A 50,468-nucleotide genomic window follows, 5' to 3' on the forward strand; every position below is an offset into this window, starting at 1 on the left:
CCCGCCGTCGACTATGCCGAGCACAACAGCCGCCGCGCAGCCCGCGATCACGCTTGCCGGCAGCCTTCTCGGCATAGTCGCGGTCTCGGCATAGGTCGATGACCAAGAAACTCGGCTCCGGCGAAGAACCGAACGCGGGTCTTCCAGCAGCTTCCGCGGCGCAGAACGTGCTATCCGGTGGCACCAGCCGAGTCCCAGCCGGAAAGAACCTGCTGGCGTCGGGCCGTGCCCCGGAGAGCCAAACCCCGGAGCCAGGGATGTGGTGCGTCAGACGTGCTGCCCGGCGTCCAGCAGGGCGAGGGCGTCTTCCGACACGCCGGAACCGCCGGACTCGCCGGAACCGCCGGTTGACCAGCCGGGCAGTCACGGCCCCACCAGGCCGCGCATCCGACGGGCAGAGCCTCGACCACAGCCTCACAGGCGCCGGCGGGGCGACCGCGACCGATCCCGTCGATCACGATCAGCAGGCTCCTTGCTCGTTACCGACCCACGCTCCCAGGTGCATCAAAGTGATGCGCCGTCACCTCTGAGAAATGGCGGTGACCTTGATGCCGGCTGTCCCTCTTGTGGTGCCACCTGAAAATCCTCGTCACAAGCTGTGACCAGGATCGCTTGTTGGCATCAGGCGGCTCTCGTGACCTGCGCTGATGCCAACTAGGTTCAACTCCTGGAAGTACGGAATCAAAGAGATGGTTGGCACTTTGGTACACCGCAGGTCACGGGGTGTTTCGGCGGGACCAGGGGCCATCTGCCCTCTGGGCGTAAGACTCCCTCGTGCGCGGCCGACGCACTTCAGGTCCCGGTACAACTCCCCTGCTGATGATCCGTACGGTGATGCATCCAGAGCACCACGTCACAGACCCGCAGCGCACTGACGGTCTCGGGGACGTCGGCAAGGCTAGCGGTCTTCTCCTGAACAAGCAGGCACGGCAGCGTCTCCTTCAGACGGTGCCCACCACACACCTGCGGTGGGCACCGGACTTGGGTGACGGGTGGGGAGGGTCAGTGTTCACTGACCTTGTCGGGGTCGGGGTGAAGGCCCAGGGCGTTGGCGGGGATAGGGCTTTCGGGTTCTTCGTGCGCCTCGATTGTGACCTGCGGTGTGATCTTGTCCAGCCAGGCCGGGTACCACCAGTTGGCGTTGCCGAGCCATTGCATGAGGGCGGGGACGAGCATGGGCCGGACGATGAAGGCGTCGAGGAAGACGGCGAGGGCGAGGCCGAGGCCGAGGAGCTTGGTCGTCAGTCCGTTGCCGAGCAGGAATCCGCTGAAGACGAGGATCATGATGAGGCCGGCTGCGGTGATGATGCCGCCGGTCTCGGACAGGCCGACGGTGACGGCGCGGTGGTTGTTGCGGCTGTGGACCCATTCCTCGTGGATGCGGCTGACGAGGAATACCTGGTAGTCCATGGAGAGTCCGAAGAGGATGGCGAAGAACAGCACGGGCAGGAAGGCTTCGATGGGGCCGCCGGCTCCCAGCCCGAGGGGTTCGCTGAGCCATCCCCACTGGAAGATGGCGACGATGGCGCCGAATGAGGCGCCGGCGGCCAGTAGGTTCATGGCGGCTGCGGTGAGGGCGACGACGACGCTGCGGAAGGCGACCATGAGGAGCAGGAACGACAGGCCGACCACGGCGAGGATGAAGTAGATCATCTTGCTGGAGAGGGAGGCGGAGAAGTCGGCGAACATCGCGGTCTCGCCGTAGACGTAGATCTTGGTGTTGCCGTCCGGGTGCAGTGGCTTGAGGGCCGCCTCACGCAGGTAGTTGACCAGGTCGACGGTCTTCGCGTCCTGTGGGCTGCTGATCGACTTGAACGCGACCAGCGCGATGTCCTTGCTGATGGGGAGCGCGGTGATGCTGCTCTTGTTGACGTTGGGAACGGCCGTCAGGGTGTCGGTGACAGTGTTCAGGTACGTCTTGTCGGTGGCGCGTGGTCCTGCGACGACCAACTGCAGGTTGGAGTTGTAGCCCTGCCCGTATGCCTCTTGGATCAGTTCGTAGCCCTTGCGGCTCGTGGAGGAGGCCGGGGTGTTGCTCTGGTCGGGGTGGCCTATGCGCATGGAGAAGAACGGAAGAGCCAGGACGGCCAGGATGAAGGCGGCGAGGACACCGGCGATCACAGATCGGCTCTGGACGAGGGTGGCCCAACGGGTCCACAGCGGCGGGCGGGTCGAGGCGGTGCGGCGTGCGGCCAGCCGTGCCGTGATCGGCCGCAGCGCCCATTGCAGGAGATAGAGCGCCCAGAACAGGACGCACAGCGGCGGGATCACGCACAGCAGGAGCTTGACTCGCTTGTCGGAAGGCAGCTCTTCGCGCTGGGAGCGGGGCAGGGCCCGTCGGCCGAGCAGCGACAGCATGGCCGGCAGCAGGGTCAGTGAGGCCAGCATGGTGAGGCTGACGGCGATCGCGGTGCCGACCGCCACGCCGTACAGGAAGCCGGCGCCGAGGGCGCACAGGCCGAGGATGGCGATGCAGACGGTGATGCCCGCGAACAGCACGGCCCGGCCTGCGGTGCTCAGCGCGGCGGTGATCGATTCCTCGACGCTCATGCCCTTGAGCAGGTTGCGTCGGTGACGGGTGACGATGAACAGGGCGTAGTCGATGCCCACGCCGATCACCATCAGGTCGGCCAGGGCCGAGGTAAAGTCGGTGACCGGCATGACGTGGGTGAGCAGGGCGATCAGTCCCACGCCGCTGCCCAGGGCCGCGGCCGCGCTGATCATCGGCAGGAGAGTCGCGCCGAAGGTGCGGAAGACGATGGCGAGGATGACGAAGGCCGCGAGGAAGCCCAGGACCTGGGGGGAGAGCACAGGGGTGGGTGCGTCGACGCTGTCGAAGGAGTCACCGGTGAACTCGATCTGCAGGGTGTGCGAGCGCAGGGTTTTGAGGTGGTCGTAGACCACCTTGGGAGTGGTGTCGGCCGGTTTCGCCTCGTTGTAGGCGACCTCGACGATGGCCGTCTTCTTGTCCGGGCTGAGCAGGTCGGGCCGGGGTGCGGTATCGCTCCTGCCGTCGGACGGGGTGCAGGCGACCTGTCCCCATGGGGTGGTGATGGTGGCGATGTGGGCGTCCTTCACCCCGCAGACTGCCTTGTCGGCCCGCTGGATGAAGCCGTCGGGCTCGCTCGCCAGAGTGCCGGTCCTGGCATGCAGGACCAGGGTGCCGGTCGGGTTGCTCTGCTGGGCCAGGTGCGCCTTGGCCAGCAGGTCGGCTGCCGCCTGGGAGTCGGTGCCCGGCATCTTGAGGTCGTCCTTGTACCGGGCGCCGCCGGCCGATGAGGACAACATCTGGATCAGGACGATCGCCGCGATCCAGCCGATGATCACCCACCATCGGTGCCTGGTCGCGAACCTCGACAGAGCCTTCATCGGTGTCTCCACATGGTCGGCCGCTCATGGCGGGAAGCGGGCCCGCCCGGTGAGCCGGGCAGGCCAAAGGGTTCCTCGGTCAAAGAGGCAGCACGGCCGGCTGGGCCGACGGTCTTGAGCCGTGGGGAATGGCGCCAACGAGGCGGTGAGCGGACATCGCACTGCAGGTCAAAACGGGGGACGTGCCAGGTGCTGGTCAGGCCGCACTGGCGGTGAAGCGCAGCAGGTTTCCTGAGGGGTCGTGCACCTTCAGCGTGGCTCCGGCCAGAGCATGGGGATAGGAGGCCGCGGTGAGCCGTTGGGCTAGTGCGTGCACCTGCTGTGCCGTCGGCAGCAGCAGGTCGACCCCGATCAGGTGCGCGCTGTTCTCGGGTACGGGTTCGGTGCGGCCGGTGCTGAAGCGGTTGGTCATCACGAGCAGGGCGCGATGCTGGGTGACGCCGACGGCGAGGAACATCTGCCCCAGCCGGCCCTGGACATCGAGTCCGAGCAGGCCGGTGTAGAAGGGTTCGCTGTCCTGCAGCTCCGCGTCCGTCACCTTGAGCTGCACATGCCCCATCTCGGTGCCCGCCGGCAGCCCCTCGAACGGGGCGTCGGCGCCGGGTTCGCCGGTGAAGTCCTCCATCGTCAGCCGTTCCGCGACGACGGCCGGGCTTTCGCCCTGCCAGCGCCATTCCCGGCGCGGGCGGGCACAGGTGATCTCCACGCAATGGCCGTCGGGGTCATTGACGTAGCAGGAGCGGGCCACGCTGTGGTCGGCCAGTTTGGCATCGGTGTGGTTGGCCGTGTAGTGCTTCACGAACCGCCACAGGTCTCCGGGCGTGGGGACCTGCGGCGCGAAGTGACTCAGCCCCGGCCCCGAAGCAGGCGCGGGAAAGGCCCCCGGGCGCTCCCGCAGCTGTGCGAGCACGCGCCCCGGCACACCCACCGATGCACTGTCCGCAGTCTGGTCGAGGACCTGAAGGCCGATGGAGCGCGTGTAGTAGTCTAGGCTGCGCTCAAGGTCTGCGACGGTCAACTCAACGGCTCCGAGGGCCAGTTGGGCATCCATCCGTCCGGTCGGCCGTGAGGGTGTCATGGTCACTTCCCCTTCCCGGAAGCGGGGATGCGTTCGAACGGCCTGGCGACCTTCGCCGCGACCCCCATGGCCTTGAAGAACAGAATCAGCTTCCCCGGCCGGCCCTTGACGAACATCAGGTCCAGGCCCCGCTGCGACCCCGCGGCAGCCTTCGCTCCGCGCGAGAACATCGTCTCCTCGTAGCGGGACAGGGCCACTTCCACGTCGGCGCCGGAGACGATCTCGCGTGCGAGGTCGGCGCCGTCGATGAGCGCCACATTGGCGCCCTCGCCCGCGAACGGCGACATCAGGTGCGCGGCATCCCCAACGAGCGTCACACCGGGCACCCGCTCCCAGGTCAGACCTGTCGGCAGGGCATAGATCGGCCGGAGCCAGAACGCGTCGTCGCACCCACGGATCAGATCGGTCAGCTCGCCGGCCCAGTCGGGATACTCCCGCAGCAGCCCCGTACGGGCGGATGCCGGATCATCCCAGTCGATACCGCTGGTGGCGGCCCAGTCCTCGGCCACGCGCAGGCCACACCCGAGCGTGATGGTGTCCCCGCCGTGCCCGCCGATGTACTTGTTGTCCGACAGTGCGAAGAAGTTGCCCCGCCCGGTCAGTGCCAGCGCCTTGGGGTGCCTGGCCGCCGCGTCGGACAGCCGGAACTCCACCACAGTGATCCCGGTGTAGGAGGGTCTGGCGGGCGTCAGCAGCGGTCGGATCCGCGACCATGCGCCGTCGGCGCCGACCACGAGATCGGCGCTCGCCGCCGCACCGTCGGCGAACTCGAGGGTGTGCCCACCGGGTGCCGGCCGCGCACCGGTCACCTTGCGCCCCCACACGATCGTGCCGGGCTCCAGCGAGTCGATCAGCAGCTGCCGCAGATCGACCCGGCCGATCTCGGGACGGCCCCGGCCGCCCGGCGGCTCGCGCCGGTCGACATGCACCCGCCCGCTCTTGTCGAGCAGACGTATGTCCTCACCGCCGGTGTGCGTGCGTGCGAGGAACTGCTCATACAGCCCGGCCTCCTTCAGCGCGATCTGGCCGGTGTCGTCGTGGATGTCCAGCAAGCCGCCCTGAGGCCGCTCGTCCGGCGCCGCATCCGCCTCGTTAACAGTGACGGCAATGCCGTGGCGCTGGAGAATCCGCGCACAGACCAAGCCGCTCAAGCCTGCACCGACGACGGCAACGCTACGTCCCGACATGGGCTCATTCCCTTTCTGGCTGCGGCGAAGGAGAAGGTGTCCGACGAGGTGCCGCAGAGCCCCGTCGCGGGAGCGCGCTCACGGGCACTGTCAGTCGTGTGTCCAGCGGCAACCACTACTGGAACGCTATTCGTCGCGAACAGTGTTCGTCAAGCGGTTGACGGTGGCGTTCGTGACGAATACCGTCTCCGCGTGCCTGAGAGAGATCCCTTCCGCGAATCCCATGTGGAGAGCCGCCGCAACCGACCGGCGAAACCGCCGCTGAGCCGGGACTCGATCGTCGATGAGGCGCTGCGCCAGATCAGCACAGAGGACAGCGCGCCCCTGAGCCTCCGCAAGATCGCGAAGGCGCTCGACACGGGGCCGGCTTCGCTGTACGCCTACGTCGACGGCATGAGCGAGCTGCAGGCTCTCGTCCTCGACCGTGCCCTGCAGGCGGTCGAGACCGGCGGTAGCGGCTCCTGGCGCGACCGACTCGAAGGACTTCTGCTCTCCTACGCGACGGTGCTGGCCCGCAGCCCCGCCCTGGCCCGGATGGCGTTCCAGACCACCGCGGTCGGCCCCAACGCCTTGCGCATCAGCGAAGCCCTTCTCGAACTCCTCGCCGAGGCCGGCGTCGACCAGGCGAACGCAGCCTGGGCCATCGACCTGCTGACCATGTTGGTGACCGCCACCGTGGCGGAACACGCCCAGGACACAGGAGCGGCCAAGCCCGGCGGCCCGATCGAGCAGGCCCTCGCCCGGACGTCAGCCAGCCAATACCCCCGCGTCCACGCCGCCCGCGACGACATCCTCTCCGGCACCGGCGAAGAGCGATTCCACTGGGGAATCGACATCCTCATCCGCGGCATCCTCGCGCACTCCCCATCGCAGTGAGCACATCCGCCGGCAGCCGGGTAGTGACGGACGGCCGGTGAACCGCCGACAGCCCCACGCAATCCGCCACGGCGGACTATGGGCTCTGCGTTTCAGCGGGGAGCCTGCTCGGCGGCCTCGTACAGGAGCTGCATATGCCTGGAGATGTCCGTGGCCGGCGAGTTCGCACGCAGGCCTCACTCGCCCACGCAGCCGGTCAGAATGGGTCGAAGATCGGAGAGCATCGCGTGCAGTACCGCTGCCCGCACCCTCGGCCTTCGAGGTGACGCATCATCGCCTGTGCCCCCGGCGCGGATCTTGATGCCAACTAACCCTCTTTTGTGCCAAGTAAAAATCCTCGTCACACAAGCCGCTAACGCCGAACCCGTGGCATCCCCAGACCGATCCACGAGATGATCTCCCGTTGGATCTCGTTGTTGCCGCCGCCGAAGGTGAAGATGACGGCCGAGCGGTAGCCGCGTTCCAGGTCGCCGTGGAGCACCGCGCCCGCCGAGCCCTCCTTGAGGACGCCCGCGACGGCGACGACCTCCATGAGCCAGGCGTACGCGTCACGGCGGGCCTCGGAGCCGTACACCTTGACCGCGGAGGCGTCCTGCGGGGTGAGGGTGCCGTCCTGGACGGCGTTCACCATCTGCCAGTTGAGGAGTTTCATCGCGTCGAGCCTGGTGTGGGTCCGGGCCAGGCTCCGCCGCACCCAGGGCAGGTCGACGACACGGCGGCCGTCGGCGAGCTTGGTCTCCATGGCCCAGCGCTGGACGTCGTGCAGGGCACGGACGGCCATGGTGCCGTGGGCTGCGAGCGTGACGCGCTCGTGGTTGAGCTGGTTGGTGATCAGCCGCCAGCCCTTGTTCTCCTCGCCGACGCGGCGGGAGGCGGGGACGCGGATGTTCTCGTAGTAGCTGGCGGTGGTGTCGTGCGAGGCGAGTGTGTTGATGAGGGTGCAGGAGTAGCCGGGGTCGGAGGTCGGCACGAGGAGCATGCTGATGCCCTTGTGCGGCGGGGCCTCGGGGTCGGTACGGACGGCGAGCCAGACCCAGTCGGCGGTGTCGCCGTTCGTCGTCCAGATCTTCTGGCCGTTGACCGTGTAGTGGCCGGTCTCCTCGTCTCCTTCCCTGACCGCCTTCGTCTTCAGGGCGGCCAGGTCCGTGCCCGCGTCGGGCTCGCTGTAGCCGATCGCGAAGTCGATCTCCCCGGAGAGGATCTTCGGCAGGAAGTACGCCTTCTGCTCGTCCGTGCCGAACCGCATGACCGTCGGACCGACCGTGTTGAGCGCCATCAGCGGCAGCGGTACGCCGGCCTGGGCGGCCTCGTCGAAGAAGATGAACTGCTCCATCGGCGTCAGACCGCGCCCGCCGTACTCCTTCGGCCAGCCCACGCCGAGCCAGCCGTCGGAGCCGAGCCGGCGGATGGTGTCCCGGTAGAAGCGCTTCCGCGCCGCCGGGTCGTCCGCGGGGACAGCACCTTCGGGACCATGAGGGGGGACGTGCGCGTGGTCCGGGACGAGCTCGGCGAAGTAGGCGCGCAGCTCGGTGCGCAACCCCTGCTGCTCCGGCGTGTATTCGAGGTGCACGGCGCCTCCCTGGCTCACTGCTCCGGCCGACCGGACCTGACGGCGCACACCGTAGAACGTGTTCCAGAAATTGGGAATGCCGGCGACGAAGCCGCGCGGGCCGACGGATGGATCAGCTCAGCAGGTCGAGGAATTCCGAGCAGGCCTTGGCGCAGTCCCGGCAGGCCTGGGCGCCTTCCTCGGAGCCTGGGCTCCGGTCGAAGACGTGGGCGGTCTCCAGGCAGACGGTGCGGCACCATTCGACCTGTACGCGCATCGCGTCCTCGGACTGCGTGACCTGTTCCGCCAGGAGACGGCAGGTCGCGTCGCAGACCTCTGCGCACAAGATGCCCTTGCGCCGGATCAGTTGCTGGTCCTCGGGGCCGTCGAGGTCGGCCAGGCTCGCACGCAGGGCACAGACTCGCGCGCACTCCGTGCAGGCCTGCGCGCAGGCGAACCGGTCCTCGAGGAATCGGACGAGTTTCTGTAGCTCTGTGACTGACACACGGTCCGGGTAGCCGGACACCGCCCCACCAAACCAGGAGGGGCAGCAAGCGGGGCCCAAGTGGCTCGGCGTGTCGAAGTTATTGACGTGACCTTGGCCGCGCTCTACGTTCTGACCGGTTGACCGGCTTGCCGAACCATGTTCGACATATCGTCAAGCTTTCGGTGAGCGCACGGCACATGGGGCGAGTCGTCGGTCGTGAGCACGGACGCGGGCGCCGTCACCGGACCGCGTTCGTCCGACGGTTCCCTGCCGCCGGCCCGGGACTTCCTGGTCCCCCGGGACGGTACGGCGATCGGAGCCAGATTCTGAACCACCTCGTGGGGCGGGCCCCGGGACGGACGACCCCGGGGCCCACCCCACGAGGCCCGCACTACCTGCCGTCACCACCCGAACGTCCAGCACGACCACGTCCAGCACGATCACGTCCAGCACGTCACGAACGGCAGAAGCACAGGCACACAGGCACACAGCGACGCAGCGACGCAGGCACGCGCCGACAAGGAGAGCCGCACATGATCACGCCAGACAGACCCGCCGGATCCGCCGTCACACCGGACGAGACCGGCGCGTTCCGGTCCGCCTCACCCTTCACGCCCTCGCGCCGGAGCCTGTTGCGGGCGCTCGCCGCCGTGCCCGCCTCCGCTCTCACCGTGGGCGGACTGCCGGGCCTGCTGGGCGCGGCAGCGGCGGCCGCGCCGCCCAGCGGATCGGCCACCCGCTACACCATCGTGCCGTTCCTCAACAGCAACGACGGCACCGTGAACGTCTACCAGTCGGACGACGCCACGGACTTCCGGCTCCTCAAGGCGTCCGCGTACACCCCGCCCGCCAACCGCATCCGTGACGCCAGCATCTTCAAGCACACCGACGGCTACTACTACATCACCTACACCACGCACACCTGGCAGGACACCAGCACCACCATCGGCTTCGCCCGCAGCTCGGACCGGTCCAGCTGGACGTTCCTGTACGACTACACGGTGCCCCTCTCGAATCTGTCGCGCGCCTGGGCGCCGGAGTGGTTCGTCGACAGCGACGGCAGCGTGAACGTCCTGGTGTCCTGCTCAACCACCAACGACGAGTGGATCTTCACCCCGTATCGACTGAGGGCGACCAACTCGGCGCTCATGGACTGGAGTTCGCCCGTAGCGCTCTCCGGTATCGGCGCCAACCACATCGACACGTTCGTGGTGAAGCTCGGCTCGACCTACCACGCCTTCACGAAGAACGAGACATCCAAGTACATCGAGTACGCCACGGCCACCGCGCTCACCGGGCCGTACACCATCAGCCGGACCGGGAACTGGGCGGGCTGGGGCGGCACACGTGAGGGCCCCGCGCTGACACAGCTCGACAACGGCGCGTGGCGGATCTTCTTCGACGGCTACGGCGACGGCAGCTACTACTACAGCGACAGCTACGACACCTTCGCCACCTGGAGCGCACCCAAGGCACTGCCGGGCATCTCCGGTACCGCGCGTCACTTCACCGTGGTCAAGGAGACGGTTTCCGGTGGGGTGAGCCTGCCGAAGGGGGTCACGCGCTCGCTCCGGTCGGGCAACTTCACCACCCGCAACTGGCAGGACCAGTCCGCCCTGCTGAACCTTCCCGTGGTGACCTCCTCCAGCACGGCCGCGGAGAAGCAGGCGTCCACGTTCACCGTCGTGGCGGGTCTCGCCGACGGGAACGGCTACTCCTTCCGCAACGCGGCCGGCAACTACCTGCGGCACTGGGACTTCCGGGGCCGCTTCGACGCGAACGACGGCTCGTCCACGTTCGCCAGGGACGCCACCTTCGTCGCCCGGACGGGCAGCGCCAGTGGCTCCGTACGCCTGGAGTCGTACAACTACCCCGGCTACTACCTGCGCCACTACAGCTACCAGCTGCGCGTGGCCCCGTCGGACGGCACCGAGCTCTTCGGGCAGGACAGTTCGTTCGTGGCGGTGAACCCCCTCTGAACTGCGCGGCAACCTCGCCCGGCAGGAGCCGTCGCACATCGGTGACAGCCATATCGGTGACAGCAGGAAGACGCGGTTCACAAGTTGAGGCGCTCGACGGGCAGATCCACATCATCCGCTCGGTGGACCGCCGGAACAGGGCCGCCGAACAGGCCGGCCGTCAGCTTTCCCGCGTGACCGGCGCCTGCCACAGAGCGACAATGACGTCGATCAGACCGTTCGCGGTCTCGCGCCAACTGGCACGGGGGGTCGGCTTGCCGTCCGCGAGAGCACGCTCCCGCTCGGCAGTCATCTGGGTGATGAGGTGACGCGTCATGGCGGTACGTTCGGCGCGCACCTCGGCCGGCAGGTCGGGCAGGCAGCGATTCATGCCCTCCTGCAGCTTCCGCATCGACGGTGAGGCGGCCACGAACTCGTCGGACGTGACCGCACGCAGAGCCGGGTCCGCCGTCACCTGGGCGATGAACCGGCCGTGCCAGCTCGGGCTGCCCAGAGCCTGCACATACTCAGTGACGGGGCGGACCGCACAAGCCACCCAGTCCCGCAGGTCGGCGGAGTCACCGAGTTCGGCCACCATACGCAGACGGCCGACCTCCACCCCTTCAGCATGACGGCGGGCGATGGCGCGCACCAGATCGGTCTTGGCGCCGAAGTGATAGCTGACGGCGGCGTTGTTACCCTGCCCCGCGGCCAGGCTGATCCGGCGGTTGGCGACCGCGTGCACCCCGTGCTCCGCGAACAGTCGCTCCGCCGCGTCCAGGAGCGCCTCACGCGTCGCACTGACCTGCTCGTCCCGCCTCATCCTGCCCGCCATCATCACCACCTCGGGACATCACTCCACCCCACGACGGCCCGCCCCCGGGCCGCCGCGGATCCTCGACCGGGCCGGTGGGGCCGAACAACGAAAGCGTACGCAACGAGACGGGCGGTTCAGGCCTGCCTCCTCCACGACGCACAGGGCCTCACGACGCACAGGGCCTCATTCGGCCACACCTCCGGTGGGCCCTTGAAGAAGGATCCCTGCGCCACTACGTTAAATAAACCTTTCGGTTTAAATAATCGCTCCTCTGCCGGGCAGCCACTGCTGTGCCACCTATCGTGCTCTCCCCCTTGGAGATGTCAGATGAGTCAGCACACCCCCCGCCTCCGTCTGCCGATACCCACCGACGGCCCCCTGGACCCTCCGGCCGACTGGAAACGGTTGCGCGAGCAGTGCCCGGTGGCCACCGTCGAACTCCCCAGCGGAGACACGGGCACCCTCCTGACCCGCTACGACCACGTCAAAGCCCTCCTGTTGGAACCCCGCTTCTCCCGCCCGACCGCGGAGGACGACAGCGCCAGGATCGCCCCGGAGGGAGCCGGCGGCGTCTCCACCAACAGCGACATGTCACTGCCCATCCAGCTCACGGGAGAGGGCCACCTCAGGTGGCGACGGCTCCTGGGCAAGTACTTCACCGCCAAGCGCATGACGGCGCTGCGTCCCGGCATGACGAACATGGCCGAAGCCCTCGTCGACGCCATGGTCAAGAGCGGACGGCCCGCCGACCTCAGGGCCGCCCTCGGCTTCCCGCTGCCGGTCTACGTGATCTGCGGCCTCCTCGGTGCACCCGCCGACGACCGGGACCGCTTCTCCTACTGGTCCGACGCGTTCCTGAACGTCAACCGCTACAGCAGGGAGGAGACCAAGGCGGCCTACACCGAGTTCGTGACCTACATGTCCCACCTCGTCGCGGTCAAGCGCGCCCGGCCCGCCGAGGACATCATCAGCATGCTGATCGACGAGAGCCGCACGGAAGGCGAGGGACTCACCGACCTCGAACTCGTCGCAACCGCCATAGGCCTCCTGGTCGCGGGACACGAGACCACCGCGAACATGATCGGCAAGATGACCGCCATGCTCCTGGCCGACCGCACCCGCTGGGAACGTCTGCTGGCGGACCCCACCCTGGTGCGCACCGCGGTCGAGGAAGTGCTGCGCTCCGACGCCAACCTGGGCGGTTACGGCCTCCGGCGCTACCTGACCGAGGACTTCGACCTCGACGGGACGGTGCTGCCGGGCGGCACCACCGTCTTCTGCGGCCTGTCCGCCGCCAACCGCGACGAACAGGTCTTCCCCGACCCGGACGAGATGGACCTCACCCGCGCCCCCAACCCCCACCTCGCCTTCGGCGCCGGGGCCCACTCCTGCCTGGGCCAGTCTCTGGCCCGCACCGAACTCCAGGTCACCCTGGAAGTCCTGCTGCGCAAGCTGCCGAGCCTCGAACTGGCCGTGCCGGTCGCGGAGTTGCAGCAGGTCGAGGGGCTGACCGTCGGCGGGCTGCGCGAGGTACCCGTGCGCTGGTGACACGCTCCGACGAGACCGGCGTACCAACCGAGGGCACGGCGGGCAAACCGGCCGAGAAGAGGGGAGCGACCATGAAGGTCGCCGTGGACGAGGACAAGTGCTGCGGCGCCGGCAGTTGCGTACTGGCCGCGCCGGAAGTCTTCGACCAGCGCGACGAGGACGGTGTCGTCGTCCTGCTCGACGCGGAGCCGGTCGACGCGCAGCATGCGGCCGTCCGGGACGCGGCCGCCGTCTGTCCCGCCGCCGCCATCGCCCTCAGCGACGGATGACCGCCTGAACCGTTCCCGCAGGGCTTGAGGGAATCCTTCCTCCCTGATCACGCCTGATCACGCCTGATCACGCACCGGCCCCTGGTCAGATCACACGGAAGAGGTCGGCGGCGGCGTGGACGTCGGTGAGGTCCTCGATGGAGCGGAGGTTGTCGCACAGTGCCTCCAGGACCCAGCCGGCCTCAACGGCCTGCGGAACGCCGATAGCCAGGCCGAAGACCCGGTCGATGGCGGCGGCGGTGGAGCGGCCGGCGACCTCCGCCTCCTCGCGCAGCTTCTCCAGTCGCTTCCCCGCCATGGCGAGCTTGTTGTGGGCCTTCTTGATGACCCACTCGCTCAACGCCTCGCGGGACTGTCCTGCCATGGCGTCGAGCTGGGCCTCCAGCTCCTCGATGGCGTCGGCCAGGTCGAGTGCCTCCTTGGCGTCGGGGTTGACCAGTTGCAACACCTCGCGCTCGACGGTCGGGCGCTCGGCCGGGGAGTCCCACAACACGTGTGTCAGCACCGACAGGTCGGTCTCGGCGACCGCCGGCCGGCCGTCGAGGTACGCGGATGCCTGGAGCAGGCCCACCGCCTGCCGCCAGCGGCGGTCGGAGGCGACGAGTTCCTTGCGGCGCAGGGCGGCCCGCAGCGTGCACACCGCGTCCACGATCAGGTCGGGTACGCCCACGGCGGGGACGGCTTCGGTCACGGCGTGCTGCAGCGCGGCCAGTTCGATGGTGGTCCGGGTGGGTGCCGCCGGGCGGCTGACGGCGGAGCGGACCAGCGCCGCGAGGTTCGAGGGGTCCGCCAGGTACCCGACCTCGATCCGCACCAGCAGCCGGTCGTAGATCGCGGCCGTGTCCTCTCCGGTGGGCAGTTCGTTGCTCGCCGTGATGGCCCCGATTAGGGGGCAACGGATCGGCTCGCCGCCGCTCTCGGGGTGGTAGATGCGCTCGTTGAGGTAACCCAGCGTCTCGTTCAGCGCCGCCGTGGAGCACTTGAAGATCTCGTCGATGAACGCGACATGCGCGGTCGTGGCACGGCCCTCGTAGACCTGGCGGTACTCGCCCCGGGCCAGCGCGGCGACGTCGATGGGACCGAACATCCTCGTCGGCGCGGTGAACTTCGATAGGAGGATCTCCCAGTAGGACGCCCCGTCGATCCTGCCGGTGAGCTCCCGGGCCATCTCCGACTTCGCCGTTCCGGGCGGGCCCAGCACCAACGAGTGCTGTCCGGCCAGCAGTGTCACCACCAGCGTCCGCACCACGTCGGCCCGCTCGTAGAAACGGTCCGACAACTCGTCGCCGATCGCCACTACAGAAGCCGTCCAGTCGTGGCTCGATTAACTCCCGAAAGGTGATCATGAACCGGCAGAACGCACTGCTCTTGCTCGTTGTCCTGCTATGCCTGATCGCGGGGGCAGTACTGGGGATAGTGGGAGTGGGTAAGTGGGCTGCGCTCGGGATCGCCTGCGGCGTTATTGCGCTCATCGTCGCGTTCTTTACACCCAGAATTCTTCGCGACCGCCGAAACCGGTGATACATCCGATATTGGTACGTAGCCAGCCTGGCTGCTTCCATGAAACTGCAGTCTCCAGCCGGCACGGCAAGGTGCTGACACAAATAGCTGACTGAAGGGCGACCCCACAGCAGCCCCCATCCGCAGAGGGGGCTGCTGTGTCGCTTTGCCTCATCGAGCGCTCCACCACGTACACGGAGCCTTTTCCAACCTCACGCTGATGCCTGGTGAAGGACGAGGACGGCCTTCACCAGGTTGGTGATTCGATTGGTGCTGCAGCGCAGCTTCCGCAGGAGGCGCCAGCCCTTGATGATGGCCATGGCTCGCTCGCCGAGGCAGCGGATCTTGGCGTGGGTGGTGTTGTGGCGGCGCTTCCATCGCTTGAGACGGCGGCCCCGAAACGGAACCCGGACGGATCCGCCGGCGCCTTGATACGCCTTGTCCGCCCAGCATTTGAGCCCCGCATCGGCGAGGGCTTCGATGATGCCGTGCTGCCGCGCGGCGGTCAGGTCGTGAGTCGAGCCGGGCAGAGCCGGCGAGGCCCAGGGCAGTCGTCCGAAGGGATCGGTGAGGACTTGGACGTTCATGCCATGGCCTTTATGTTTCCCGGAGTAGTACGGGGTGTCGGCGGCGATCCGGTCGGTCGGCAGCAAGGTGCCGTCGAGAGGGACGAACGCCTTCGCCCGGATCGTCGTTATCGCCTCGTCCAGGGACGGGGCGAGGGCGGCCAGGGCCTCGACGGCTTCACGTATGTAGCGGTACACGGTCGCGATCCCGATGCCGAACCCGGCGGCGAGCTGGGCGTAAGTGTCACCGCACCGCAGGTGGGCCAGTGCGAGCAGAGCCTGACGTCCGGCAGGAAGGCGCCGCCACCGCGTTCCGATCTCCTGCCGCCGGGCTGTCAGTTGTCCGGTCAGGAACCGCAAGGTGCGGCTGGACAGATCAATCGAGGACGGGTGGACAAGCACGCGAAGCTCCTGGCGGACACGGGTGATCTTGGTCGAGAATCCGTCTACCAGGAGCTTCATCGTTGCGCAGGACAGTCCAACTCGCGGTCAGCACCGCCAGCTTGAAAAGGGCTCAATGCAACCCCTAACACACCCCTACCAAAGACGTCACTTCGACGACGTTCCAAGATTCCCCCTATTTTTATACCCCAGGTCTTGACGAGGGGTATAAGTGAACGTAATTCTGTTGTTGCTTTCTCGATCCAGCGAAATAGGGGGACTCATCCTAATGAAGAAGCTTCGCTCGTTAGCCGCAGCGGGAGCGGGTCTTGCCTTGGCGCTGAGTGGTGCCTCAATGGCACAGGCCAGCACCGCAACATCACCGGATGACGTGACCATCCAGCTCACGAACAGCCCCAAGGCTCCCGTCAAGTCTGGCAGCAAGATAGTATCCGCCCTCACTTACAGCGGAGCCAAGCAGGGCTGCGTCTACTTGCAGGTATTTCACCCAGCCGTGGGCTGGGTCGTGGCCGCGTCAAAGTGCTCGAACAGTTCAAGCGGCACCATCAAGGCGTCCATCAATTGCTACACCCAGAACTACCGGACGATGAGCCTCGTAACCGCTCCCAACGGCAACATCTCCGAGGGCGGCACAGGGGCCAAGTTCATCTCCTGCTAGTGCCAGATATGAATGGGCTCCGAAAGAATATCGGAGCCCGTTTCAGTACTGCTGAGTTTTAACGCGTAAAGCCGTCTGCCGTCTGCCAGACTCCAGCTGCGAGGGTGGGGAGTCGTCGGCCAGTGCGGGTGAGGACTCCGGCGAAGGCTCCGCTGCCGTGTTGTTCCAGGCTGAGCCGGCCTTTGAGAGTGTCGAACACGGCCTCGATGCCACTGAGCCCTTTTCAAGCTGGCGGTGCTGACCGCGAAGGGTGTGATCGTGGGCGGTACGCACCGGATCGAAGTGAGCCGGGAACAGGCGATGGCCTACCGGGTGGCGGTACACGGGTTCGACCGCTCCTGGTCCGACCCGGATGTGCTGGCCATGGGCGTGCAGGACACCCCGAGCGGGTCGGCCCGGCAGGCCCTCGCGGCCCGGGGCTCGTCGCCGGTCGGCCTGGAGCGCGTCTGGTCGTTCCGCGGTGCGCCGCATCTGCACCGCCCTGCGGAACTCCCCGCGCTCGCCGCCGCCCTGTGGCCGCTGGACGACGCGGACGCGACGGCGAGGATCAGCACCGCCCTGATCAAGGAGGGTGCGCAACTCGGTGTCCGGGCCTTCCAGGTCACCGCCGAGGCGTTGCGCGCGGTGGTGACGGGGCCGATGGGCAAGGGCGAGGTGAGTACCGCGGTCAGTACGGCCGTACCGAAGTCATTGACGTTCTGGTGCGCGCCCTGCGGGGCACGGCACATTTCCGGGCTCCTGTTCCAGCAGGCCGGGATTTTCGCAGGAGTCGCGGTCGGCGCGGAAGCCGGCCGGACCGTCCTGAGCCCGGTGGGCGAACGGTTTCCCGTTCCGACCGCTGCCGCCGAAACCTCCGCGGTGATCCGCGCGTACCTGCGTTTCCTCGGCCCCGCCACGCCCGCCGACGTGGCGAAGTACCTCGGTACCAGGCCCGCCGTGGTGAAGGCGGTGTGGCCGGACGACGTGACCGAAGTGGGCGTGGACGGCAGGAAGGCATGGCTCCCTACGTCCGCCGTCGAGGCCCTGCTGTCGGCGAAGAGCGCGGGGCTCGTACGGCTGCTTCCGCCGGGCGACCCGTTCCTACAGGCGCGAGACCGGGAGCTGGTTGTACCGGTCAAGAGCCGGGAGAAAGAGATCTGGCGCGCGATCGGCGGCCCCGGCGCGCTGCTCGTCGGCTCGGAGATCCTGGGCACCTGGCGCGCCAGGGCAGCGGGCCGACGGCTCGATCTGACCGTCACTCCCTTTGGTCCTCTGCCCGTCGGCCTCACTCCCCAGCTCGACGCGGAGGCCGCGGTCGTGGCTTCGGCCCGTGGCGCGGCCGACGTACGCCTGCGTCTGAGCAAGTGACCTGCGCCTCAGCGAGTGGCCTGAGGCTGCGACAGACCTCCGGCTCAGGTCCGACACCGGCCGCGGGCGTCCCGATCGGGGCGGCCCGCTCGGTGAACTACCGGCCGTCCGGGCGGTGTTACGGTTCCGTCCTGGCCGCAGGTTCGCCCTGCCGGGGGTCCGGGTCGCCCCCCTCGGCGTCCAGGTGCGGCAGGATCCGGTCCAGCCATCTCGGCGTCCACCAGGCCGACTTGTCCAGCAGCGTCATCACGGCGGGCACCAGCAGCAGCCGGACGATCGTGGCATCGATGAGCACGCTGGCGGCCAGGCCCAGGCCCAGCATCTTCACCACGATGTTGTCGCTGAGGATGAAGGCCGCGAAGACGCTGACCATGATGAGCGCGGCGCAGGTGATGACCCGTGCCGTGATCTCCAGGGCGTGGGCCACACTGGCCTTCGGGTCCTTGGTGCGCAGCCATGCCTCGTGGATCCGGGACAGCAGAAAGATCTCGTAGTCCATGCTGAGCCCGAAGACGATGGCGAACATCATCATCGGTACGTAGCTCTCGATCGGAACGTCGCCCGACACACCCAGCGCCGGGCCGCCCCAGCCCCATTGGAAGACGGCCACCACGACACCGTACGAGGCCGCGATCGACAGCACGTTGAGCACGGCCGCCTTGACCGCGACGAGCAGCCCGCGGAAGACGACCAGGATGACGAGAAAGGCTAGTCCCACGACCACCGCGATGATCAGGGGCAGCTTGCTGGAGACGATGTCGAGGAAGTCGACCTGGGCGGCGGTCGTGCCCGTCACATAGCTGTCGGCGGCAGTCCCGGACACCGCTTTCGGCAGGACGTCGTCGGTGAGGTGGTTGATCAGACCGGTGGTCTTTTCGTCCTGCGGTGCGGCCACCGAGTAGGCGGTTCCGATCAGCACATCGCCGTCGGAGGTGGCTTTCAGCGGGGTGATGGTGGCGGCGTCCGGCACACCGGTGAGGGCCTTCTGTGCCTGGGCCGCCAGCGCCGAACGGTCGCTCTGGGGTACGGCGCTCTGGTCGATCACGATGGTCAGCGGGCCGTTCGCCCCGGGGCCGAAGGCGGAAGACATCAGGTCGAAGGCCCGCCGGTCGGTGAAGGACTTGGGGTCGGCGCCGTCACCGATGTGCCCGAGCTGGATGAAGAAGACCGGGAACGCCAGGATGACCAGTGCGATCACGCCGCCACCCAGGAACCACCACGGCCGCCGCTCCACCCGCTTCGCGTACCGGTGCAAGCTGCCGTGCGCCTCCTCACCTGGTTCGGCCGTCGTCTCAGCGATGGGGGTCCGTACCCGGATCCGGTCGATGCGGCGGCCGATCAGTCCCAGCATCGCGGGCACCAGGGTGAGCGCCCCGATCACCGCCGTGACGACGGTGACCGCGGCGGCCAGGCCGAGCTTGCCGATGAAGCTGATCCCGGAGACCCACAGACCGGACAGGGCGATGATCACCGTGCATCCGGAGAGCAGCACGGCCCGGCCGCTCGTGGCGGCGGCCCGGCCGGCGGCGGTCACCGGATCGTTTCCGTCGATGAGGTTCTGGCGGTGGCGGGTGACCAGGAACAGCGCGTAGTCGATCCCGACCCCGAGCCCGATCATCGTGGCGAGTGTCGGCGAAACGGTGGCGAAGGTGGACGCGGCGGCGAGGAGCCCCAGCAGGGCCAGTCCGCAGATGGCGCAGACCAGGGCGGTCACCAGGGGCAGCACGGCGGCCAGCGCGCTGCCGAAGCCGATCAACAGCACCAGGATGGCCACCCCGAACCCGATGGCCTCGCTCGTCCGGTCGTCCGCTTCGGGCCGGGCAAGTTCGCCGAGCGGGCCGCCGTACTCCACGTCGGCGCCCGCCGCGCGCAGCGGCTGGACGGCCTTGTCGACGCCGTCCAGATAGTCGGGGTCCAGCGTGGACGGCTGGACGCTGAACCGGACGGTGATGTACGCCGTCCTGCCATCGGTGGAGAGCGGGCCCACATTCGTGGTGCCGGAGGGCGGCGGTGGCTGCGTCGTCCCGGACGGCGGCAACGGATTCTGGGCGGAGAGTACGTCCGGCAGCTTCTGCAGATCGGCTACGGCGGTCGAGACCTGGCCGGCCACATCGGTGAGCGGTTTGTCCGCGTCGTGGAGCACCACCTGGCTGCTGTAGCCGCCGGCCGCCGGCTCGTGCGCCTGGAGAATGTCGAGGCCGTCCTGCGACTGTGTGCCGGGGAGCGAGAAGTCGTCGGAGTACTCGCCGCCGTACGCGTGGTGCAGCACCTGAAACCCGACCAGCGCGGCCAGCCACAGGGCGAGGACCACGACGAAGTGCCGCGCACACCACTCGCCGAGCGGACGCAGCAGTCCCTTGCGCCGCGATACGCGGGCCGGGGTCCGGGCGGGGCCCCCGCCGGGGTCCTGCGGGGGGTGCGGCAACGACATGGTGTACTCCCGGTCTGGCCGGCGGCCGCTCCCTCTACGGGAGCGAAGCCTGGGAACGGGGTGATCTCTCGCGTCGCTCCCGCTGTCGGAGACAGCCACCTCGGTCACTGGGGTCACTGGGGTCACTGGGGTCACTGGGGTCACTGGGGTCACTTCGCATTGAATGTCCGTTCCACCGCCGTGGCACGCCGGTGCGGGAGAACGGGTGACACAGCAGCCCGCCGGGAGGAGTCGGGCCGGAGTCTCCCGCGGGGCCGAGCCGCCGCTCAGCCGGCGGAGGGTGTGCGGCTCTCCGGCAGGGCCGCCGGGGTCACTGGGGTCTCCGGGGTCACATCGGAGGCCCCCCGGTCGTGGCTGCGCAGTTCCACATTGAACTGCGCCCCGGCCAACAACGCGAGATTGGTGAACCAGACCCAGATCAGAAAGATGACCAGGCCCGCGAGCGAACCGTAGAGCCGGCTGTAACTGCCGATCTGGGTCGCGTACAGGGCAAAGCCCGCCGAGGCGGCCAGCCACAGGAACGCGGCCAGAATTCCGCCGGGCAGGCCCGCGCGGATCCCGCGCGCCGATCGCGGGCCGGTGCGGAAGAGCACCAGGATCAGGCAGGCGACGAGGAAGAGCAGGAGCGGCCACTTGAGGACCGCCCACAGCGTTTCACTGGCGTGGGCCAGGCCGATACGACGACCGAGCCAGCGGGCCAGCGGGCCCGTCATGACCAGGGCGAAAGCGGTGGCCATCAGCAGGACGAGCAGCCCGATCGCCGAGGCCACGATGATGTGGGCCTTGCGCAGGGCGGGGCGGACGTCGCGGACGTGGTGCATGGCGTGCAGGGCCCGGCGGAACACCGCCAGATAGCTGGAGGCGGACCACACCGCGCTCACGGTTCCGCTGGCGACGAGCAGCCACACGGCGGTGCGCTCATGGGTCGCCGCCTGCAGCGGACGGCGCAGCGCCTCCCCGGACTCCGCGGGAGCGAAGGCGGTGACGTCGGCGATCAGCGCGGTCGTGGCCCCCTCGTTGGCCAGGCCGATCACGGACACGGTGACGAGGAGCGCCGGAAGCAGCGCGAGGATGGCGTAGTACGTCAGGGCGGCCGCCCAGTCGGAGATGTCGTCGTCCCAGATCGCGACAGGCGTACGGCGCAGGGCGGAGACCCAGCGACGTGTCCCCCGGGTGCGCCCGCGCGCGCTGGGGACTGGTTCCACGGATGCGGCGTTCTGGGTGGGCAAGCTCGTACTCCGGGAACCTGGGAGGTGGATACGGGCAGGGATTCCTCGATCGTTCGCGGATCTCCCCGGCTGCCATCATCCCTCTCCCGACCCCGGCACCAGCACCCCCTGCCGCCCCGGCCACCGAGCCGCCCGACACGCGAGCGCTGCGCCAGTACGGGGCGGGCATGGCAGCGGGGCCCGGCGGAGAGCTTCTTCGCGAGAACCCGAACCCCACCAAGGGGGTGCACCGATCAGGTGACGGCTTCCTTACGCGATCTGCTCCGATCGCTTTATTCCTTTCAACGGCAACCTGTCCACGCCGCGTTGTGCCCGCAGGGGTCGCGGGACGAGTCGTCACCGCGTCCTTGCTGCCGCTACTCGACAGCGGCGAGCCCGAGTACAACGGAGCCTACGAAGGATGCTGCAGACGCTCTTGACCAGTCACACGAAGAACCGCCGGCAGACTCCTTGGTGTCACGGGCGAGTCACCAACCCCATAGACGCCCTCCCACCCAACGGTCCCGAACTGGACATACGTGGCCGCATTGGACTGTCTGGACGCCCTCGGACGGATTTCCCTACCTGTGCCATGTCGTACCGGAAGCGGGAGTTCGCTGCCTCCCCCACACGCCCGTGCAGCCGCCGGAGAGCCCGCTCGCGGCAGAAGGTCCAACAACTCCTCGTCAGCGGACCAAGATCCGGGCCATTCCCGGACCATCGCCACTCACCACAGCTCAGAAATCGCCGTTCCGGCTGGTCAGCAAGGCAGTAGCCCGTGTACCACCAGCAGACGAAGAAGCTGCTGGCAGAGCTCTGCCCTACCTGCGCCAGTCACTCACCGTGCCTACGGCGGCGCCTCAAATCGGCTGGCTTCCCAGCCCGCCGCTGCACCGCAGCACGGCCAACTCTGGGGAGAATCCGGGGAGTTTGGACGGTGCTGGGGAGCGCGTGGGGAGAATCGACTGCATAACGCGGCATAAACCTGAAAGGCGCTGAAACGAGCATCGTCCCAGGTCAGATCGGTGGCCGCATAGGCGCAGGTCAGAGCCACCCGGTAGACAACTTCATCCGGTAGACAACTGCATAAGGAAGCTCTCCCGTCGCCACCCCACCGAGCCAACCCGGCCCATGTAGCCCCACTGAACCCTGCTCAAACGTGCCCAGCAGAGCGACATCACACACAGAGGCATCCTCATGCGCGCCCACGTACGTGACCTTCGCTGCTGCAAGGTTGATACTGCCGAGGACAGCCCTTCTGCCAACCCGCATCCGACCGCGTCGCACAACTGATGGGCCATCAGTAAAGTCGGCATCAGTACCGCCACAACCCGCTTCCGACCGCCGCGGAACGCCAAGATCAACAACCGACCCCACCTGCCCTGACCAGTAAAAACACAGGCTGAACTCCTGCCTGTTGGACCCCCTAGGAGGTACCCGTGAAGATGCTCATCAACGTCGCGGAGACGGTTGTCGCGGACGCACTGCGGGGCATGGCCGCCGCGCATCCTGAGCTGACCGTGGATGTCGAGAACCGGGTGATCGTACGGCGGGACGCCCCGGTTGCCGGAAAGGTGGGGCTCGTCTCGGGCGGCGGATCGGGGCACGAGCCGCTGCACGGCGGCTTCGTGGGCCCCGGGATGCTCTCCGCGGCCTGTCCCGGCGAGGTCTTCACGAGCCCGGTGCCGGACCAGATGGTGCGGGCCGCGGCCGCCGTGGACAGCGGCGCAGGCGTGCTGTTCATCGTGAAGAACTACACCGGTGACGTGCTCAACTTCAACATGGCGGCGGAGCTCGCCGAGGATGAGGGCGTCCAGATCGCCAAGGTTCTCGTCGACGACGACGTGGCCGTCACCGACAGCCTCTACACGGCCGGCCGCCGCGGCACCGGCGCCACGCTGTTCGTGGAGAAGATCGCGGGCGCCGCGGCCGAGGAGGGCCGGCCGCTGGAGCGGGTCGAGGCGCTGGCCCGCCAGGTGAACGAGAACTCGCGCAGTTTCGGTGTCGCGCTCAGTGCCTGCGCCACGCCCGCCAAGGGCAGCCCCACCTTTGATCTGCCGCCCGGGGAACTGGAGCTGGGTGTCGGGATCCATGGTGAGCCGGGGCGGGAGCGCCGAGCGATGATGACCTCGCGGGAGATCGCCGACTTCTCGGTGAACGCCATCCTGGAGGACATGAACCCGCGCAACCCCGTCCTGGTCCTGGTGAACGGCATGGGAGCCACCCCACTGCTGGAGTTGTACGGCTTCAACGCCGAGGTGCAGCGGGTGCTGATCGACCGCGGCGTCCCGGTGGCCCGCACTCTCGTCGGAAACTACGTCACCTCGCTCGACATGGCCGGCGCCTCGGTGACCCTGTGCCAGGTCGACGAGGACCTGCTGCGACTGTGGGACGCGCCGGTGCGTACGGCGGGTCTGCGTTGGGGCATGTGAGGCACGCCTCGACTCTCGTCCCCGCCAGGACTACCGACATGACCGGGACTCGCGGCATGACCGGGACTGCCGGACTGCCGGTCAGCACCCCTACCCAGCAAGGAGACCCAGTGCTCGACGCCGACTTCTTCCGCCGTTGGATGACGGCGACCGCCGCGTCCGTGGAACACGAGGCGGAACGGCTCACCGCCCTCGACTCGCCGATCGGCGACGCCGACCACGGCAGCAATCTGCAGCGCGGCTTCCGGGCCGTGGCGGCCACCCTGGAGAAGGAGGAGCCAGCCACCCCGGGTGCGGTCCTGACGCTCGCCGGACGCCAGTTGATCTCGACGGTGGGCGGTGCCTCGGGGCCGTTGTACGGGACCCTGCTGCGCCGCACGGGGAAGGCGCTCGGTGACGCGGCCGAGGTCGGCGAGCAGGAACTCACGGAGGCGCTGCGCACCGGCGTGGACGCGGTGATGCAGCTCGGCGGGGCGGCGCCCGGCGACAAGACGATGATCGACGCGCTCGTGCCGGCGGTCGACGCGCTCGACCGGTCCTTCGCCGCGGCACGGTCCGCCGCCGAGGAGGGCGCTCTCGCGACCGCGCCGTTGCAGGCGCGCAAGGGCAGGGCGAGTTATCTGGGCGAGCGCAGCATCGGGCACCAGGATCCGGGCGCCACCTCCTCGGCGCTGCTGATGGCGGCGCTCGCGGAGGCGGCCGGTGAGTGACCTGGTGAAGGGTGTGCCGGACGCGGCGGCGGCAGACGGCGAGAAACTCGTGGGCATCGTGCTCGTGTCGCACAGCGCCGCGGTGGCCGCCTCGGTCGCCGAGCTGGCGACGGGACTCGCCGGCGGCGGCACGACCGCTCCGGTCGCGCCGGCGGGCGGTGACGGGGACGGCGGCCTCGGCACCAGCTCCGAGCTGATCTCCGCGGCGGCCGCCGCCGTGGACCGCGGCGCCGGTGTTGCCGTACTCACCGACCTCGGCAGCGCGGTCCTCACCGTGAAGGCCCTGTTGGCCGAGGGCGACGAACTTCCGTCGGGCACCCGTCTGGTGGACGCCCCGTTCGTCGAGGGCGCGGTGGCGGCGGTCGTCACGGCGTCCGCGGGAGCGGACCTGGCGGCGGTGGAAGCGGCGGCCGCCGAGGCGTACACGTACCGGAAGGTGTGACGCGGGCGGGCGGAGTTCGGACCGGCGCCCGCCCGGGTTGCGGGCACTGGCTCTCAGCTTCGCCGGACGAACTCGCGGGCGAGCCGCTCCCCCTGGGCGGCGGCCGCCCGGCGGCTCTCGATGGGTGCGGCGCCGGAGCCCTTGAACAGGATGTAGGTGACTCCCGAAGCCGCCCCGCCGCCCCGCGGGTCGGGGTGGATACCGAGGTCCCGGGCCAGGGCGTACGACGCTTCGCCGATGATGTCGTCGGGGCCGACGTCGCCCACGACCGCGTACCGGACACGGTCGCCGTGGATGACCGCGGCGACCGTCCCGCGCCGGACGTCGTGCTCGCGGTGGTTCCAGCGGTGACTCGGCGCGGGCACGACGACGTACGGCAGCCGCTCGGCGCTCAGCTGGCGTCCGTCGGACTGCTGGTAGGCAGTGGTGTCGCTGAAGAGCGGGTCGGTACGTTCGTTGCAGTGCCGGCCCGGCCTGCCGTCGCAGTCGATGTCCATGTCGGCCTTCCAGAAGACAGCGTCCCGCTTGCCGCAGATGTCGATGTCCGCGGGCCCCCCGTCGTCACTGCGGAAGCGGTCTCGCGAGACGGGCGCGCAGTCGTGCACCGCGGCCAGGAGTTCCGCGGCCCCGACGCCTCCCGCACCTCGTATGTTCCCCGCACCCGGGCCGTACCCGACCCGCCCATGCCCGGCTCCGGGCGACGCGGCGGCGCAGGAGACCGCGGTGGGGGCGATCAGAGCAGCGCCGGCCGTGGCCAGCATCAGCGACCGGACTCGCACAATAGGGACCCTCTCGTGAGCGGGTACTGACGAACACTCGGTTCAATCTGGTGGGGGTCCGGTCAGGCGGCCACTGCTGAGGGTCCGTACGGTGCACGCCCGGTGACGTGCTGTCGGGGGCCGGGAGGCCGGAATCGTCGAAGACCCCGGCCACCCGGCCGCCCTCGCCGGCGCGGGATCAGCGACGACAGCGTTCCGCACCGTCAGCATGAACTCCGCTGCGACAGAAGCGAGTTCATGTCGATAACGAGTTCATGCCGATAAGGGGATCAGCATACGTAATGCACCTTCGGCATCGCGAACAGCGGCCCCCTTGATATGGCCGCACCGGTGGCGCGATATTGGTCCGGACCAATCCCGTCGAGGGAGGGCAGGGCCGTGCGACGCGTATTCCTGCGAGCCACTGTGGTCTGGGGCGCGCTGCTCACCATGGTGTCCTGCGGCCTGAACGGGCAGGGCACGGACGGGGACGGCCGCGCGCCCGCGGCTCCGGCCGGTGTCACCGCGGCGGCGGGCAGTGCGACCAGCGTGCATGTCATGTGGAACCGGGCCTCCGGAAAACCCGAGGTCACCGCCTACGAGGTATATCGCGGCACCACGAAAGTGGACGAAGTGCCCGGTTCGCAGCACATGGTCGACGTCACCAGGCTCAAGCCGTCAACCCTGTACGCCTTCTCCGTACGGGCGCGGGACCCCGACGGCCGACTCGGGCCGCCGAGTGAGCGGGCAGGGGCCACCACACCCGCCGCGACCGCCGCCGACGAGCGGGCCCCGAGCCGCCCGGAGCGCCTCCGCGGCAAGCCGGCCGGGAGCCGGGCCGTCCAGCTGTCCTGGGCCGGGTCCACGGACGACCGGGCCGTGGCGTCGTACGACATCCATCAGGGCACCACGAAGATCCACAGTGTGGGCGGCGCCCAGACGGCGACCGTGGTGACGGGGCTTCGGCCAGGCACGCGCTACTCCTTCACGGTCCGGGCGCGCGACGCGGCGGACAACGTCTCGTCCGCGAGCGGGGCCGTCCGGATCACCACCCCGGCGGGCCCCGGCGACGGGAACGGCGTGGGCACCGGCACGGGCATGGCGCCCAGCGACTTCCGCGCCACGACACACCGCAAGGACGGGGCCCACTACCTCGACCTGTCATGGACTCAGCCCGAGGTGGACGGAGTGATCACGGAGTACCAGATCCAGCTCGACCGGGAGCCGGTCACCTCGCTCGTCTGGGGCGCGACGCCTCCCCGCGGCAGGGCGGCGTACAGCTTCTACGTGGGGCGGGAGGCCGGGCTCAGCCAGCGGGTGCGAATCCGGGCGAAGCTGCCGGACGGAACCTGGGGCGCCTTCTCGACGGAGCGGACGGTGACGACCGGGCAGTGACAACCGGACTGTGACGACCGGGCGGTGACGACCAGGCGGTGACGATCGGGCGACCGTAGTTACCAGACGTCCGTAGTTGCCACGACTGCTGGGGCTCTCGCATGGGCCGAGCGGATCGGACAACCCTCCGCCGGTACGCCATCGGTGGCCGAGCGGACGACGCAACTGTTCACTCGAACGGTCCTGGCCCGCATGCGGAAACGGTGATCGTCGCATTGGCTCGGTCCGAAGGCAGCACGGGCATTCCCAACCCTCGGCGGCTCATGGGATGTACCGCCACCGTGCCGTCGGAGGGCAGTCCTATGCGTATTGCTCAGACACTCGTCCGCTCCGGCCCGGCCGTGGCGGCCGCCGCGCTGCCACTGGCCCTCACCACCGGTCTGTCCGGCACGGCTGCCGCGGCGGCCACCGGGATCAACGTGACCACCAGTGGCGCGACCGTGCAGGTGACCACCACCGCGTGCGTCACCAGGTCCGCCGGATCGATGGGCAACGCCTCACTGCTCTCCAGCGGCCAGGCGAACTTCGCACAGGGACGCCAGGTGACCTTGTCCGGGACCAGCAGCAGCCAGTCGGCCGCCTGGTCGAGCGTCACCGCCGGCACTTACACCGTCATCGTGGTCTGCGCCGACGGTTCGACGGCGGGCACCCAGTCCGTCACCGTCTCCCCGGTCTCGACACCCACGATCTCCGCGACGGCGTCACCGTCGCGCGGGGTGATGGGTGGTATGGGCAGCACCACGAAGGACTACGGCGGCGTCACCTACGCGGCGGGCGGGGTCCTGGTGGCCGCTGGTGTCGGGGCCACGGTCTGGGTTCTGCGGCGGCGCTCCAAGCCGAACCGGCTGTGACAACGGCGGTGGTCCGGCAACGCGCCCGGGATCGGGCGCCGGACCACCGCCGAACCGCCGAACCGCCGGGGCGGCGGCGTCCGGAGCTGCCGTGGTGCACGGGTCAGGACGCGGAGTCCTCGGGCGGGGGCCGCTCGGACTCCTCGAACCCCTCGAACTCCTCGAACTTTTCGAACTCCTCCAGCGCACGCGTGAGCCAGCCCGTCCAGAAGGTCTCCAGGTCGATCCCGGCACGCAGGACGAGGTGCTGGAGCCGGGCCGCCGGAGCGTCCTTGCCCGGCGGGAAGTCACGCTCCTGGATCCTTTCGTACTCCGTCAACTGCCGCCGGTGCAGCTCGAGATGGCGGCGCAGATCCGCCTCGATGCCCTCGGTGCCGACCACCGCCGCCGCCCGTAGCCGCAGCAGCAGCGCGTCGCGCGGGGGCTTGGGATCCTGGGGCGCGGCGGTCCAGCGAGCCAGTTCGTCGCGACCCGCCGACAGGACCTCGTACCGCTTCTTCTGCCCGCGGGCCGGCTGTTGCGACGCCAGAGCCCTGATGGAGCCCTCGGCCTCCAGTTTTCCCAGCTCACGATAGATCTGCTGGTGCGTCGCCGACCAGAAGTAGCCGATCGACTTGTCGAACCGACGGGTCAGCTCCAGCCCCGACGACGGCTTCTCGAGCAGGGCGGTGAGGATCGCGTGCGGGAGTGACATGGAGTCATCCTAGGGACAGGACTTCAGGGCTCCGGGGCTCCGGAGCTCGGGGGCTCGGGGGCTCGGGGGCTACAGCGCCGCTGCGAGTTCGGTGCCCTGCTTGATGGCCCGCTTGGCATCGAGTTCGGCCGCCACGTCGGCACCGCCGATGAGGTGCACGCTGCGACCCGCGGCGCTCAGCGACTCGTACAGGTCGCGGCGCGGTTCCTGGCCCGTGCAGAGCACGATGGTGTCGACCGGCAGGACGGAGCTCTCACCGTCGACGGTGACATGCAGCCCCGCGTCGTCGATGCGGTCGTACCGGACCCCCGGGACCATGGTGACGCCACGGTGCCTGAGCTCGGTGCGGTGGATCCAGCCGGTGGTCTTTCCGAGCCCGGCACCGACCTTGGACTCCTTGCGCTGCAGAAGGTGGACGCTGCGCGTCGGGGCCGGCCGCTCGGGGGCACCGAGGCCGCCCGGGGCCCGATAGTCCATGTCGACGCCCCAGTGCCGGAAGTACGTCGCCGGGTCCTCGCTCGCCTTGTCGCCACTGTCGGTCAGGTACTCGGCGACGTCGAAGCCGATGCCGCCCGCGCCGAGGATCGCGACCCGGTCCCCGACGGGTGCGCCGTCGCGCAGCACGTCGAGGTATCCGACGACGCTGGGGTGGTCCACGCCGGGGATCTCGGGGGTCCGCGGGCCGACCCCCGTGGCGACGACGACCTCCTCGTACACGGCGAGGTCCCCGGCGGCGACCGGAGTGTTCAACCTGACCTCCACGCCGTGCAGTTCGAGCTGGGTGCGGAAGTAGCGGATCGTCTCGTCGAACTCCTGCTTGCCGGGGACCCGGCGGGCCACGTTGAGCTGGCCGCCGATCTCGCTCGCGGCGTCGTAGAGCGTGACGTCGTGTCCGCGCTCGGCGGCACTGACCGCGCAGGCGAGTCCGGCCGGTCCCGCGCCCACCACGGCGACGCGCTTGCGCACCCGGGTCGGGGCGAGGACGAGCTCCGTCTCGTGGCAGGCCCGCGGGTTCACCAGACAGGAGGTGATCTTGCCGCTGAAGGTGTGGTCGAGACACGCCTGGTTGCAGCCGATGCAGGTGTTGATGGCCTCGGGCCGCCCGGCCTCCGCCTTGTTCACGAAGTCGGGGTCGGCGAGCATCGGGCGGGCCAGCGACACCATGTCGGCGTGCCCCTCGGCGAGCAACTGCTCAGCCAGTTCAGGGGTGTTGATGCGGTTCGTCGTCACGAGCGGGATCGACACGGCACCCATGACCTTCTTGGTCACCCAGGCGTACGCCCCGCGCGGCACCGAGGCCGCGATGGTCGGGATCCTTGCCTCGTGCCAGCCGATGCCGGTGTTGATGATGGTCGCCCCGGCGGCCTCGACGGCGCGGGCCAGGGTGATCACCTCGTCGAAGGAGGAGCCGCCCGGCACGAGGTCCAGCATCGACAGCCGGTAGATGATGATGAAGTCCTCGCCGACCGCCTCACGCACCCGGCGGACGATCTCCAGCGGGAACCGCGTGCGGTTCTCGTACGAGCCACCCCAGCGGTCGTCGCGTTTGTTGGTCTGCGCGGCGATGAACTCGTTGATCAGGTAGCCCTCGGAGCCCATGATCTCCACACCGTCGTAGCCGGCGCTCCGGGCGAGGCGGGCGGCCCGGACGTAGTCGTCGATGGTCCGCTCGACCTCGCCGTCCGTGAGGGCATGCGGCGGGTAGGGGCTGATGGGCGCCTGGAGGGCGCTCGGTGCGACCAGGTCCCGGTGGTAGGCGTAGCGGCCGAAGTGCAGGATCTGCATCGCGATCCGCCCGCCCTCGCGGTGCACCGCGGCGGTGATCCCGGCGTGCTGTTCGGCCTCCGCCTCGGTGGTCAGCTTGGCGCCGCCCTCGTAGGGCCGTCCGGCCTCGTTGGGGGCGATCCCGCCGGTGACGATGAGGCCGACGCCTCCGCGCGCCCGGGCCGCGTAGAACTCCGCCATGCGCTCGAAGCCCCGCTCGGCCTCTTCCAGGCCGACGTGCATGGAGCCCATGAGTACGCGGTTCGGCAGCGTGGTGAAGCCCAGGTCGAGCGGGTTCAGCAGATGCGGGTAACGGCTCATCGGGTTCCTCCGTACGCGGTGTCGTCCCCATGGTTGTAGACGACACCCCGCCCTTTATGCAACTAGTTGCAAAAGGTGAGGGACCAGATGTGACGAGCACCTCGCACAACGGGCCGCCTCCTCGCACAACGGGCCGCCTCTGATCCCCCACCCCGGCGCAGCTATGTCATGCCGACGACGACATGCGCGTACAGCTCCTCCGACACCTCAAGACGAGGCCTCAGCCCCGCGTCGGCGAAGATCCCGACGGCCCGCTCCACCTGCCGCTCACTCGTCTCGACGAGCAGCCCCCCGCCGGAGGCCAGCCAGCGGGGCGCCTCGGCGGCGACACGACGCAGCACGTCTAGCCCGTCCCCTCCCCCGTCCAGCGCGACGAGCGGTTCGTGGTCGCGGGCTTCCGGCGGCAGGAGTCCCACCTCCCCGGTGGGGACGTACGGCACGTTGGCTGCCAGGACGCCGACCCGCCCACGCAGGCCGTGCGGCAACGGCCCGAAGAGGTCGCCTTCGTAGACCTGGCCACGTGCGCCGATGTTTCGGCGGGCGCAGCTCACGGCGACGGGGTCGATGTCCACGGCGTGCAGTTCCGCACCGGGGAGGGAGGCGGCGAGCGCGGCGCCCACGGCGCCCGAGCCGCAGCACAGGTCCACAACGACCGGAGCACCGACCGAAGCAGCGACCGGAACGACGACCGGAAGCTCGGAGGCGAGAGCGACGGCCTGCTGGACCAGGAACTCGGTACGCCGGCGGGGCACGAACACACCGGGTTCCACGGCGATCCGCAGACCGCTGAACCCGGCCCAGCCCAGAACGTGTTCGAGAGGCCGGCCCGCGACGCGACGGTCCACCATGGCGGCGAGTTCGACCGGCGTGCGGGCGGTGGAGAGGATCAGTCGCGCCTCGTCCTCGGCGAAGACACAGCCGGCGGACCGAAGCGTGGTGACGACCTGGGCGTAAGAAGGTGGCATGGAAGCCGAGAGCCTTTCGGGAAACCGAAGGGCGCCCTCGAAATCACCTGATGCCGGTGAAGCCTTGAGGTGAGAGCACCCGTGCTGACACAGCGGTAATGGGGCTCACCTCCTCGGTCCGTCACGGCTGGGGCGATCCGCAGCCGGACGGCAACATAACACGGTCGCGCCCCAGGCCTGGGTACGGACCTCGATCTCCGAACTGCCGCATACAGTTAGTGGTTGTATTGCGCAACCAACAGGGGAAGGAAGGGCAGAGCGTGAGCACAGCCGACGTGGCCATCGAGACGATCCACCGCGAGATGACGGCCTTCGCCCGTCGTGCCCGGGCCTCGGCGGGACGCCTGCACCCTGAGCTGTCCCTGGTCTCGTACACGCTCCTCGGTCACCTGGAGGAGAGCGGCGGCTGCCGCGCCACCGACCTCGCCGCGCACTACGCCCTCGACAAGTCCACGGTGAGCCGGCAGGTGTCGGCCCTCGAAAGGGCCGGTCTGATCGAGCGGCGCTCCGATCCGCAGGACCAGCGCGTCCAGGTACTCCACCTCACGCCGGCCGGAACGGGGATCCTCACCCGGGTGACCGCGAGCCGCCGGGTGTCCTTTCACGAGCGGCTGGCGGACTGGCCCGAGGAGGATCTGCGGCGGTTCGCGGGATATCTGCTGCGGTACAACTCGGCGGGCGGCGGACCGGCGTTGACCCCGCTCGCGGACGACTTGCCCACCGAGGCCTCGCCCTCGGACGGCTTGCCCTCGGACGCCTCGCCCACAGACGGCTGAACAACGTCGGAGCGCGGACCGCCGGACCGCCAGGACCGCCAGGACCGCCAGGACCGCCAGGACCGCCAGGACCAGGATCCACCGTCACACACCCGGCGCGCCGTTCGGCGAAGTGGGTGTGCGGGCCGGTCAGCGAGGCCGGTGCGGGTTTGTCCGGAGGCGGGGCGTGGCGGTCATGCGGCGACCTCGATCACGATCTTGCCGCGGGCGTGGCCCTCCTCGACGGTACGCAGCGCCTCGGCGGCCTGTTCGAGGGGAAAGGTGCGCGTCACCAGGGGGTCCAGCCTGCCGTCGACGACGAGCCGGGCCACCTCGTCGAGCACCGCGGCGGTACGGGCCCGTACGACGGGCGAGCCTCCGAGACCTGCCACGATGTCCTTGCCGCCCGCGGTGATCAGCTTCGTGCGGTCCGCCACCAGCTCGGCCGCGGCTTCCAGGACCTCACCGCCGACCAGGTCGTACACCGCGTCCACACCGCCGGGTGCCACGGCCCGGACGCCCGCGGCGAAGTCCGGGCCTGAGGGCACGTGCACGGCGCCGAGCGACTCGACCAGGTCCTTCTTGCCCGCGCTCGCCACTGCGATGACGTTCAGTCCGTCGGCACGGGCGATCTGGGCGACCGCGACGCCCACACCGCCGCCCGCGCCCGTGACCAGCAGGGTCGCACCGGTCGGCAGGGCCAGCTGACGCACTCCGTCGTAGGCGGTGGCCGCCGCGACGGGCAGGGTGGCCGCGTCGGTGAAGGAGACGGCGGCGGGCTTGTGCGCGGTCACTTCTACGGGGAGGAGGGCGTACTGGGCGTAGCCGCCGGCGACGGGGTTGCCGAAGACCTCGTCTCCCACCTCGAATCCCGTGACACCCTCGCCGATCTCCTCGACGACACCGGCGGCCTCGTTGCCGAGGACGGCAGGCAGCTCACGCCGCTGCTGGCCGGGCCGCTGGTAGCCGGTGCGCTGCTTCCAGTCGACAGGGTTGACGCCCGCCGCCCGGACGGCGACCAGCAACTGGCCCGGGCCGGGGCTCGGCCGGTCCTGCTCGACGAATGACTCGGTCTCCGGACCGCCGTACTGGGTGAAGACGTACGCCTTGGGCATCGCTCTCTCACTCTCCTTCACGCCGGGGTTCACGCCGACTGCCCACCAATAGTGCGCAGTACGCACCGTGGGTGGGCACTATCGGCAAGAAAGATCGCGGGTGCCGCTATTCCCGGGAGGGTCCAGGACCGGAGAGTGCTCACGCGGTGGCAATGGTCCGGGGACGGGGCTCACCGGCGGGCCCGGTACCGTTGAGGACGTACACAACGATCAAGGGCGGCGGCCTGGCCGGCCTGGAGGCACCACTCGTATGAACGTGACCCGATGGGCATGACCCGATGAACGTGACCCGGGGCTTCGCCGGACGACCGCGCGTCCGGAACGACGGACTGCCGCCCGGCCAGTACGACGCCGGCGACGACTGGCCCGTCCTGTCGGCGGAGGTCACACCGGAGCTGACGCCTTCGGAGTGGACGTTCACCGTCGACGGGCTGGTCGCCGAGCCGCGCACCTGGACCTGGGACGAGGCGCATGCGCTGCCGCCGTCCGCCTACGAGGGGGACATCCACTGCGTGACGAGCTGGTCGAAGTTCGGGGTGCGCTTCGCGGGCGTGTCGCTCGACGCGTTCCTCGAGCCGGCCCGCCCGTCCGCCGAAGCCACCCACGCGGTCGCCTACTCGCACACGGGCTACACCACGAACCTGCCGCTCGCGGATCTCACAGGCGGCCGGGCCTGGATCGTCTGGGAGTACGGGGACGGGCCGCTGCCCGCCGAGCACGGTGGTCCGGCGCGACTGCTCGTGCCGCACCTGTACTTCTGGAAGAGCGCCAAGTGGGTCGCGGGCATCCGTCTCCTCGACCACGACGAGCCGGGTTTCTGGGAGCAGAACGGCTACCACCACCGCGGCAACCCCTGGGAAGAGCAGCGCTACTCCGGTGACTGAGACCCCGATGTCCTCGACGAACTCCGCATTTCCGGCGGATTCCGCGTCTTCGACGGACCCCACGCCTTCGGCCCGCCCGTCTTCGGCCCGCGCGTCTTCGGCGGCCTCCGGACCTGCGGGCTGGACGCCCCCGACACGGTTCGCCGTACCCGGCCGCATCGCCGTGAGCAACCGCGCCGCTGCCACCTGGCAGCGTGCCACCCTCACCGAGATCCGACGGGAGACACCGCACGCGGCGACCTTCCGGTTCGCCGTGCCGCAGTGGGCGGGCCATCTGCCCGGGCAGCACCTGATGCTCCGGCTGCGGGCGCAGGACGGCTACGTAGCCCAGCGGCACTACTCGATCGCGTCGCCCCCCGACGACAGCGGACACGTCGAACTCACCCTCGACCACATCGACGGCGGTGAGGTTTCCGGCTGGTTCCACACGGTCGCGAAGCCCGGTGACGAGGTCGAGCTGCGTGGGCCGCTCAGCGGCTTCTTCGCCTGGCCCGGTGACCGTCCCGCCCTGCTCATCGGAGCGGGCTCAGGTGTCGTACCGCTGATGTCGATGGTCCGCCACCACCGTGCGCGGAACCTGGCGGTGCCGCTGCGGCTGCTCGTGTCGGCACGCGGCCCCGAGGAGCTGATCTACGCGTCGGAGTACGGCGCCGAGACCACCGCGGTGTTCACACGCAGCGCTCCCCAGGGTGTGGCCGTGGGACGTGTGTCGGCCGCACATGTGGAACAGCTCCTGGCCCACCGGCCCGATGGTGGGTGGGAGGCCTATGTGTGCGGCTCGAACGGGTTCGCCGAGCATGCCTCGCGGCTACTGGTGGACGCGGGCCAGCCGGTGGACCGTATCCGCATCGAACGCTTCGGCTGAACCGGTCGCGGTCAGTCGGGGGTCGGTCATGGCTCAGTCGTGGCTCAGTCGTGGGGAACCACGGCGACCGGGCAGGTGGAGTGGTGGACCAGGGAGTGCGCCGCGCTGCCCAGGCTCTTGCCTGCCGGGGCCCGGCCGATGGCGAGCAGGCTCGCCCGGGTCGAGGCTTTCAGTAGGTGATGACCTGCGTGCCCGTACACGACCTGCTCCGAGACCTCGGTCTCCGGATACTTGTGGCGCCACGGCTGCAGAACCGCCGCCAGGGAACGCTCCCTGCTGTCCTGTTGGTCGGCCGTGTCGATGGGAGCCCTCGCGCCGGTGGCACAGCGGCGCGGCGAGGGCAGCGTCCAGGCGTGCAGGACATGCAGCGGCGCCGACCGGACCGCGGCCGCGTCGAAGGCGTAGCCGATGAGGTCGTCGGCCGAGTGGTCCAGGTCGAGGCCGAGGACCACCGGCAAGTACGGGGCCCGGGCCGGCGGGGTGGTGTGGTCGACCGGTACGCGCTCGTCCGGAGGGAGTTCGCCCGCGCGAACCAGCACCACCGGGCATGCGGCGCCCGCGGCCACGGCGAGAGCGACCGAGCCGACCAGGAAACCTGTGAAGCCGCGTGAGCCCATGACCAGGGTCTCGGACTCCACGGCGACGGCGAGCAGCGCCGGAACGGCCGGAGTGGCGACTCGGCGGGCGACAATGTCCAACGCCGGGTGCCCGTAGGCGAGTTGCACGGCGGCCCGGTCCAGGATGCCCCGCTGAAGCTCGCCGGCCGGGGGCGCTGACGACCCGAGGATCGACCGGGGGCGGGGCAGGGGTCGGGGGCGAAGTCGGTGTACGGATGCGAATGGAGGCACCGGTGCGGGTGCGGGCACCGGTGCGGGCGCAGGTGCGGAGGCCGACGTGGAGGCGGAGGCGGATACGGATGCAGGTGCCGTGGGTTCGCCGCCCGCCTGCAGCAGCCGCAGGGTGAGACGGCGGCGCTCGGCCTCGCGGGCCGCCCAGTCGGCGGCGTCGAGACTGGCGCGGGAGCCGTCGACGCCCACGGTGACGGTTCGGATGTCCTTCCTCATGGTCGGCGCCTTTCCCAGTTCATCACGCGTGCTTTTCGGTCTTCTCGTCGTCAGCCGGACCAGGTCCACTCGGCGATCTCGGGCATGTCTGTGCCGTGTTCGCGGATCCAGGCCTCGTGGCGGGTGCGTACGTCGGCCATCCGCTGACGTACGCCGGCCGCGCGCACGGCGAGACCCGGGACACGGTCGATGACGTCCATGACGAGGCGGTACCGGTCGAGGTCGTTGCGGACGACCATGTCGAAGGGGGTCGTGGTGGTGCCCGACTCCCGGTAGCCGCGCACATGGAGGTGGGCGTGGCCGGTGCGCCGGTAGGCCAGCCGGTGGATCAGCCAGGGATAGCCGTGGTAGGCGAAGATCACCGGCTTGTCCGCGGTGAAGAGGGCGTCGTACTCGAAGTCGGCCATCCCGTGCGGGTGTTCACCCTGCGGCATCAGGCGGGCGATGTCGACGACGTTGACGACCCGGACGGCCAGGTCGGGCAGGTGGGTGCGCAACAGCCCGGCCGCGGCGAGGACTTCCTGAGTGGGCACGTCGCCGGCGCAGCCCAGCACGACATCCGGTTCGCGGTCTCCGTCCTCCGTCCCGGCCCACTCCCAGATGCCCGCGCCCCGGGCGCAGTGGGCGCGGGCCTGGTCCATGGACAGCCAGTCGAAGCAGGGCTGCTTCCCGGCGACGATCACGTTCACGTGGTCGCGGCTGCGCAGGGCGTGGTCCGCCACGGACAGCAGCGTGTTGGCGTCCGGCGGCAGATAGACCCGGACGACCTCCGGGCTCTTGTTGAGGACGTGGTCGACGAAGCCCGGGTCCTGGTGCGAGAAGCCGTTGTGGTCCTGGCGCCAGACGTGCGAGGTCAGCAGGTAGTTGAGGGATGCCAGCGGCGCCCGCCACGGCAACTCCCGTGCTGTCTTCAGCCACTTGATGTGCTGGTTGGCCATGGAGTCGACGATGTGGACGAACGCCTCGTACGAGGAGAACAGTCCGTGCCGGCCGGTGAGGAGGTAGCCCTCCAGCCAGCCCTGGCAGAGGTGTTCGGACAGGACCTCCACCACGCGGCCGTCGCGGGCCAGATGCTCGTCGGTGCCGATGACCTCGGCCTGCCAGGCCTTGCCCGTCGCCTCGTACAGCGCACCCAGCCGGTTCGACTCGGTCTCGTCCGGGCCCACGACACGGAAGTCGCGCCGCTCCGCCGTGTCGGCCATGATCCGGGCGAGCATGCCGCCCAGGACCCGGGTGGGCTCGTGCGTGCTCGCGCCGGGTTTGTCCACGGGGACGGCGAAGTCCTCCAGGCGCGGCATGGGCAGCGAACTCAGCAGCAGGCCACCGTTGGTGTGCGGGTTCGCGCCGAGGCGGCGGGGGCCCTCGGGCACGCAGTCGAGGACGAGGCGGCTGGGGCGGCCCTCGGCGTCGAAGAGTTCCTCGGGACGGTAGGAGCGCAGCCAGGCCTCCAGCTGCCGCAGGTGCTCGGGGTTCTCACGGACACCGGCGAGCGGGACCTGGTGGGAGCGCCAGGTCCCCTCGACCGGCTCCCCGTCGACCTCGGCGGGGCCGGTCCAGCCCTTCGGGGTCCGCAGCACGATGACGGGCCAGCGGGGGCGCTCGCTCCTTGCGCCCTGGCCCTTCCCACCCTGACTCTTCCTGGCCTCGCCCTTCCTGGCCTCGCCCTTCCTCCCGGTGCGGGCCTCCTGCTGGATGCGCGCGATGCGGTCCAGCGCCAGGTCCATGGCTTTCGCCAGCTCCCGGTGTACGCGGCGCGGATCGTCGCCGGACACATGGAGGGGCTCGTGACCGTAGCCCCGCAGAAGCTCGTCGAGTTCGGCACGTGGCAGCCGCGCGAGCACGGTGGGGTTGGCGATCTTGTAGCCGTTGAGGTGCAGGACGGGCAGCACCGCGCCGTCGTGGACCGGGTCGAGGAACTTGTTGGAGTGCCAGGAAGCGGCGAGCGGTCCCGTCTCGGCCTCGCCGTCCCCGATCACGCAGGTGACCAGCAGGTCCGGGTTGTCGAAGGCCGCCCCGTACGCGTGGGCGAGCGAGTAGCCCAGCTCACCGCCCTCGTGGAGGGAGCCGGGGGTCTCGGGGGCGACATGGCTGGGGACGCCTCCGGGAAAGGAGAACTGCCGAAAGAGCCGCTCCATGCCGGCGGCGTCCCGTGTGATGTCCGGGTACGTCTGCGTGTAACTGCCCTCCAGCCAGGAGTTCGCGAGGACCGCGGGGCCGCCGTGGCCGGGCCCCCATACGCAGATCGCGTCGAGGTCACGCTCGGCGATGACACGGTTGAGATGGGTGTGCACCAGGTTGAGCCCGGGAGAGGTACCCCAGTGTCCGAGCAGCCGCGGCTTGATGTGCTCGGGCTGCAGGGGCTCGGTCAGCAGCGGGTTGCCGAGCAGGTAGATCTGTCCGACGGCCAGGTAGTTCGCGGCACGCCAGTGTGCGTCGAGCGATGCCATGCGGTCCTTGGCCATGAGGAGGGACTCCTGTTCCGATGTTCCGATTCCGATGTTCCGAGGGATGGGACGCGGGTTCCACACGGGGCGCCGATCAGTCGTTCAGGGACGCGTTCTTCGGCCGTTCGTGTTCGGCGGCGGTCACTCCCGGCGGTGGCCGTCGCGTTCGGTTGCGGTCGCTCTCGGCGGTGGCCGTTCGCGTTCGATGGGGCCTGCTCGGCGCGGCCGTCGTGACGCTCGCACCGGAAACCGGCCGGGCGGGAGTGGCAAACCGGCCCTTGGAGGGGTCCGTCCGGCCTTTGCGGGGCAGACGGACGACGTACAGCGGTGCGAACGTGACGCGAAGCGGACGACCGAGACGGTCGACGGCGGTGGCCCGGGGTCACGCGGAGCGGTCGCGGGTGCTGCGCAACGGTCGCGAACGTCGGGAGGCGGGACATGCGGACGCGGGAGATGCGGACGCGGATGATCGGGCGGCGGCAGCGGCACAATCCGCTGCGCCGCCGTTCGGACGTGGTGGAGGCATGGACCGCCTTGGTCCTCACCGTCGTGCTGTGCGTCGGCGCGCCGCTGGCCGGGCTGGCCGCGGGCTGGTGGGCGTACGACGCAGCGCGGGCCACGGCGGCGGAGCAGCGGGCCGAACGCCACAGGGTGCGTGCCGAGGTCGTCGAGGGCGCTCCCGCCTCCACGCCCCGCGCCGAGGGAGACCGGCGGCCGGTCCAGCGGGTGAGTGTCCGCTGGACCGAGCCGGGCGAGCAGACGCGTACGGGCGCGACCCGGGTGTCCGCCGGAACCCGGGTCGGCGACCACACGTACATCTGGCTCGATGACCGGGACAGGATCGTCCCCGCCCCGACGAACCGCACGGTGGTCCTGCAGCACGCGCTGGCGGTGGGCACCTGCGCCGCGGGGCTGGCCGCGGCCGGCGTGCTGGCCCTGCGGGCCCTGATACGAAGGGTGGCCGCGCGCCACCGCATGGCCGAGTGGGAACAGGACTGGTCCCGTACGGGACCGGAATGGACACGACACCGAACCTGACGAACCGGCACGGCGATGCGGGCCGGGACGGCGGGCGGGACGGCCCAGCGCGGGCCGGGACGGCGGGACGGCCGAGTGTGAGCCAGGACGGCGGGACGGCCGAGTGTGAGCCAGGACGGCGGGACGGCCGAGTGTGAGCCAGGACGGGACGGCGAGAACGCCGGGAGGGCCGGGACGTCGGGAGGGCCGGTCGCCCCGGTGGACATCGGGCCCACCAGTCCTCGAAGGGGACCTGTTGGCCCCTGTCCGGCGAGGGCCGCGCCCTCGACTCTGGAGGTTCCCCGATCTGGCATTTGCGGCACTCCGGAAAGGAAACCCACATGCTCGCTACCTCCACCCCCCGGATGTCCGAGGCCCTGCCCGCCGAGCAGATGGGCCGACTCATGCGGCTCGCGCGGGACGTGTCCTTCCCGCCGGGCACGCGCATCTTCGAGGAAGGAGGGCGAGCCGACCACTTCTGGATCGTGCAGACCGGAACCGTCGCCCTCGACCTGCGCGTTCCCGGCCGTGTCTCCCCCGTCATCGACACACTCGGCTTCGGTGAACTCATCGGCTGGTCCTGGCTGTTCCCGCCCTACGCGTGGCAGCTGGGCGCGGAGGCGCTGTCGCCGGTCGACGCGTACGAGCTGGACGCGTCGACCGTGCGGCTGATGTGCCAGTCCGACCCGGCCCTCGGCACGGCGGTCGGGCAGTGGGTCGGCAGGGTGCTCGCCCGGCGCCTGCACGCCGCCCGCACGCGCCTGCTCGACCTGTACGCCCCCTACGGCACCGGCATTCCCCTCTGAGCGGCCGAAAGGGACCGTTCGGCCCTGTCGAGGCCCGGCCCCGGTACGCCACGCTCGGTCGGGACAGCCCAGAGTCCAGGGAGTCGTGGTCATGGCCGAACGTCAGCACGTGCCCGGCAGCGCACCGGTCCGGGTCTTCCTTCTCGACGATCATGAGGTCGTGCGCCGGGGACTGCACGATCTCCTGGACGCCGAACCCGATCTGGAGGTCGTCGGGGAGGCGGCCACCGGTGAACAGGCGTTGGCACGCGGGCCCGCGCTGCGGCCCGACGTGGCGATCCTGGACGTTCGGCTCCCCGACAGCGACGGAATCGCCGTCTGCCGCGAACTGCGGTCCCGGATGCCCGGACTGGCCTGTCTGATGCTGACGTCCTTCGATGACGACGACGCGCTGCTGGACTCGATCATGGCAGGGGCGGCCGGCTACGTCCTCAAACAGATCAAGGGCTCCGACCTGATCGCGGCGGTCCGCACGGTCGGGTCGGGGCAGTCGATGCTCGATCCGGCGACCACCGCCCGGCTCATGAACACCCTGCGCGCCCCGGTCGACGATTCCGCGGTCTCCCACGACGCACGGTCCGCGGGTCTCTCGGAGCGCGAGCGCGAGTTCCTCGTACTCGTCGGCGAGGGGCTCACCAACCGGCAGATCGGCCAGCGGCTCTACCTCTCCGAGAAGACCGTCAAGAACGGCATCTCCCGGCTGCTGGCCAAGCTGGGCGTGGAACGGCGTATTCAGGCAGCGGTACTCGCGACACAGCTGCTGCCGCCCCCACGACGGCGGGGCGAGCACGGAGAGCGGTGAGAGCGGTGAGAGCGGTGAGAGCGGTGAGAGCGGTGAGAGCGAGTACGCGCCGAACAGTGGTCCACCTAGGGCTGCCCTAGCAGGGACCGGCGGGCGCGGGAGCCGGTGAACCTGGGTACGCGCCCCTGACGGGCCGGGCGGGCGTTCAGTGTTCTTCCAGCGGCACCCGCCACTCCAGCTTCGTACCGTTGTCGTCCTGTCCGTCCGTCACCAGCAGTTCCCCACCCCGGTGTCGGGCCCGTTCCGCGAGGTTGCGCAAACCGCTGCGCCGGCCCTCACTGCCGGCCCGCATACCCGCGCCGTTGTCGGTGACCGTGAGCGTGAGGTGGCCGTCGCGCACCACGAGCGCGACGTCCACCGCCTCGGCCCCCGCGTGCCGGGCGACGTTGGTGAGCGCCTCGCCCACGACGGCCACGGCGTCCTCCGCGACATCGCCGGCCACATCGACGTCGAGCAGCCCCTCCATGCGCAGGGACGGCGTGAAGCCCAGGACTGCCGCAGCCTCCTCCAGGGCGCGCACGACACGGACGCGCAGACCTACGGTCACGGTCTCGTGGGCGCGCAGACCGAAGATGGTGGACCGGATGATCTTTATGGTGGTGTCGAGGTCGTCGACGGCCCGCCCGAGCCGCTCGGCGGCCTGCGGATGCTGTACGAAACGCTGCGCGCTCTGCAGGGTCATCCCCGTCGCGAACAGCCGTTGGATCGCCAGGTCGTGCAGGTCGCGGGCGATGCGGTCACGGTCCTCCAGCAGGCTCATCTGCTCGGCGTCCCGCCGCCGGTCCGCCAGCTCCATGGCAAGCGCGGCCTGTCCCGCGAAACCGAGGAGCGACGTGGCCTCCATCTCGCTGAAGGGCGGGCGGCCCGCGGCACGGGCCAGCATCAGGACCCCGCGCAGTGCGACGGTCGTTCCCAGCGGCACGGCCACGGCGGGGCCCAGTCCTTCCCAGCGGTCGGGCCCGTAGGTGATCCGTGCGTCCTTGCGTACGTCCGTCGTGGTGACGAGTGTGCCCGCCGTCAGTGCGGCGCCCGCGAAAGTGCCCTGCCGTGGCAGCACCAGGTCCAGGTGGGAATCCGCCTGGATGCCCCGCGCCAGCGCTCCGCGCAGGTCGTCGGTGCCCTCCACGACCAGGTCGACGACGCCCAGGTCGGCGGCTGTGATCTCCCGGGCACGTTCCAGGATCACCTTGAGCACCTGTCCCTCGGACACGTTCGAGAGCAGTTCGCTGGTGATCTCCGCGCCCGCCTCCAGCCAGCGCTGCCGCAGTCTGACCTGTTCGTAGAGGCGGGCGTTCTCGATGGCCACGCCGGCCGCCACGGCCAGCGTCGACAGAACGGCCTCGTCCTCGGGGTCGAACTCCCCGCCGCCACGCTTCTCGGTGAGGTAGAGGTTGCCGAACACCGTGTCGCGGACGCTGATCGGCACGCCGAGGAAGGTGTGCATGGGTGGGTGGTGAGGTGGGAAACCGATGGACGCCGGGTGGCCGGAGAGTTCGGCGAGCCGCAACGGCTCGGGATGCCGGATGAGTTCGCCGAGCAGTCCGTGTCCTGAAGGCAGGTCGCCGATCAGCGCCCATTCCTCGTCGCTGACGCCCACGGGCACGAACTGGTCGAGCTGCCGCTGCTGTCCGATGACGCCCACGGCTCCGTACTCCGCGTCGACGAGCACGACCGCGGCCTCGACGATCCGGCGCAGCACCTGCGCGAGGTTCAGTTCACGGCCCACGGACAGTACGGCTTCGAGAAGTCCCTGGAGCCGGTCCCGGGTCCCGCGGACGGCTTCGATGCGGCCCTGGAGTTCGTCGAGCAGTTCGTCGAGCCGCAGCTTCGGCAGCTGCTCCCTGGCCCCTCGGCCGTCTTCTGCACTCCCGTTTCCGCCCCCGCCCATGCGCCCCTCCACATCGGGAGCCGACGTGGCGTCAGCGCCCGATCTCACACGGTAACCGAATGAACGCGGCTATGGCAGCGCGGAGTTGGGCCCCGGACAGAGGTACCGGTCCATGGATACGGCCTGGCGGCCCTCGGGCCGCCCCCGTACGGTGTGATCATCCGCACGTTTGTCCGCACCCTCGTCCGAACCCTTGTCCGCACCTTTTATCCGCAGCGAAGGCGGTCCTCCATGGCCTTGTTCGACCTCCCTCTCGATCAGCTCCGTGACTATCGCAGCGCGTCCGTCGAGCCCGAGGACTTCGACGCCTTCTGGGGAAAGACCCTGCAGGAGGCGCGCGAACACGGCCTGGACGCCCGTTTCGAGCCGGTCGAGGCCCATCTGCGGAGCGTCACCGTGCACGACGTCACGTTCGCCGGATTCGGCGGGCACCCGGTGAGAGGCTGGCTGACCCTCCCGGCCGGGGCGGACACACCGTTGCCCGCGGTCGTGGAGTTCATCGGGTACGGCGGCGGGCGCGGTCTCGCACACACCCATCTGCTGTGGGCCTCGGCCGGCTTCGCGCACTTCGTGATGGACACCCGGGGCCAGGGCGGCGCGTGGGGCGGTGGAGGTGACACGCCCGATCCGGTGGGCAGTGTGCCCGCCTATCCCGGGTTCATGACGCGGGGCATCGACGCCCCCGAGAACTACTACTACCGCCGGGTGTTCACCGACGGGGTGCGGGCTGTGGAGGCCGCCCGTTCCCATCCGCTCGTCGACGCCTCGCGCACCGCGGTCGTCGGCACCAGCCAGGGAGGCGGCATCTCGATCGCGGTGGGCGGTCTGGTGCCGGATCTCGTGGCGGTCGCGCCGGACGTGCCGTTCCTCTGTGACTACCCGCGCGCCACCAGGCTCACGGACCGCGATCCGTACCGGGAGATCGGCAACTACCTCAAGACGCACCGCGGGCGTACCGAGCAGGTGCTACGCACGCTGTCGTACTTCGACGGGGTGCACTTCGCGGCGCGCGGCCGGGCCCCCGCCCTGTTCTCGGCGGCTCTGGAGGATCAGACGTGCCCGCCGTCAACGGTCTTCGCGGCCTTCAACGCGTGGGAGCACGACGACAAGGTGATCGAGGTGTACGACTTCAACGACCACGAGGGCGGCGGGCCCTACCAGGAGGCGGCCAAGCTGGCCTGGCTGCCGACGTACTTCTAGACCGGCTTCCACACCGAAGCAGGGCGCGGGCCATCGTGTGGGGTCGTCGTGCGCGTGCGGAACCCGTCGCGCGCGTACGGGCCCCGTCGCGCACGTGCGAGGCCGTCGTAGCTGGTCGCGCAGTTCCCCGCGCCCTTGACGAGGCGCCGCTGCGCTCCAGCGCTTCCGCCGGGTCCGACCAGTCGGTATGTTGCGGGAAGCCGGGATGCCCCGAACTCCCGACGGACGACGGACGACGGACGACGGAGGAGCCATGTCTCAGGTCCAGGCGCAGATCCAGGGTCACTGCGGGACGCGCTTCGACGCGGTGCGCACCGCGTTCGAGGAGAACTTCCGGGACCGCGGGGAGCTGGGCGCGGCCGTGACCGTCACGGTGGACGGCGAGACGGTGGTGGACCTGTGGGGCGGCTGGGCGGACGCGGCCGGCACACGCGCGTGGGAGCGGGACACGCTCGTCAACGTGTGGTCGACCTCGAAGGGGCCGACGGCACTGTGTGCGCACATCCTGGCCGACCGCGGGCTGCTCGACCTGGACGCACCGGTGGCCGCGTACTGGCCGGAGTTCGCGGCGGCGGGCAAGGAATCGGTGCTCGTACGGCATCTGCTGTCGCACCGGGCGGGTCTGGCCGGGCTGCGCGAGCCGCACTCGTTGGAGCAGCTTTTCGACTGGGAGCTCACCACGAAGCGGCTCGCGGCGACGGAGCCCTGGTGGGAGCCGGGGACGACGTCGGGCTATCACGCGCTGACGTACGGCTTCCTGGTCGGTGAAGTGGTGCGCCGCGTCTCGGGGTTGCTGCCCGGCGAGTTCCTCCGGCGGGAGGTGACCGGGCCACTCGGCATCGACTTCACCATCGGGCTGCCGGAGAAGGAGTCCGGGCGCGCGGCCGAGCTGGTGCATACGCGGACCGCCGGCCCCGGCGAACAAGCGGCGATCCTCGGCCAGTTGCCGCCGGTGGCGCTTGCCGCGCTGGCCAATCCCGGGACGGGCGCGGCCGATGCCTGCACGGCGGCGTGGCGGGCCGCCGAGATCCCGGCCGCCAACGGGCACGGTACGGCCCGGGCTGTCGCCTCGCTGTACGGGATCTTCGCCGGCCGGGGATCGTACGGAGCGCACCGTGTCCTGTCCCCGGAGGCCGCCGAGCGGGTCCGTGAGGGACAGGGCGCCTGCCGCGATCTGGTACTCGGTGCCGGCCTCGGAGGCGATACGGAGATCGCCCTGGGCGTCTGGCTCAGCGGTTCCGACCACTCCTACGGCCCCAACCCGCGGGCTTTCGGGCACGACGGCTTCGGCGGGTCCTGCGGCCTGGCCGATCCGGAGGCAGGTGTCGCGCTGGGGTACATCATGAACCGTATGGGCCCGCACATCGCCAACGACCCACGGAAGACGGCACTCGTCGACGCCCTCTACGGCGCACTCTGAGCAACCGGGCCAGGCTCTACGGAATCGCTCCCTCTTTCACGTTCCCCTCGTCGAGCCGCAGACCGGGGATGCGGTCCCAGCCGGTGACCCGCATCAGCCGCCGGATGTGCGGGGCGACGCCGTGCAGGTCGAGGGTGCTGCCGGACGCGTGCAGGGAGAGAGCCGTGAACACCAGCAGGCGCAGCGCGCCGACGTCGATGAACGCCAGATCCCGCAGATCGAGCCGGGTGCTCGAGCCGCCGAACGGGCGGGCCCGGACGCGGGCCGTCTCGCCCTGCAGAGCGCGAGCCAGAGCCGTCACGTTCGAGTCGTCGACCTCACCGGCGAGCGCCAGTCCCGGCGGGGCGAAGGTGCGGGTGATGGAGAGCAGTTCGTCGTGCCAGACGAGATCGGCGGCGACCCGCCCGCGGTGCAGTACGTCGAGCGGGGCCAGTTCGAGGTCGTCGAAGACCCGGCGATCGTACTGGCAGATGCCGAGGACCGGGAGGGACGCGAAGACGGGTTCCAGGAGGAGTTCACTGTCGTGCAGCGTCTTGAGCCCCTTGCCCGCCTGTTCGCGCATGATCTCCACACTGACGCGCAGCCCGAGGTAGCCGTCTCCGACCGCGCGGCGCGTCTCGCGGCGGATCACCTCGTCGAGGTCCCACAGCCCCTCGGGCGTCGAGAGATGCGGGTCCACCGTCAGCCGCCCGGCGGCGACTTCGTCCTCGACGGCACAGCCGCGGGCCTCAAGGAAGGTGAGCGCGAGTTCGGCAGGCAGATCGGCCGGGCCCAGCACCAGCCCCCGGTGTCCGCTGGCCAGCCCGTCGAGAAGAAACGCCGCGATCACGGTCTCCCGCTCCTCGTCCGCGTCATAACCGAGCAGCAGGTGGTCTCCGGTGCGCATCTCTCCGACCGCTCTGAGCGCAGGTACGGCTTCCATCTCCCGCACCTCCCAAGGTCGCTGCTCGGCCTACTGGGACCCCTCAACGCTACACCCGTCGCCACTTCGGCGTGCGAATGAGATCCGACTGACGGTCACCCTGCCGGAGGTCGGACACGAGCGTCAGGGGGGCGTTAGGGTGGCGGCCACCGGTTGGGTGAGGGGGAGCGATGGGCGCCTCGGTACGCAACAGCAACAGCAGGGGAAATCTACCCGCCGAGCCCAACACGTTCGTCGGCCGCAAGCCCGAACTCACCCGTATTTCCGCCCTGTTGGGCTCATCGCGGCTCCTGACCCTCACGGGCCCCGGAGGGGTCGGCAAGTCCCGGCTGGCACTGCGGGCCGCCCACGCCGCGCAGGCGATGTTCCCCGGCGGAGTGTGGCTGGTGGAACTCTCCGACCTGAAGGACCCGGACCTCCTCACGAACGCCGTGGCCGAGGCGACACGGCTGACCGAGCAGACACTCCGCCCACTCCTGGGGGCAGTCTGCGAGCACCTGGCCGGCGGGCCACTGCTGCTCGTCCTGGACACCTGTGAGCACGTACTGGACGAGTGTGCCCGTGTCGTACAGGAACTTCTGGCGCAGGTGCCGGAGTTACGCGTCCTGACCACAAGTCGTCAGTCGCTGGGCGTGCCCGGTGAGCATCTCCTGCCGGTGATGCCGCTGCCGTTCGGCGAACACTCCGACGCGGTGGAGCTCTTCACGGCCCGCGCCGCGGCCGCCGTACCGTCGTTCACGCTGACGGACGCCAACCGGGCCGCCGTCGCGGCGATCTGCGCCCGGCTCGACGGAATTCCGCTCGCCCTGGAACTCGCGGCCGTGCGGCTGCGCGGCTTTCCCCTCGAACTCCTTCTGCAGGGCCTCGACTCCCGCTTCGACCTGCTCGTCTCCCCCGCCCGGCCGCGGCTCGCCCGGCATCAGACGCTGCGTACGGCGATCGGCTGGAGTCACGAGCTGTGCACCCCACTGGAGCGGCTGCTGTGGGCCCGCCTGTCCGTGTTCACGGGCGGCTGGGACATGGAGTCCGCCGAATTCGTGTGCCACGGCGGTCCGCTGGACGCCGAGGAGATCCTGGCACTGCTCGCCTCGCTCACCGAGAAGTCGATCGTCATCCGCGAGAACAACGGCGTGGCCGGGCGCTACCGCATGCTCGACACCATCCGTACCTTCGGCGCCGACTGGCTGGACGGCCTCGGCGAACAGGACGCCGTACGCCTGCGTCACCTCGACTACTTCCGCTGGATCGCCCGCCAGGGAGAGGCCGAGTGGCTGGGCCCCGGCCAGCGGATGTGGGCCGAGCGGCTGAGCATGGAGCACGCCAACCTGCGCGTCGCCCTGGAGGAGTCCCTGGCGGCACTGGACCCCAGGGCGGCGCTCGAACTCGCCGGCACCCTCTGGTACTTCTGGTTCGCGTGCGGCTTCGCCGACGAGGGGCGAGGCTATCTGGAGCGGGCGCTGCGCCGGGTGCCCGACGACGACGCCCCCGGGCACACACTGGCGACCTGGGCGCATCGCCTGGTCACCGTCGCGCCGGACGATGTGGAAGCGGCCGAGTCCGTGAGCGCGGCCTATGTGTGGTTGGCGCAGGAGCGCCATCTCCCCGTCCCCGCGCTGCCGTTGACGGGGGCGAGCCTCGCGGTACGCGGCGAGTCGGCGCGGTCCGCCCTGCTGTACGGCAGCAGTTCCCAGGGGCCCGGGGGCGGGGGCGGGGCGGAGTTCTTCCAGTTGCTGACGCTGGCCGTGCAGGCGTATCTCCTGGCCGGTCAGGGCGCGTTCGAGCGGTGCGCGGTGGTCGCGGAGCGGCTGCGCGTCGACTGCGCGAAGCGTGGGGAGCTGTGGATGCGGGCCTGGGGCGACTTCTTCGTCGCCCTCGCCGGGATCGGGCTCGGGCGACCGGAGGACGCGCTGCGTTCCGCGCGCGAGGCGCTGGCGGCCAAGTGGCGCGTCCACGACCGGTTCGGCACGGCGGCCGTCGCCGACCTCCTGATCGCCGCGGAGGCCGTCGGGGGCGAGCCCGAACGCGCGGCCCGTCTTCTGGGCGCGGGCACCCGCCTCTGGTACTCGGCCGGGCTCCCCCAGCTCAGCGACATCGAGACGACCGTCTTCCGCAGGGAGTACGCACGCCGTCTCAGGGCGGAACTCGGCGACACCCGATTCACCGAAGCGGTGCGCGAGGGACGGAGCCTGAGCCCGGAGGCGGCGATACGGCTCGCGCTGAACGGCTTGCTGGACGACGCGGACCTCTGACCGGCCCACCCGAGCCCCACGGTCACACGGTCACACGGCCGGGTCTCCCCTGCGCGCCGGGCTTTCCCTGCGCGGACGACTGCGGCTGCCACCGAGCAGCCGGGACAGCGGATCACCCATGTCGGGGCGCCGCCCGCGTCAGGACACCCGCTTCGGAACATGGCTCACAGCCGGCCCTCCGGCGGGCGGACCTCAGAGCCAGCCGTTGCGGCGGAACCCCCGGTGGATGACGAGGCAGAGGGTGGCGATGACACCGAGGACAGCGAAATAGCCGTACTCCCAGTGCAGTTCCGGCATGTGGTCGAAGTTCATGCCGTACATACCGCAGATCATGGTGGGGACGGCCACGACGGCGGCCCAGGCCGTGATCTTGCGCATGTCCTCGTTCTGGGCGACCGTCACCTGGGCGACGTGGGCCTGGAGGATCGAGTCGAGCAGCCCGTCGAAGGCGTTGATCTGCTCGGTGGCGCGGGCCAGGTGGTCGGCCACGTCGCGGAAGTACGGCTGTATCTCCGGGGAGACCGCGGCCGACTGCTCATGGGCGAGGATCTGCAGGGGACGGTGCAGGGGGACAACGGCCCGCTTGAGTTCGAGGAGTTCGCGCTTGAGCTGGTAGATCTGACCGGCGTCGCCGCGGGCGGTGTGCTCGGCGAAGACCGCGGTCTCGACGGCCTCTATGTCGTTCTGCACGGCATCCGTGACCTCGACATAGCCGTCGACCACCTGGTCCGCGATGGCGTGCAGGACCGCCGAGGGCCCCTTCTCCAACTGGTCGGGGAGTTTCTCCAGGGCCTCACGGAGCGGACCGAGAGAGCCGTGGTTGCCGTGCCGGATGGTGATCACGAAGTCCCGGCCGACGAAGACCATCAGCTCGCCGGTGTCCACGACCTCGCTGGTCGCGGTGAGCTGCTCGTGCTCGACGTACCGGACGGTCTTGAAGACGGCGAACAGTGTGTCGCCGTATCGCTCCACCTTCGGTCGCTGATGTGCGTGGACCGCGTCCTCCACGGCCAGCGGATGCAGGCCGAACAGCTCGGCGAGGCCTTCGAACTCGTCCTCGGTGGGCTCGTGCAGACCGATCCACACGAAGCCGTCCCGGCCGCCGTTGCGGGTCCGGCGGATCGCCTCGTCCGGCGCCCAGTCGCCGGGCTGCCGTCCGCCCTTGTGGTAGACCACGCAGTTCTCCACCGCGCTGCCGAGCGGGGAACGGGCGGGATGGCTGAGGTCCACAGTGCGGCGGTAGGCACGGCGAACCACTCTGTTCAGGGTGCGGATCATGGGCACTTGCCGGGCTCCTTCGGTGACCGGGCCCAGTGTGCCATCGGTCTCCGCCTGCTCCTCGCCGCCCCCGGCCTCCGGCCCGGGGATCTCGTGTCAGGTCGAGCGTGCCTACGGGTGGGCGCCCGGGTGGGCGCCCCCCCCGTGGGCCCCAAGATAGGAAGATCAAACCACTTA

The 50,468-nt window shown here is 69.8% G+C and carries 40 protein-coding genes; 20 read left to right on the forward strand and 20 right to left on the reverse strand.

Translation table 11 applies throughout. The annotated features are described in order from the left end of the window. Positions 1-1,002: 1,002 nt before the first annotated feature. The 3 genes from AB0D14_RS37660 to AB0D14_RS37670 form a co-directional block, all read right to left on the reverse strand. A complete protein-coding gene (locus tag AB0D14_RS37660) occupies positions 1,003-3,369 on the reverse strand; it encodes an MMPL family transporter (RefSeq protein ID WP_362787710.1) in 2,367 nt (788 codons plus the stop codon). Positions 3,370-3,565: 196 nt separating this feature from the next. Continuing rightward, the gene (locus AB0D14_RS37665; protein ID WP_362787713.1) at positions 3,566-4,447 is read right to left on the reverse strand and encodes a VOC family protein; all 882 of its coding nucleotides are present in this window, start codon (positions 4,445-4,447) and stop codon (positions 3,566-3,568) included. A 2-nt stretch (positions 4,448-4,449) separates the two neighbouring features. Continuing rightward, a complete protein-coding gene (locus AB0D14_RS37670) occupies positions 4,450-5,634 on the reverse strand; it encodes an NAD(P)/FAD-dependent oxidoreductase (protein ID WP_362787715.1) in 1,185 nt (394 codons plus the stop codon). A 192-nt stretch (positions 5,635-5,826) separates the two neighbouring features. Here AB0D14_RS37670 and AB0D14_RS37675 point away from each other — a divergent pair, with 192 nt between their 5' ends. Then, positions 5,827-6,510, forward strand: coding sequence for a TetR/AcrR family transcriptional regulator (locus AB0D14_RS37675; RefSeq protein WP_362787718.1), 684 nt, complete (start codon positions 5,827-5,829; stop codon positions 6,508-6,510). 352 nt (positions 6,511-6,862) lie between these two features. On the opposite strand, the gene AB0D14_RS37680 is transcribed toward AB0D14_RS37675, so the two are convergent. Then, positions 6,863-8,080, reverse strand: coding sequence for an acyl-CoA dehydrogenase family protein (locus AB0D14_RS37680; RefSeq protein WP_362787721.1), 1,218 nt, complete (start codon positions 8,078-8,080; stop codon positions 6,863-6,865). 112 nt (positions 8,081-8,192) lie between these two features. Next, a complete protein-coding gene (locus AB0D14_RS37685) occupies positions 8,193-8,564 on the reverse strand; it encodes a four-helix bundle copper-binding protein (RefSeq protein WP_362787724.1) in 372 nt (123 codons plus the stop codon). Between the two features lie 515 nt (positions 8,565-9,079). Between AB0D14_RS37685 and AB0D14_RS37690 the strand changes: the two genes are divergently transcribed. Further along, on the forward strand, positions 9,080-10,525 hold the full coding sequence (locus tag AB0D14_RS37690; protein ID WP_362787726.1) for a glycoside hydrolase family 43 protein: 1,446 nt from the start codon (positions 9,080-9,082) through the stop codon (positions 10,523-10,525). A gap of 160 nt (positions 10,526-10,685) precedes the next feature. Here the strand turns inward: AB0D14_RS37690 and AB0D14_RS37695 are convergent, their stop codons facing one another. Beyond that, the gene (locus tag AB0D14_RS37695) at positions 10,686-11,339 is read right to left on the reverse strand and encodes a TetR family transcriptional regulator (protein ID WP_362787729.1); all 654 of its coding nucleotides are present in this window, start codon (positions 11,337-11,339) and stop codon (positions 10,686-10,688) included. Between the two features lie 309 nt (positions 11,340-11,648). On the opposite strand from AB0D14_RS37695, the gene AB0D14_RS37700 reads away from it, so the two are divergent. Further along, the gene (locus AB0D14_RS37700) at positions 11,649-12,869 is read left to right on the forward strand and encodes a cytochrome P450 (RefSeq protein WP_362787732.1); all 1,221 of its coding nucleotides are present in this window, start codon (positions 11,649-11,651) and stop codon (positions 12,867-12,869) included. 71 nt (positions 12,870-12,940) lie between these two features. Next, complete coding sequence (locus AB0D14_RS37705; protein WP_362787804.1) at positions 12,941-13,138, forward strand: ferredoxin; 198 nt, start codon at positions 12,941-12,943, stop codon at positions 13,136-13,138. A gap of 85 nt (positions 13,139-13,223) precedes the next feature. Here AB0D14_RS37705 and AB0D14_RS37710 read toward each other — a convergent pair whose 3' ends face one another. Together AB0D14_RS37710 and AB0D14_RS37715 are read right to left on the reverse strand one after the other, a co-directional pair. Beyond that, entirely contained in the window at positions 13,224-14,435 is a 1,212-nt protein-coding gene (locus AB0D14_RS37710; protein WP_362787735.1) for an AAA family ATPase, read from the reverse strand. Positions 14,436-14,850: 415 nt separating this feature from the next. After that, complete coding sequence (locus AB0D14_RS37715) at positions 14,851-15,606, reverse strand: transposase family protein (protein WP_362787807.1); 756 nt, start codon at positions 15,604-15,606, stop codon at positions 14,851-14,853. 268 nt (positions 15,607-15,874) lie between these two features. On the opposite strand from AB0D14_RS37715, the gene AB0D14_RS37720 reads away from it, so the two are divergent. Both AB0D14_RS37720 and AB0D14_RS37725 read left to right on the forward strand, forming a co-directional pair. Next, the gene (locus AB0D14_RS37720) at positions 15,875-16,264 is read left to right on the forward strand and encodes a hypothetical protein (RefSeq protein ID WP_362787738.1); all 390 of its coding nucleotides are present in this window, start codon (positions 15,875-15,877) and stop codon (positions 16,262-16,264) included. 234 nt (positions 16,265-16,498) lie between these two features. Beyond that, positions 16,499-17,611 carry a crosslink repair DNA glycosylase YcaQ family protein gene (locus AB0D14_RS37725; protein ID WP_362787740.1) on the forward strand — a complete coding sequence of 371 codons (1,113 nt, stop codon included), beginning with the start codon at positions 16,499-16,501 and terminating at the stop codon, positions 17,609-17,611. Between the two features lie 118 nt (positions 17,612-17,729). On the opposite strand, the gene AB0D14_RS37730 is transcribed toward AB0D14_RS37725, so the two are convergent. Continuing rightward, positions 17,730-20,042, reverse strand: coding sequence for an MMPL family transporter (locus tag AB0D14_RS37730; protein ID WP_362787743.1), 2,313 nt, complete (start codon positions 20,040-20,042; stop codon positions 17,730-17,732). 266 nt (positions 20,043-20,308) lie between these two features. Then, positions 20,309-21,271, reverse strand: coding sequence for a YihY/virulence factor BrkB family protein (locus AB0D14_RS37735; RefSeq protein WP_362787746.1), 963 nt, complete (start codon positions 21,269-21,271; stop codon positions 20,309-20,311). Between the two features lie 1,418 nt (positions 21,272-22,689). Here AB0D14_RS37735 and dhaK point away from each other — a divergent pair. The 3 genes from dhaK (at position 22,690) to AB0D14_RS37750 (ending at position 24,834) form a co-directional block, all read left to right on the forward strand. Next, a complete protein-coding gene (gene dhaK, locus AB0D14_RS37740; RefSeq protein ID WP_362787749.1) occupies positions 22,690-23,682 on the forward strand; it encodes a dihydroxyacetone kinase subunit DhaK in 993 nt (330 codons plus the stop codon). Between the two features lie 110 nt (positions 23,683-23,792). Then, positions 23,793-24,392 (forward strand): dihydroxyacetone kinase subunit DhaL, encoded by a 600-nt coding sequence (gene dhaL / locus AB0D14_RS37745; RefSeq protein ID WP_362787809.1) that lies wholly within the window; start codon positions 23,793-23,795, stop codon positions 24,390-24,392. A gap of 1 nt (position 24,393) precedes the next feature. Beyond that, entirely contained in the window at positions 24,394-24,834 is a 441-nt protein-coding gene (locus tag AB0D14_RS37750) for a PTS fructose transporter subunit IIA (RefSeq protein ID WP_362787812.1), read from the forward strand. Between the two features lie 53 nt (positions 24,835-24,887). Here AB0D14_RS37750 and AB0D14_RS37755 read toward each other — a convergent pair whose 3' ends face one another. Further along, positions 24,888-25,613 carry a glycoside hydrolase family 75 protein gene (locus AB0D14_RS37755; RefSeq protein WP_362787752.1) on the reverse strand — a complete coding sequence of 242 codons (726 nt, stop codon included), beginning with the start codon at positions 25,611-25,613 and terminating at the stop codon, positions 24,888-24,890. A 429-nt stretch (positions 25,614-26,042) separates the two neighbouring features. Here AB0D14_RS37755 and AB0D14_RS37760 point away from each other — a divergent pair, with 429 nt between their 5' ends. Together AB0D14_RS37760 and AB0D14_RS37765 are read left to right on the forward strand one after the other, a co-directional pair. Continuing rightward, positions 26,043-26,987 (forward strand): fibronectin type III domain-containing protein, encoded by a 945-nt coding sequence (locus tag AB0D14_RS37760; protein WP_362787815.1) that lies wholly within the window; start codon positions 26,043-26,045, stop codon positions 26,985-26,987. Between the two features lie 302 nt (positions 26,988-27,289). Then, a complete protein-coding gene (locus AB0D14_RS37765) occupies positions 27,290-27,838 on the forward strand; it encodes a hypothetical protein (protein ID WP_362787754.1) in 549 nt (182 codons plus the stop codon). A 103-nt stretch (positions 27,839-27,941) separates the two neighbouring features. On the opposite strand, the gene AB0D14_RS37770 is transcribed toward AB0D14_RS37765, so the two are convergent. The 3 genes from AB0D14_RS37770 to AB0D14_RS37780 all read right to left on the reverse strand — a co-directional run bounded on the left by AB0D14_RS37770 (position 27,942) and on the right by AB0D14_RS37780 (position 31,582). Beyond that, positions 27,942-28,532 carry a PadR family transcriptional regulator gene (locus AB0D14_RS37770; protein ID WP_362787757.1) on the reverse strand — a complete coding sequence of 197 codons (591 nt, stop codon included), beginning with the start codon at positions 28,530-28,532 and terminating at the stop codon, positions 27,942-27,944. A 69-nt stretch (positions 28,533-28,601) separates the two neighbouring features. Continuing rightward, the gene (locus tag AB0D14_RS37775) at positions 28,602-30,617 is read right to left on the reverse strand and encodes an NADPH-dependent 2,4-dienoyl-CoA reductase (protein ID WP_362787760.1); all 2,016 of its coding nucleotides are present in this window, start codon (positions 30,615-30,617) and stop codon (positions 28,602-28,604) included. A 161-nt stretch (positions 30,618-30,778) separates the two neighbouring features. Further along, positions 30,779-31,582 carry a putative protein N(5)-glutamine methyltransferase gene (locus AB0D14_RS37780; protein WP_362787763.1) on the reverse strand — a complete coding sequence of 268 codons (804 nt, stop codon included), beginning with the start codon at positions 31,580-31,582 and terminating at the stop codon, positions 30,779-30,781. Positions 31,583-31,884: 302 nt separating this feature from the next. On the opposite strand from AB0D14_RS37780, the gene AB0D14_RS37785 reads away from it, so the two are divergent. Beyond that, positions 31,885-32,358 carry a MarR family winged helix-turn-helix transcriptional regulator gene (locus tag AB0D14_RS37785; RefSeq protein ID WP_362787818.1) on the forward strand — a complete coding sequence of 158 codons (474 nt, stop codon included), beginning with the start codon at positions 31,885-31,887 and terminating at the stop codon, positions 32,356-32,358. Between the two features lie 173 nt (positions 32,359-32,531). On the opposite strand, the gene AB0D14_RS37790 is transcribed toward AB0D14_RS37785, so the two are convergent. Then, a complete protein-coding gene (locus AB0D14_RS37790; protein ID WP_362787765.1) occupies positions 32,532-33,452 on the reverse strand; it encodes an NADP-dependent oxidoreductase in 921 nt (306 codons plus the stop codon). Positions 33,453-33,730: 278 nt separating this feature from the next. On the opposite strand from AB0D14_RS37790, the gene AB0D14_RS37795 reads away from it, so the two are divergent. Continuing rightward, on the forward strand, positions 33,731-34,336 hold the full coding sequence (locus tag AB0D14_RS37795) for a sulfite oxidase-like oxidoreductase (protein ID WP_362787768.1): 606 nt from the start codon (positions 33,731-33,733) through the stop codon (positions 34,334-34,336). 163 nt (positions 34,337-34,499) lie between these two features. Further along, entirely contained in the window at positions 34,500-35,201 is a 702-nt protein-coding gene (locus tag AB0D14_RS37800; protein WP_362787772.1) for a ferredoxin reductase, read from the forward strand. A gap of 44 nt (positions 35,202-35,245) precedes the next feature. On the opposite strand, the gene AB0D14_RS37805 is transcribed toward AB0D14_RS37800, so the two are convergent. Further along, positions 35,246-36,265, reverse strand: coding sequence for a universal stress protein (locus tag AB0D14_RS37805; protein WP_362787774.1), 1,020 nt, complete (start codon positions 36,263-36,265; stop codon positions 35,246-35,248). A 50-nt stretch (positions 36,266-36,315) separates the two neighbouring features. Next, on the reverse strand, positions 36,316-38,727 hold the full coding sequence (locus AB0D14_RS37810; RefSeq protein WP_362787777.1) for a phosphoketolase family protein: 2,412 nt from the start codon (positions 38,725-38,727) through the stop codon (positions 36,316-36,318). A gap of 420 nt (positions 38,728-39,147) precedes the next feature. Between AB0D14_RS37810 and AB0D14_RS37815 the strand changes: the two genes are divergently transcribed. From AB0D14_RS37815 to AB0D14_RS37825, 3 genes are all read left to right on the forward strand, one after another. Continuing rightward, positions 39,148-39,747 (forward strand): hypothetical protein, encoded by a 600-nt coding sequence (locus AB0D14_RS37815; protein ID WP_362787779.1) that lies wholly within the window; start codon positions 39,148-39,150, stop codon positions 39,745-39,747. Positions 39,748-40,067: 320 nt separating this feature from the next. After that, positions 40,068-40,532, forward strand: a complete 465-nt coding sequence (locus tag AB0D14_RS37820; RefSeq protein ID WP_362787782.1) for a cyclic nucleotide-binding domain-containing protein — start codon at positions 40,068-40,070, stop codon at positions 40,530-40,532. Between the two features lie 91 nt (positions 40,533-40,623). Next, the gene (locus tag AB0D14_RS37825) at positions 40,624-41,334 is read left to right on the forward strand and encodes a response regulator transcription factor (RefSeq protein ID WP_362787785.1); all 711 of its coding nucleotides are present in this window, start codon (positions 40,624-40,626) and stop codon (positions 41,332-41,334) included. 145 nt (positions 41,335-41,479) lie between these two features. Here the strand turns inward: AB0D14_RS37825 and AB0D14_RS37830 are convergent, their stop codons facing one another. After that, on the reverse strand, positions 41,480-43,222 hold the full coding sequence (locus tag AB0D14_RS37830; RefSeq protein WP_362787788.1) for a GAF domain-containing sensor histidine kinase: 1,743 nt from the start codon (positions 43,220-43,222) through the stop codon (positions 41,480-41,482). 231 nt (positions 43,223-43,453) lie between these two features. Between AB0D14_RS37830 and AB0D14_RS37835 the strand changes: the two genes are divergently transcribed. Continuing rightward, positions 43,454-44,422, forward strand: a complete 969-nt coding sequence (locus AB0D14_RS37835; protein WP_362787790.1) for an acetylxylan esterase — start codon at positions 43,454-43,456, stop codon at positions 44,420-44,422. Between the two features lie 253 nt (positions 44,423-44,675). Continuing rightward, positions 44,676-45,842, forward strand: coding sequence for a serine hydrolase domain-containing protein (locus tag AB0D14_RS37840; protein WP_362787793.1), 1,167 nt, complete (start codon positions 44,676-44,678; stop codon positions 45,840-45,842). A 16-nt stretch (positions 45,843-45,858) separates the two neighbouring features. Here AB0D14_RS37840 and AB0D14_RS37845 read toward each other — a convergent pair whose 3' ends face one another. Continuing rightward, entirely contained in the window at positions 45,859-46,764 is a 906-nt protein-coding gene (locus AB0D14_RS37845) for an MEDS domain-containing protein (RefSeq protein ID WP_362787795.1), read from the reverse strand. A 170-nt stretch (positions 46,765-46,934) separates the two neighbouring features. On the opposite strand from AB0D14_RS37845, the gene AB0D14_RS37850 reads away from it, so the two are divergent. Further along, a complete protein-coding gene (locus tag AB0D14_RS37850; protein ID WP_362787798.1) occupies positions 46,935-49,013 on the forward strand; it encodes an AAA family ATPase in 2,079 nt (692 codons plus the stop codon). A gap of 192 nt (positions 49,014-49,205) precedes the next feature. Here AB0D14_RS37850 and corA read toward each other — a convergent pair whose 3' ends face one another. Continuing rightward, positions 49,206-50,291: a magnesium/cobalt transporter CorA gene (corA, locus tag AB0D14_RS37855; protein WP_362787801.1), complete on the reverse strand. Its 1,086-nt coding sequence runs from the start codon at positions 50,289-50,291 to the stop codon at positions 49,206-49,208. Positions 50,292-50,468 lie beyond the last annotated feature (177 nt).

The sequence above is a fragment of the Streptomyces sp. NPDC048484 genome (genome assembly GCF_040651415.1).
Classification (GTDB): Bacteria; Actinomycetota; Actinomycetes; order Streptomycetales; family Streptomycetaceae; genus Streptomyces.

Excerpts from the sequence above, each read along its gene's own strand:
- AB0D14_RS37730 (WP_362787743.1), bottom strand. The coding sequence starts at position 20,042 with ATGTCGTTGCCGCACCCCCCGCAGGACCCCGGCGGGGGCCCCGCCCGG.
- AB0D14_RS37765 (WP_362787754.1), top strand. The coding sequence starts at position 27,290 with ATGCGTATTGCTCAGACACTCGTCCGCTCCGGCCCGGCCGTGGCGGCC.
- AB0D14_RS37815 (WP_362787779.1), top strand. The coding sequence starts at position 39,148 with ATGCGGACGCGGGAGATGCGGACGCGGATGATCGGGCGGCGGCAGCGG.
- AB0D14_RS37775 (WP_362787760.1), bottom strand. The coding sequence starts at position 30,617 with ATGAGCCGTTACCCGCATCTGCTGAACCCGCTCGACCTGGGCTTCACC.
- AB0D14_RS37690 (WP_362787726.1), top strand. The coding sequence starts at position 9,080 with ATGATCACGCCAGACAGACCCGCCGGATCCGCCGTCACACCGGACGAG.
- AB0D14_RS37825 (WP_362787785.1), top strand. The coding sequence starts at position 40,624 with ATGGCCGAACGTCAGCACGTGCCCGGCAGCGCACCGGTCCGGGTCTTC.
- AB0D14_RS37705 (WP_362787804.1), top strand. The coding sequence starts at position 12,941 with ATGAAGGTCGCCGTGGACGAGGACAAGTGCTGCGGCGCCGGCAGTTGC.
- AB0D14_RS37805 (WP_362787774.1), bottom strand. The coding sequence starts at position 36,265 with ATGAGGAAGGACATCCGAACCGTCACCGTGGGCGTCGACGGCTCCCGC.
- AB0D14_RS37695 (WP_362787729.1), bottom strand. The coding sequence starts at position 11,339 with ATGGCGGGCAGGATGAGGCGGGACGAGCAGGTCAGTGCGACGCGTGAG.
- AB0D14_RS37785 (WP_362787818.1), top strand. The coding sequence starts at position 31,885 with ATGACGGCCTTCGCCCGTCGTGCCCGGGCCTCGGCGGGACGCCTGCAC.
- AB0D14_RS37840 (WP_362787793.1), top strand. The coding sequence starts at position 44,676 with ATGTCTCAGGTCCAGGCGCAGATCCAGGGTCACTGCGGGACGCGCTTC.
- AB0D14_RS37795 (WP_362787768.1), top strand. The coding sequence starts at position 33,731 with ATGAACGTGACCCGGGGCTTCGCCGGACGACCGCGCGTCCGGAACGAC.
- AB0D14_RS37830 (WP_362787788.1), bottom strand. The coding sequence starts at position 43,222 with ATGGGCGGGGGCGGAAACGGGAGTGCAGAAGACGGCCGAGGGGCCAGG.
- AB0D14_RS37700 (WP_362787732.1), top strand. The coding sequence starts at position 11,649 with ATGAGTCAGCACACCCCCCGCCTCCGTCTGCCGATACCCACCGACGGC.
- AB0D14_RS37660 (WP_362787710.1), bottom strand. The coding sequence starts at position 3,369 with ATGAAGGCTCTGTCGAGGTTCGCGACCAGGCACCGATGGTGGGTGATC.
- AB0D14_RS37720 (WP_362787738.1), top strand. The coding sequence starts at position 15,875 with ATGAAGAAGCTTCGCTCGTTAGCCGCAGCGGGAGCGGGTCTTGCCTTG.
- AB0D14_RS37810 (WP_362787777.1), bottom strand. The coding sequence starts at position 38,727 with ATGGCCAAGGACCGCATGGCATCGCTCGACGCACACTGGCGTGCCGCG.
- AB0D14_RS37820 (WP_362787782.1), top strand. The coding sequence starts at position 40,068 with ATGCTCGCTACCTCCACCCCCCGGATGTCCGAGGCCCTGCCCGCCGAG.
- AB0D14_RS37790 (WP_362787765.1), bottom strand. The coding sequence starts at position 33,452 with ATGCCCAAGGCGTACGTCTTCACCCAGTACGGCGGTCCGGAGACCGAG.
- AB0D14_RS37665 (WP_362787713.1), bottom strand. The coding sequence starts at position 4,447 with ATGACACCCTCACGGCCGACCGGACGGATGGATGCCCAACTGGCCCTC.
- AB0D14_RS37670 (WP_362787715.1), bottom strand. The coding sequence starts at position 5,634 with ATGTCGGGACGTAGCGTTGCCGTCGTCGGTGCAGGCTTGAGCGGCTTG.
- AB0D14_RS37760 (WP_362787815.1), top strand. The coding sequence starts at position 26,043 with ATGGTGTCCTGCGGCCTGAACGGGCAGGGCACGGACGGGGACGGCCGC.
- AB0D14_RS37835 (WP_362787790.1), top strand. The coding sequence starts at position 43,454 with ATGGCCTTGTTCGACCTCCCTCTCGATCAGCTCCGTGACTATCGCAGC.
- corA (WP_362787801.1), bottom strand. The coding sequence starts at position 50,291 with ATGATCCGCACCCTGAACAGAGTGGTTCGCCGTGCCTACCGCCGCACT.
- AB0D14_RS37845 (WP_362787795.1), bottom strand. The coding sequence starts at position 46,764 with ATGGAAGCCGTACCTGCGCTCAGAGCGGTCGGAGAGATGCGCACCGGA.
- AB0D14_RS37780 (WP_362787763.1), bottom strand. The coding sequence starts at position 31,582 with ATGCCACCTTCTTACGCCCAGGTCGTCACCACGCTTCGGTCCGCCGGC.
- AB0D14_RS37850 (WP_362787798.1), top strand. The coding sequence starts at position 46,935 with ATGGGCGCCTCGGTACGCAACAGCAACAGCAGGGGAAATCTACCCGCC.
- AB0D14_RS37770 (WP_362787757.1), bottom strand. The coding sequence starts at position 28,532 with ATGTCACTCCCGCACGCGATCCTCACCGCCCTGCTCGAGAAGCCGTCG.